The organism is Pseudomonas sp. NPDC089996 (assembly GCF_044748405.1).
Taxonomy (GTDB): Bacteria; Pseudomonadota; Gammaproteobacteria; order Pseudomonadales; family Pseudomonadaceae; genus Aquipseudomonas.
This window is the reverse complement of record NZ_JBIVGA010000022.1, coordinates 1-56,907: the sequence shown is the minus strand read 5'-3', so window position 1 is coordinate 56,907 and position 56,907 is coordinate 1. Positions and strand designations below refer to the sequence as shown.

Here is a 56,907-nt window from a genome sequence, read left to right as displayed (position 1 = left end):
TCGACTGCGAGGCTGCAAGGCGACGGCTGAACAGGGCGGATTTTCCGTCGCATGGGTATTTGCATGTTTTTTCTACCTATGACCGGGATGACTATTTTCTCGATTTGATTACTGTGGAGGAGGTGCAGCTGAGTAAGGGTTGCCTGTCTTATACCTACGTTGTTCATTCCGACGCTGAAATGTCTATTCAGTCCCCTAGGCCGTCTATCCCCCTTGAGCATGCCGATTTTGACGAGATCTCATTGGCCGACAGTGGCCTGAGCACGTCGTCCATGGTATTCGAGTCTATACCAGAGGGCGCGCGGGTATTTTCAACGTTGTCTGATGGGTTCAGTTTTTTTTGCCAGGTCTATTCCGCAGATTTTCCCGAGCCTTTTAAAGATGCCTTGTATTTAAAAGATGCCATGGGCTTTTTACTTATCAATAAAAAAATGGACTGCCAGAAAGCTGACGGTTGCTTTTTTGTTCAGGTTGCATGATAGGGTTTTGGTAGTCTTGGGCCGGATGACCTTAACTGAGGAAATGTGATGCTTGGAAAAACTATAGCATGCGAGAAGTTTTTGAGAGGCTGGATGTGATGCCAGACTCTTGATTCTATTTGCCTAATTCCCATTGGGCACTTGATACAAGAGGTTCATTTTCATAGGATAGCCGTGACTATCCCCCAAATTCGACGGAGTACCTGCCCATGCAGGTTGGCAGTGAAGGGTGGATTGAAACATTGGACAAAGCCATGATCCAGGATGTTATTGATTATCGGAACAGCCAGCTTCCAGTGCCTACGGTCGAGGACTATTTAGAAGCGTTCATTTACTTCTGTAAGTGTGATGCATTTTTGGAGCTGTGATTGTTGCAGTTTGCAAGTTTTGGAGTCTACCACTGCTAAGGCACAATGGTATAACTTGGCGTGCCAGCCTGCTTGGCGTCGCTGATTGGAACTAGAGGAGCAGGCCATGAATGACGAACTGCACGAGAGCGTAGATAAGTACGATGTCGAACGATTCAACAAGGTTCATCTCTGGCTCGGGGAAATTTCAGCCCGGAAGAGGAATACCTGAAGTACTTTGAAATCGACTACACAAGTGACTATGAAATTGATGACCCTCGATACCCGATCTGCCAGTTTTGTGCCGATGTCAGCGAACGCTGGTACGATGAGGACTTCATAGGCATCATCTCACGCAAGCCGGTGTTGGTGGGGGGTGACGCCATGCTGGGCGAGTCCGCAATCGATGCAAGTGAGTGGAGAAGGGTCAAAGCCGTGTGTGCCAGGCTAGGCATTGTGAAAATGAATGCGATGTTCTGGTATTCTGATGGTAGTTTTAATATTTCGACGCCATTGAAAGAGTACTATAATGGCTTGCGCTATATTGGGCTATTCGAAGGCAATTAAGGCGTAGACAGGAAGTTGACCATGAGCGACCAAGCATTCGTGGATGCTGTTTTTTCCGAACTGTTCAGTGAGCATTTCTACCACTACAAGGACGCACTCGCCAGACCCGTTGATGGAGGGCAGGATGCCTATGCTCGCGCGGGCAATGCGCTTGCGTTGTTAAGTGCCGGGCAAAGGGATGATGTTGTCGAATTCCTCAAGGTGGTGATTGCTGATAGCGCCTCTGTGATCTTAGGGACATTGGACGGTGTTCATTTCCCTGGTGATTTGGAGGGTGAGTGCATTGTGCGTCTTGATGGAGAGGAGATTCAGGGCGATTTGCAGGATATGTTTATCCAGAAAGCCCAGGATCATGGCATTTACAATTGAGCTCTGAGCATCTACCCACGTGAGGAAATACCCAATGGACTGGAAAGCCCTTGAGGCGAACACCGCCGTCGCAGTAAAAACCGTGCTGTCTGATTTGCTTGCTACGCACCCCGAGGAGGCGTTTTACGCCTGTGCGGTCTACACGGATAGCGGAGCAATGACGCTGGGGGTAGCCGCCAACTCACGGCAAGCCCTTGAGCAGAAGCTCGAACGGGAACCCGAAGCGGAACGTGCGGAACTGCGGCCGTATTACACCTGGAGTTCGTCGGAGTGGGCTTACGAAGCCTGGCGCGGGGGGTGTTTCAATGCGGTGTGCAGGGACCTGGCATCGGCCGAGCCGACCGAGGACTTCGGGGCGTTCAGGCAGCGCCTGAATCAGTTGATGATCGATGTATTGGCGGGGCTGCGGGACGAGGGTTTTTTCGAGACCGTATTTTCAGACGTCCCGGTGTTGTTTGCCACCATCACGGATGATGAGGAGGCAGAGGAACTTGAGGATCGTTCGGCGAGGGTGTTGAACAGTGAGGCTGTTTTTCGAGAGTTTGTGCAGCGATATCCGGCAGGTTGAGTCAGTAACCGGGCCATGGAGTGGCTAGTGGAAATGGGGTTGCATGGCACGAGCTGCGCCCGTGTTCGCGGGTAAACCCGCTCCCACAGGGACTGCGTCAGCCCTGGGAAGTTGACTGATGCAGGTGCTTGACTTGGCAGCTTTCGTTCGACCTGTTCCACTGCATGGAACCACATTCGTTTGTACTCCTGCCCCACTCGCGCTTATCTGTCGCCAAGCACGACCTGCCTTATCCGTCGTGATCTCAAAGCGAACAACAAGAACGGGACCCACCCGCGCGAGGAGATTCCCCATGCAGCAACACCAGCACATCCTGGCCTGGCTCAATGACGTGGCCAGCGACCTGCACGCCATCCGCCACGATATCCACGCCCACCCTGAACTCGGCTTCGAAGAAAGCCGCACCTCGGCCCTGGTCGCCACGCTGCTGCAACAGTGGGGCTACGAGGTGCACACCGGCATCGGCAAGACCGGTGTGGTCGGGGTGCTGCGCAATGGTAGCAGCCCGCGCAAGCTGGGCCTGCGCGCCGACATGGACGCGTTGCCGATCCATGAGGCCACCGGCGCTGCCTACAGCAGCCGCCACCAGGGCTGCATGCACGCCTGCGGCCATGACGGGCATACCACCATGCTGCTGGGGGCGGCGCGCTACCTGGCGGCGACGCGGCAGTTCGATGGCACGCTGACGCTGATCTTCCAGCCGGCCGAGGAGGGCCAGGGTGGGGCCGAGGCGATGCTCGCCGATGGGCTACTGGAGCGCTTCCCCTGTGATGCGCTGTTCGGCATGCACAACATGCCGGGGCTGCCGGCCGGGTACCTGGGCTTCCGCGAGGGGCCGATGATGGCTTCGCAGGACCTGCTGACCGTGACCATCGAGGGCGTCGGTGGGCATGGTTCGATGCCGCACCTGACGGTCGACCCGCTAGTGGCAGCGGCCAGTGTGGTGATGGCGCTGCAGACCGTGGTGGCGCGCAATATCGATGCCCAGGAGGCGGCGGTGGTCACGGTCGGTGCACTGCAGGCGGGCGAGGCGGCCAATGTGATCCCGCAGCAGGCGCTGCTGCGCCTGAGCCTGCGGGCGCTGGATGCCCAGGTGCGGGCGCAGACCCTGGAGCGGGTGCGGGCGATCATCGTCAGCCAGGCCGAAAGCTTTGGCTGCACGGCCAGCATCGAGCACAGGCCGGCTTACCCTGTACTGGTCAACCATGCTGCGGAAAATGCCTTTGCCCAGCAGGTGGGTGAAGCGCTGGTGGGGGCCGACAAGGTCGATGGCAACACCCGCAAGCTGATGGGCAGCGAAGACTTCGCCTGGATGCTGCAGCGCTGCCCGGGCGCCTACCTGTTCATCGGCAACGGCGTGCAGCGGCCGATGGTGCACAACCCGGCCTATGACTTCAACGATGACATCCTGCTGACCGGCGCCGCCTACTGGGGCGCCATGGCTGAGAGCTGGCTCAAGCCGGCCTGATTTTCCCCTGTATTGACGACTGCCGCTGGAACCCGGGCGCAGCTGCGCCTGGGCGATCACTTGAACAGAAGATGGAGTGTTCCGCATGCAGATTTCCAATACAGGCGCGTCGCGTACCCGGCAAGTGGTCGCGGCGGTCATCGGCAACGCGCTGGAGTGGTACGACTTTATCGTGTACGGCTTTCTGGCGAGCATTATCGCCCACCAGTTTTTCCCCTCGGACGACGAATACGCTTCGCTGCTGATGGCCTTGGCCACCTTTGGCGTGGGCTTCTTCATGCGCCCGGTGGGTGGGGTGCTGCTGGGCATGTACTCCGACCGCAAGGGGCGCAAGGCGGCGATGCAGCTGATCATCCGCCTGATGACGGTGTCGATCGCCATGATCGCCTTTGCCCCCAACTACCTGGCCATCGGCATGGGCGCGCCGCTGCTGATCGTGGTCGCGCGCATGCTGCAGGGTTTCGCCACGGGCGGCGAGTACGCCAGTGCCACGGCGTTTCTGGTGGAAAGCGCGCCGGCCAACCGCAAGGGCCTGTATGGCTCGTGGCAGCTGGTGGGGCAGTGCCTGGCGGTGTTTTCCGGGGCGGCGATGGTCGCGCTGGTCACCCACCTGTGCACGCCCGAGGCGCTGGACAGCTGGGGCTGGCGGATCCCCTTCGTGCTCGGTTTGCTGATCGGCCCGGTGGGGTTGTGGATCCGCAAGCACATGGAAGAGCCCGAGGAGTTCATCGAGGCGCGCAAGCAGGCCAAGGGCCAGGCGCCGAGCCTGGGGCAGGTGCTGCGTGAACACCGGCGCAGCCTGCTGGTGTCGATGGGGCTGGCTTGTGGTGCGACGGTGTCGTTCTACGTGGTGCTGGTGAACATGCCGACCTTCGCCCACCATAACCTCGGCCTGCCGCTGGACCAGGTGCTGCTGGTGCAGATGCTCGCGGTGGGGCTGATGACCGTGGTCATTCCGCTGGCCGGTGCACTGTCGGACCGGCTGGGCCGGCGCCCGGTGCTGATGGCCTTCACCCTGGCGTTCTTCGTCATGGTCTACCCGCTGTATGTGTGGGTGGCTGCGGCGCCGTCGATCGAACGCCTGCTGGTGATGCAACTGCTGCTGTGCGGCACTATCGGCGGCTTCTTCGGCCCGGCGCCGACCGCGCTGGCCGAGCAGTTCCCGGTCGAGGTGCGCTCCACCGGCGTGTCGGTGGCCTACAACGTGGCGGTGATGGTGTTCGGCGGCTTTGCGCCGCTGATCGTCACCTGGCTGAGCAAGGTGCTCGGCACCCCGGTGGCGCCGTCGTTCTACGTGCTGTTCGCCTGCCTGCTGACCCTGCTGGGCACCTACTGCCTGAAAGAAGCACCCCGCGCCGGCAAGGCCGTCGCCTACAACCTTGGAGTGAAACCGTGAACGCGCTAGCCATCGACCCGATCGTCGCCCTCGACGCCGAGGCCTTGTCCAAGGCCATCCATGCCCGCCAGGTGGCGTGCCGCGAGGTGATGCAGGCTTACCTGGGCCATATCGAGCGCTGTAATCCGCAGGTCAACGCGCTGGTGTCGCTGCGCGGCGCCGAAACGCTGCTGGCCGAGGCCGATACCTGCGACGCTGAACTGGCGCGTGGCCAGTCCCGTGGCTGGATGCACGGCATGCCCCAGGCGATCAAGGACCTGGCCGCCACCGCCGGGTTGCGCACCACCCTGGGTTCGCCGCTGTTCGCCGAGCAGGTGCCGGCCCATGACGCCATCAGTGTGGCGCGGGTGCGGGCGAGCGGGGCAATTATCATCGGCAAGAGCAACGTGCCGGAGTTTGGCCTGGGCTCGCAGAGCTACAACACGCTTTTCGGCACCACCACCAATGCTTACGACTCCACTCGCGTGGCCGGTGGCAGCAGCGGCGGCGCGGCGGCGGCGCTGGCCATGCGCCTGCTGCCGGTGGCCGATGGCAGCGACATGATGGGTTCGCTGCGCAACCCGGCGGCGTTCAACAACGTGTTCGGCCTGCGCCCGTCTTTGGGGCGGGTGCCCTATGGGCCGACGCCGGAGCTGTTCGTGCAGCAGCTGGCCACCGAGGGGCCGATGGGGCGCAGCGTCACCGATGTGGCTCGCTTGCTGACGGTGCAGGCCGGGCATGATGCGCGGGTGCCATTGTCGCTCAATGACAGCAAGCGTGACTTTGCGGCGGGGCTGCAACGCGATTTCAAGGGCGCGCGGGTCGGCTGGCTGGGTGACTACGACGGCTACCTGCGGATGGAAGACGGCGTGCTGGCCCTGTGCGAAGCCGCTTTGGCCGATTTTGCCGAGCTTGGCTGTACGGTCGAGGCCTGCCAGCCCGGCTTCGATCAGGCGCGGTTGTGGCAATGCTGGCTCACCCATCGCCACTTCCTGGTGCACGGCAACCTGGCGGCGGCCTATGCCGACCCGGGCAAGCGGGCGCTGCTCAAGCCCGAGGCGCAATGGGAAGTGGAGGGCGGTTTGCAGCTCAGCGCCGCGGCTGTGTATCAGGCATCAGTGGACCGCAGCGCGTGGTACCAGGCCCTGCACAAACTGTTCGAGCGTTACGATTTCCTGCTGTTGCCCTCGGCTCAGGTGTTCCCTTTCGACGCAACCGAGGCATGGCCGAAGGTGGTCGGCGGGCGCACCATGGACACCTACCACCGCTGGATGGAGGTGGTGATCGGGCCGACCCTGGCCGGTTTGCCGAGCATGAGCGTGCCGGTCGGTTTCAATGCTGCCGGGCTGCCCACGGGCCTGCAGATCATAGGCCCGGCCCAGGCCGACCATGCCGTGTTGCAGCTGGCCTACGCCCATGAACAGCTGACCCGCTGGGTGGAGCGGCGCCCGCCGCCAAGTCTGCTGGCACGCTGAAAGGGCTGGCCCGGCCCGTATCTTGCTGGGCATGATGACCATCCACGCACAGACAGGGAGGTCGGATACATGGGCACAGCGACAGATAGCGGTGGCGTGCGCTCGGTGGAGCGGGCTCTGGCCATCGTCGAACTGCTTGGCGAGCATCAGGCCCTGGGGCTGGAGGAGCTGCATTACCTCACCGGCCTGCCCAAGGCCACGGCCTCGCGCATGCTGGCCACCTTGCAGGAGCAGGGCTGGGTCTACCGCGGCCTGAGCGACCGGCGTTACCGCCTGTGCGCCCGTCGCCTGTTCGGCGACCGCCAGCAGCGCTTCAAGCGCCAGCTGGTGGAAAGCGCCGCGCCACTGTTGCTGGAACTGAGCGAACGCACCGGGCTGGTGGTCGATCTGTCGTGCTTCGACGGCGAGCGGCTGGAGGTGATGGAGAGTGCGATTCCGCAGGTGTTGCGCAAGCGTTATCCGAACAACTGCCAGATCGTCGGGCAGCATGCCAGCCTGTTTCATTCGGCGATGGGGCGGGCGTGTCTGAAGGAGCTGGCGGTGGACGAGGTGCAGCGCCTGGCTGGGCATGAGCAGATGGGGGGCGAAGCGCTGCTGCGCGACCTGGAAGGCGATGTGCACAAGGGCTTCGGGCAGCGCACCGAGGGGTATTGGGAGTATCCGGTGCGCTTGCCGTTCCTGATCCGGGCGATTGCCTTGCCGGTGCGGGTGCAGGGTCAACTGGCCGGGAGCATTGCCTTGCACTGGCCGGTGGATCAGGCGCCGGTGGAGCGGGTGTTGAGCCTGCACCTTAACAGCCTGGCGGCGACTGTCGGGGAAGTGCAGCATGCGTTGGTGAACTAGGTCGCCTGTTCTGGACTGTTCGCGGGCAAGCCCTCAAAGACAACACAAGCATTTGCCAACAAGCGCTGCCAGCAGCTATGCCTAAGGTCTGACCCGAGTCTAAAGGCCAAGCCCCAATGCTGGTCATCGAGCAACTACAAAAATCCTTCCCCACCGCCCAGGGCCCGCTCCAGGTCCTGCGCGGTGTCGACCTGTCCCTGGCGCGCGGCAGCAGCCTGGCCCTGATGGGCGAATCCGGCAGCGGCAAAAGCACCTTGCTGCACCTGGTCGCCGGCCTCGACCGCGCCGACAGCGGGCGCATCCTCATCGACGGCGAACCCCTGCACGGCCACGGTGAAACAGCCTTGGCCCGCTGGCGCCGAGAGGGCATCGGCCTGGTGTTCCAGCAGTACAACCTGATCAGCAGCCTCGACGTGGCCGCCAACCTGGCCTTCCAGGCGCGCCTGGCCAGGCGCCATGACCCGCAATGGCTGGCCTACCTGGCCGAACGCCTGGGTCTGGCGGCCTTGCTCGATCGTTACCCGGAACAATTGTCCGGCGGCCAGCAGCAACGGGTCGCCATCGGCCGGGCATTGGCCAGCCGGCCGGCGCTGTTGCTCGCCGACGAACCCACCGGCAGCCTCGACGAAGCCAGCAGCGACGAGGTGCTGGCCTTGCTCCTGCAACTGGTCGGCGAGGCCGGCAGCAGCGTGCTGATGGTGACCCACAGCCCGCGCCTGGCTGCCTGCCTGCAGCACCGTTGCGTATTGCACCAGGGCCGGGTGCAACCGTCATGAACAACCTGCTGACCACCCTGCAGGCGCTGGGCAGCCACTGGCGGCGCCACCGTTTGCAGTGCATCAGCATCTTCACAGGCCTGTGGCTGGCCACGGCCTTGTGGACCGGTGTGCAGGCACTCAACGCCCAGGCGCGCAGCGACTATGCCCAGGCCAGCGCCATGCTGGGCGGGCCGGCGCACCGGCAGCTCGTTGCCCGCGACGGGCAGCGCTTCGACCAGGCGCTCTATGTGCAACTGCGCAAGCAAGGCTGGCAAGTGACACCGGTGCTGGAGGGGCGCTTGCGCCTGGCCGGTGAGCCAGCGGTTACCGTCAGGCTGATCGGCATCGAACCGCTGAGCATGCTGCCCGGCATGGCAATCGCAGGTGCCGACCCGGCGCGCTTCGATCTGCAAGCCTTCATCGGCACACCAGGGCAAGCCTGGGTCGGGCCGGATACCTTGCGCCAACTGGCGGGCAAGCAGCACACGGTCGAAGGGCAGGCGTTGCCGCCGCTGATGCTCAATGAACAACTGGCACCCGGCGTGATGCTGGTCGATATCGGCGTGGCCCAGGCCTTGCTCGGTGCGCCGGGGCAGCTGTCGCGGCTGATCAGCGACACCGACCAGCCGTTGCCGCAGGCCGTCGCCGAACGCTTGAAGGTTCAAGCACCGGGCGATGACACTGACCTGCAACGCCTGACCGCAAGCTTTCATCTGAACCTGACGGCGCTCGGCCTGCTGGCGTTCGTGGTCGGGCTGTTCATTGCCCATGCGGCGATCGGTCTCGCCCTGGAGCAGCGGCGGAGCCTGATGCGCACCTTGCGTGCTTGTGGTGTCAGCCTGAAGGTACTGCTGGCGGCGTTGGCCCTGGAGCTTGGCCTGTTCGCCGTCGCCGGTGGCCTGGCGGGCGTGGCAGCGGGTTACTTGCTGGCCGCGCTGTTGCTGCCCGATTTCGCTTCCAGCCTGCGCGGCCTGTATGGTGCGCAGGTCTCCGGGCACTTGCACCTGCCGCTGTTCTGGTGGCTGCTGGGGATTGCCGTGAGCCTGCTCGGTGCCTTGCTGGCCGGCATCGACAGCCTGTTGCGCGCAGCGCGCTTGCCGTTGCTGGCGCTCGCCCAACCCCAGGCGTGGCGCCTGGCCCAGGTGCCGTGGTTGAAGCGCCAGGCCCTGGCCGGCGCAGTGCTGGCCCTGCTGGCCGTGGGCTGCGGCTACTTTGGCAACAGCCTGGCGAGTGCCTTCACCCTGCTAGCCGCGCTGTTGCTGGCGGCAGCCTTGCTGTTGCCGGGCGCGCTGGCCCTGTTGCTCGCAAGCGTGGCCCGGCGCACCCGGCGGCCGCTGACGCAGTGGTTCATCGCCGACAGCCGCCAGCAATTGCCGGGGTTGAGCCTGGCGCTGATGGCGCTGTTGCTGGCCCTGGCCGCTAGCGTCGGCGTGGGCGGCATGACCGAAGGCTTTCGTCGCACCTTCGTTGGCTGGCTCGACCAGCGCCTGGCGGCAGACCTGTATGTCACACCCCGCGACAGCACGCAGGCGCTGCAGATCTACCAGCACGTGCAGCAGGACCCCGACGTCACTGCCGTGCTACCAGGCTGGCGAGTGGAGTGGCGCCTGCAGCAATGGCCAGTGCAGGTGCAAGGTGTGATCGATCATCCGTTCTACCGCAGCCACTGGCCGCTGCTGGAACAGGCGCCGGATGCCTGGCAGCAGTTGGCCAAAGGGCAGGGGGCCATGTTCAGCGAGCAACTGGCGCGGCGCCTTGGCGTGGGGATCGGGGATCAAGTGCAACTACCGGGCGAACCGCCGCAGGGCATGCGGGTGGTGGGCATTCACGCCGACTACGGCAACCCGAAAGGGCATGCGCTGGTCAACGCCGACTGGCTGCGCCGGCATGCGGCCACGGCCAGCCTCAACGGCCTGAGCCTGCTGATCCGCCCCGGCAAGGTTGCAACGGTGAAGGCTGACCTGCAGCAGCGCTACAGCCTGGACGAATCGCAGCTGGTCGAACAGGCCAGCCTGAAAGCCTGGTCGACGCAAATATTCAGCCGCACCTTCGCCGTCACCGCCGCCCTCAACAGCCTGACCTTGGGCGTTGCTGGCGTGGCGCTGTTCATCAGTCAGCTGACCCTGGGCCAGCAACGCCTGGGGCAGCTGGCACCGCTGTGGGCGCTGGGCGTGCCACGCCGCTGGCTGGCTTGGTTAAGTCTGGGCCAGACGTTGATGCTCAGCGGTTTCACCGTGTTGCTGGCAATCCCCCTTGGGCTGCTGCTGGCCTGGTGCCTGGTGGCGGTGGTGAACGTTCAGGCATTCGGCTGGCGGCTGCCTTGGCACGTGTTTGCCAGCCAGCTCGCACAACTGGCCGCGCTTGGCGTGCTGACCAGCCTGCTGGCCAGTGCCTGGCCGTTGTGGCAATTGGCGCGGCGCCAGCCGAGCGACCTGTTGCGGCGGTTCGCCGATGAGGGTTGAAGCTTGGCTGCTGCTGGCCTGCCTGCTGTTGGCCGGGTGCGACGCGGCTGCGCCGCCGGCCAGGAGCTATGCCGGCCTGGGTGCCGATGCGGCAGCCTTCAGGCAGGTCACGCGTGACACCGCGCTGGTGTTCCCCCGCGACCACGGCGCCCACGACGGCTATCGCATCGAATGGTGGTACGTCACCGCCAACCTGCGCGATGCCCAGGGCCGGGACTGGGGCGTGCAATGGACACTGTTCCGCTCAGCCCTGCGCCCTGGCCCCGAAACCCTCGGCTGGAACAGCCCGAACCTGTGGATGGGGCACGCCGCCCTGACCGACTCGAACGGCCATCAGGTCGGCGAAACGCTGGCACGTGGCGGCATAGGCCAAGCCGGCGTCGAAACCGGGCCGTTCCGGGCGTGGATCAATAACTGGTCGCTGCAAGGTGACGACAGCATCCGCCGCTTGCAGATGCGTGCCAGCGGCCAGGGCTTTGGCTATGACCTGACCCTGGCCAGCGACAAGCCGCTGGTACTGCACGGCGATCGCGGTTACAGCGAAAAGTCCGGCAAGGGCCAGGCTTCGTACTATTACAGCCAGCCGTTCTACCAGGTCAGTGGCGAGGTCGAGCGGGACGGCCAGCGCATCCCGGTCACGGGGCAGGCCTGGCTCGACCGGGAGTGGAGCAGCCAGCCGTTGGCGGCCGGGCAAAGTGGCTGGGACTGGTTTTCGCTGCACCTGCTCAGTGGCGCCAAGCTGATGCTGTTCCGGGTGCGTGAAGACCAAGGGCAGGCCTACCGCGCCGGCACCTGGGTTGGCGCTGACGGGCAGGTGCGTACGTTACAAGGGGCTGATATCGAGCTGACGCCGCTGGCCTGGGACGGCCAGGCCAACGGCAAGCGGGTGCCGACCCGTTGGCGGGTGCAGGTGCCCGCCATGCAACTGGATGTGCAAGTCGAGGCGGTGCAGGCCAAGGCCTGGATGGGTACGCGCTTCCCCTATTGGGAAGGGCCGGTGCGGGTCAGTGGCAGCGCACAGGGGCGGGGGTACCTGGAGATGACGGGGTACTAGGGTTCGAACGCACGGTCGCCGAGCAGCGATCAGGCACTTTTCGTGAAAGGCCTGTCACCGCCCACTCTTCAGTTCAACGGGCGAGCCGGTGCCTGATCGTCCACTCAAGTTGGCACTGGTCCCTGGCGAAGCCGCGTATGCCTTCGGCCAGCTTTTCCGACGCCATCGCATCTTCGTTGAGCTGCCAACGAAAGTCGGCCTCGCTCAGCGCGGGTGGCGGGGCCTCCTGGCAAGGCACAGCAACCAGTGCAGGTTCGAGCACGCCAGGGATGCTGGCCAACTCCTCCATGAGTGGCGGGCTGATGGTCAGCCGGTCGCAACCTGCCAATGCCACAATTTCGCCGATATTACGAAAGCTGGCGGCCATGACCAAGGTTGCATGCCCATGGCGGCGCAGATAGGCATGGATTGCCGCTACCTGCTGAACGCCCGGCTCCATCGCCGGGGCATAGCTGATGCCGGGGTTGGCCTGCAGGTGCCAGTCCAGGGCACGCCCCACGAAAGGGGAAATCAGGTATGCCCCGGCTTCGGCGCAGGCGCGCGCCTGGGCGATGCCGAAGACCAGGGTCAGATTGCAGCGGATACCTTCGCGTTCCAGCTCGCGCGCCGCACAAATGCCTTCCCAGGTCGCAGCAAGCTTGATCAGGACGCGGGAGCGCGGAATGCCAGCCGCCTGGTAAAGCGCGACGAGTCGGCGAGCCTTGGCGACGCTGGCGGGCCTGTCGAACGACAGCCGCGCATCGATCTCGCTGGACACGCTGCCGGGTACGTGCTGCAGCAGGATGCAGCCCAGCGCCACCACCAGGCGCTCACTCAGTTGCTCGACCGCCGTCGCCGTGGGCACGTCCGACACGCTCGCGATCAGCTCGTCGAGCAGGCGGTCATAGCGGCCGGACGAGACTGCCTGGAGTATTAAGGTAGGGTTGGTGGTGACGTCCTGCGCGGCATAGCGGCTGATGGCGTGGGTATCACCGGTGTCGACGACCACCGTGCTGTGGCGTTTCAATTGGTTCAACAAGGTTGTCATGCATCATTCCTCCATCCTGCCAAGGTGCGCCAGCCCGTGCATGGTGGGCTTCAGCGCCTGGTAGATCGCGCAGTAGTGCGCGAACATCTGGTCGTACAACGCTGTGTTCTGCAGGTTGGGCTGGGCGCGAGGGCGCAGGGTGCGCCACTCGCGAATGCGGCTGATGTCATCGATGGCGCCGATGGCCAGCGCCGCCAGCAGCGCGCCGCCCAGGGGCGCTTCGACCTGTTGCTCGATGGTCAGCACCGGGTAGCCGGTGATGTCGGCGATGATCTGCATCCACAGGTCCGATGCGGTGGCGCCGCCCACCACGATCAGTTCGGGGTCGAGGTGGGCAGCGCCTTGGCTGCCCGCCTCGATGTTGTGCCGCAAGGCGAATGCCAAGCCTTCAAGCACCGCCCGGTACAGGTGTGCCTTGGTGTGGTAGAGCGACAGGCCTACATAGGCGCCTGAGGCCTTGGCATCCCAGATCGGGCTGCGCTCGCCCATGAGGTACGGCAGAAATACCAGGCCTTCGGCACCTGCCGGTGTGGTGGCAGCCGCCTGTTCGATCAGCTGGTGCACCTCAAGGCCAGGGGACTGCGCTGCAACCTGCTGTTCCTGGCTGCAAAACTGTTCGCGGAACCAGCTCACCGCCGCACCTGCTGTAATGGCCCCGCCGAAACGGTAGGTGTGCCGGGCGCTGTCATGCACGTAGGGCATGCTCACCAAACCATGGCTGTGGCCGCTGGAGGGGGTGATGAAGCCCCAGCACATGCTGGTGCCCATCATCGCCACATGGTTGCCAGGCTCGATCACGCCAGCGGCCAGGCTGGCCATTGCCGCATCCACACCGCCAGCGACGACCGGGGTTCCGGGCAGCAGGCCCAACCGGGTTGCGGCGGCGGGCAGCAAGCCGCCGACGATGTCCCCGGGCGCTACCAGCTGTGGCGGCATCAAGGCAGGGTCGATGCCCAGGGCATCGAGCATTTCAACGGACCACTGGCGCGCCTGCATGTCGTAGACGCCGCCGATATTGCCCGCGCTGCTGTGGTCGACGGCCAGTTCGCCGGTCAGGTGGTAGTGCACGTAACTGCCCGGCGGCAACAGGTAGCGCGTTCGTGCCCATACGTGAGGATGGTTGCGTTTGATCCAGAGCATTTTCGTGTAGCCGTAGTAGCTGTCGACACCGTTACCCGTGATACGCATCAGCGCTTCGACATCCAGGTGTTCACGCACCCAGTCCGCTTCACGGATCGCTCTGCGGTCCATCCAGATCAGGCAGGGGTGCAGTGCGTTGATATCGGCATCGACTGCAATGCCCGAACCCCCGTAGAGGCTGCTGATGCAGATGGCCTTGATCTGTTCCGCTGGCACCTGGCTGCGGGCTGTACAGCAGGCGACCGCCTCGTACACCGCGTTCAGCCACACGTCAGGCCACTGCTGAGCCCACAGTGGATGAGGTTGCTCGAACTGATAGCCCACCGATGCCTGCGCAATGATGCGGCCGTCAGTGGACATGAGCAGGGCTTTGGTGCTTTGGGTTCCGATGTCGACACCGAAAACGTACGTCATGGATCAACCTCTTATTATTGGTATGAGTTGAATGTAGACGTCTACATTTGCGACGGTGGCAGCAGGCGCTATCAAGGAAGGCAGCTAGAACCCCCTCTAATAATCCATGTAGACGTTTACATTTTTTGCAACCTACCATAGGGCTTTTCCGCTGACAACACGAAGCGCGCATTGTGGCGAGGGCGGCAACCGGGCGAAAATTGCCCCTAGCTGCCGCCTCATCGCGTGCATTACCTGCCAACCAGAACCCGAGTGCCCATGACCAGACCAGGCAAGGCAACCATCACCGATATCGCCAAGCGCGTGAACATGACCACCGTCACGGTCTCGCGTGCGCTCAATCAGCCGGAGAAAGTCAAAAAGCAGACCCTGGAGCTGATCCTCAAGGTGGCGCGCGAGCTCAACTATGTCCCCAATGCTTTCGCCCGCAACCTGAAAAACCGCGAGAGCCGGCTGTTCGGCCTGGTCACGGCAAGCCTGGAGAACCCGTTTTATGGCGAGGTCATCAAGGCCATCACCCGTGAAGCGAAAAAACGCGACTACACGCTCATGCTGTTCGATACCGACGGTTCTGCGGAACTGGAAGCGCGCGCGATCGATACGTTGCTCAGCTACCAGGTGGCGGGGGTGATCCTCTCGGCGGTCAGCGACGATGATCAGTACCAGCCGGATTACCTGAGCAAGCTGCAGCATGCCGGCCTGCCGGTGGTGCAGATCGACCGCAGGCTCGCCAGGGCACCCTTTGCCGGCGTCTACCTGGACAACGAACAGAGCGGCTATCAAGGCGCACGGGCCTTGCTGGCGCAAGGGCTGCGTCACCTGCTGGTGGTGGCAGGGCCACAGCGTTCGAACATCTCCCTGTCACGGCTGGCAGGTATACGCCGAGCGTTGGAGCAATGGCCCGAGCCCACTACGCTCGAGGTGGTGCACGGCGATTACAACCAGGCCCCTGCACGGGATGCCGTGCGCGCCTACCTGCTGGGCGGCAAGCGCCCCGAGGCCATTTTCGGCCTGAACGCCCTGATGACGCTGGGGGCGCTGCAAGCCATGCGCGAGGCAGGCCTGAGCCGCTCGGACATCGCCTTGTTCAGCATCGACCAGGTCCACTACGCCGATATCTATGGTGACCCCATTCCGTGCGTCAGTCACAGCACGGCCCATCTCGGCATTGGCGCTATCGACCTGCTGCTCAGGCAGATCGATGACCCCTCCAAAGCGGTGGAGGATCTTGTCGTAGAGGGCCGGCTACTGCTTTGAGGCTTCCCTGGATCAAACAATCCTACACGCGGTAAAAAATGTAGACGTTGACATTACGGGGCCGATCTCCCCAAAGTCTGGTGGCCGGGTGCTGACCCGGAAATGCAAACGTCTACATTTTTCCAACAAGAACAAGGCCCATGCTGAATGGGCTGTGGGAGTAATGACATGCAAATGCGACTCGAGGGGAAAGTGGCTGCGGTGACGGGCGCGGCATCCGGTATAGGCCTTGCCACCGCCGAAGCGATGTTGGCAGCGGGTGCACGTGTGGTCATGATCGACCGTGACGAGCGAGGCTTGGCCGCTGTTTGCTCGCGCCTGGGCGAGGGGGCGATACCGCTGCGTATCGACTTGCTGCAGCCAGAGGAATGCGGGGCACTGCTGACGGGCGTGCTGGAATCGGCGGGGCAGCTCGACATTTTCTTTGCCAATGCAGGGTGCTATGTCGGGGGCGATCTTGTCAGCTCCGACAGCGCGGCCATCGACCGCATGCTCAACCTCAATGTCAATGCCGTCATCAAGAACGTACACAGTGTGCTGCCGCACATGATCGAGCGGGGAGCGGGGGATATCGTGGTGACCGGCTCGGTGGCCGGGCACATGCCGGTGGCCTGGGAGCCTGCCTACAGCGCGTCGAAGTGGGCGATCAACTGCTTCGTGCAGACCGTACGCAGGCAGGTAATCGAACATGGCGTGCGGGTCGGCGCGGTGTCGCCAGGCCCGGTCAGCAGCGCACTGCTGGCTGACTGGCCGGAAGCGAACCTGAAGAAGGCACTGGCGGCCGGCAGCCTGATCGAGCCAGCGGACGTGGCGGATGCCGTGATGTACATGCTCACGCGCTCGCGCAACATCACCATCCGCGACATGATCGTGCTACCGACCGCGTTCGACATGTAAAACCACGCCAGCTTCATGCGCCCCTTGCACGGGGCGCTGCGGCGATCAGACCTTGATCGCGGCACTTCGACCGAAGCCAAAGCGCATGACGATGTAATACACGATACCCAGTACCAGCCAGCAACTGCCCATGAGCAGCGTCATCGGGCGCATGGCCGACATGATTGCAATGATGATCATCAGTGCGACCAAAGGTATCGCCAGGTGCTGCAGCACGTTGCCAGTGCGCTTGCGGCCCCAGAAGTACCCCACGACCGAAATGTTCACCAGCATGAAGGCGGTGAGCGCACCAAAGTTCTGGAACAGGGCAATTTCTTCCAGATGGTCCTGAAACAGCAGGGCGATGACCAAGGTGACTGCAGCGACGAACAGGTTGGCCACCCAAGGTTGGCGCGTCTTCTTGCTCAGCCGGCCCAGTACGGACGGCAGCTGCTTGTCCCGGCCCATGGCATAGATGATGCGCGTCACGCCCATCTGGCAAACGATGGTGCAGGGCACGCCGAATGCGATCGCAGTGCTGATGGAAGTCAGTGCGAACAACCAGTCGCCACCGGCATACCGCGCGATGTCATAGAACGCCGTGTCAGGTGATTTGATATCTGCGCCGGCCGCCAGGTCGCTGGCGACCCAGGTTTGTGCAACAGCGAGTAGCGCGATGATGATCAATGTTGCCATGCCGGCGAAGCCAAGCAGGTGCCGTTGTTCTTTCTTCACCTCTTCGCCCAGGGTGGTAATGGCATCGAACCCCAGGAAGTTCGATGAGCCCAGTAACACTCCAGCACCAATGGCGGACCAGGTGAACGTGTCTTTGTTGAAGAACGTGTCGAAGGTCAGCGCGCCATTGCCTTTGCCCTGGTACAGCGCATGGCAACCGGCAATCAGGAAAATGGCCAGTACCGTGAGCATGCCAAGCAGGAAGAACTTGTTGACCTTGGCCGTCACCGATACACCCACCAGGTTCAGTGCGGTCCCCAGGCTGACAAAGCCGATGATCCAGGCCCAGCGAGGGATTTCAGGGAACAGGTTGTTCATGGCGGCACCGCTGATGACCGCCAGCAGCCCCGGGATCAGGATGTAGTCGAGGAACACCACCCACCCTGCAAAAAAGCCGGCGAACTCGCCCAGGCCTTGTGTTGCATAGGCATACGCAGAGCCAGCGACGGGAAACTCCCGGCTCATCAATTGATAGCTGCGCGCGGTAAACATCATGGCCACTACGCTGAACACATAGACCAGAGGTACCAGCCCGTTCGAGGCATTCGAGATGATGCCGTACAGTGCGAACGGCGCGATCGGGAGCATGTAAACCATGCCATAGACGATAAGGTCGGTAACGGTAAGTGAGCGCTTCAGGGTAACTTCACGCTCACCCTCGCATTGAGCGTCGATTGTTCCAATGTCATGTAGGTGCGACTTAGTGGTGGTCATGCCCTGTTCCTCGAGAAATAGAGTGCCCTGAAGCGACTGAAAACACGGTCAGTCATTTTATTGTTCGAGTGCGCAGCAGCTAGCACGCTGCGCACTCGCTTTTCACAGCGGGCAGTTATATCTGTTGATGGCTTGGTTATTATTTTTCCACTTGTGCAACAGGCCTCGATTTCAATCGAATGCCATTACCGGTTCCTTCAGGATTTTCTCGTTGACGTTGATGCCCAGCCCCGGTGCTTGTGACACCGGTATATGTCCTTCCTTGACCACGATGGGGTTTTCCGGGTCGTAATGCCCATCGATGTAGGGTTCGGCGATCCAGGTACCTTCGAGCAGCCGCGGGTCCACCGTGGCGGCCATCTGCACGCAAGCCGCCGCGACAATATCGCCACCCCACGCGTCATCGCAGGTATGCGGGATTTTCTTCGCCGCACAGGCATCGCGGAACGCCTGCATCGCCCGCAGGCCGCCCAGCCGGCTCACTTTCATGCCGAAACCGTCGATGCTGCCCGATGCGATCGCATCGATGGCCACGGCCAGGTGCGTGCTGCTTTCATCCATGTAGACGGGGTGGCAAAGGAGTGGGCGAATCGCCTTGAGCTCTTCGAAAGAGTCGCAAGGCTGCTCCAGAATGAACGGGATATCCTTGCACGCCTGGCTCAGACGGATGGCATCGCGCTGCAACAGGCCCCGGTTCGCGTCCGCAGCAAGCCGGGTGTCCGTGCCCTTGATCTTCTCCCAAACCCTGTGAAGTGTCTCGACGTCCTCCTCGATGGCTCGACCGCCCACTTTGACCTGCAGCCTCGAATAGCCTGCCTTTTGTTTTTCCGCCAGGGTTCGGGCGGTTTCTTCGGGCGAAGCAATGATCGCTGCGTAATAAGACGGAATACACGCTGTCACGGCGCCACCGAGCAGGGTGCTGACCGGAACGCCCAGTGTTTTACCCAGCAGGTCATAACAGGCAATATCAATTGCGGATTTTGCGTAGTGATGGCCGTTCAGTGCTTGTGCCATGTTGCGGGCAATGGCATTGGGTGTCACTTCGGTGCCAATCAACTGGCTGGCCATTACCTTCAAGGCGGCAAGCGCACCGTCGATGTGAGATTCCGCATACGTTGGCCCCAACGGGCACGTTTCACCCCAACCCCACGTGCCATTATCGGCGGTGATCTTGACCAACGCGGCGCTCAGCGAATAAACATCACTCCCTGCCATCCGGTAGGGGCCGTTCTTGACGGGCAAGTCGTATTGGTAGACTTCAATGGTTTTTATTTTCATGATCTGGGCCTGGTAATAAGAGTGCTGTCATCCACTTCAAGGCGGGGTGAGAACGATCTTTCCCGCGTACTTCTTGGACAGGAATGTTTCTTGGGCGGTGGCGATCTGGCTGAGTGGATACACTTTGCTGACCAGGGGTTTGATTTTTCCGGATTCCACGTAGTTGATCAGCGACTGGAACACCGCGTCGTCCTGCCAGGTGCAGCCCAGCAAAGTCAGGTCTTTGAGGTAGACGGTGCGCAGATCCAGCTGTACCAACGGCCCGCCGATGGCGCCTGATACGGCGTAGCGACCGCCTTTGACCAGCACATCCAGCAGCGGGCTCCAGTCACTGCCGCCTACCAGGTCGACCACTACGGTGACCGACTCTTTGCCCAGCGTCTTGACCAGATCGCTTCCGCGAATGACCACCTCATCCGCGCCAAGCCTGAGCACATCCTGTTTTTTGTCTTCGCTGGTGATGGCGATGACTTTTGCGCCGCGGCATTTGGCCAGTTGCACGGCGCCAGTTCCGACCCCGCCGCTTGCACCGGTGATCAGCACGGTATCCTTGTCGGTCACCTGGGCGCGTTGCATCAGCAGTTCAGAGGTAGACCAGGAGCAAGGAATCGATGCCAGCTCGATGTCACTCCAATCCGAACGCACCGGCCAGGTGTCGACGGACGGGGCAACGGTGTACTGGGCAAACGCGCCATTACACTCCGATCCGTATGTCCAGCAGGCAAACGGAGCGCCGTTGACCGGTCCTCGCAACATGTTCCGAACGATCACGCGCTCACCGATCCGGGCGGGATCGACACCTTCTCCTACATCCACGATGATGCCGCAGCAGTCGGCACCCTGAATAAGCGGGAACTTCAAGGCGGTGCCAGACCAGGACGCGTCTTCAGCGTCACGGGTGAAATCGCCATTGGCGCTGGCGGCGGTATCCTGAGTGACGGATTTCGAGTACCAGCCGATTCGGGTATTCACATCGGTGTTGTTGACCGCTGCTGCCAGTACCTGAATGAGAACTTCACCTTCTTTGGGTGCGGGTGTCGCGACGTCGGTGCGGTATTCCAGCTTGTCGAGTCCCCCATGCCCGGTGAGCAGGACGGCATGCATGGTAGTGGGGATTGGCTGCTGCATTGCTTCGATCTCCTGAAACGTGTAATTGGCTGCCTGGCATCACGCGCAGCGAAGGTTGAGTGGGGAGAGCGCCTGACCCAGTACGGCGTCGGACAGTTTTTCCGCGATCATGATGGTCGGCGCGTTGGTATTGCCGGTGGTCAAGGTCGGCATGAGCGAGGCGTCGATCACACGCAGGCCGTCCAGGCCATGGACCTTGCCGTCTTCATCCGTGACCGACATGTCATCGAAGCCCATCTTGCAGGTGCCCACGGGGTGATAACCGCTGCCTGAGTTATCCCTGACCCAGTTTTCCAGTTCTGCACGGGTTTTCATTTCAGTGACGTTGCCGAACCCGCCTTTGCGCAGTTCATCCCAGGCAGACAGCCGGACCATTTCACGGGTCATTTCAACGCCATCGGTGAGTGTCTTGATGTCGAAGGGGTCTGTCAGGTAATTGAACCTGAGGGCAGGGGCCGCCGTGGGGTCTGCCGACTTCAACGTCACGCTGCCTCGGCTTTTGGGGTGCAGTATGCTGGTGAAGTACTGGAAACCTTCGGTCGCCGTCGACTTGCCCTGATGGAACAGGCCGATCATCGGGAAGAACTCTTGTTGAATGTCCGGGCGATCAAGGCCCTCTCGGCTGCGCATGAACGAACCGACTTCGAAGTAGTTGCTGGTGCCGAGGCCACGCTTGGCCAATACCCATTTAGCGCCGGTGACAATTCGGCCCACCGGTGAAAGTTGCTTGACCGGAGAAACATCGCGGTGAGTTGTGTATTGAATCGGTACGCCCAAGTGGTCCAGCATATTCTGGCCAACCCCGGGAAGATGATGAATTGACTGCACGCCGTGCTGGGCCAGTTGCTGGCGATCACCCACGCCGGAGAGCATCAGCAAGTGCGGAGAACCGATGGCCCCTGCGCACAAGATGACCTCGCGATCGGCCTGCGCCTGGAACGTCTTGTCGTTGACCGCGTACTCCAGCCCAACGGCCCGACGGCCATTGAAAATGATTTTGCGGGCAAGGGCATTGGTGACCACCGTGAGGTTCTGGCGGTCGGCGGCCGGGTCCAGAAAACTCGCAGCGGTGCTTTCCCGAACGCCCTTTCTTATGGTCGCTTGCACATAATGCACACCGTCCTGCTGCGCGGCATTGTGATCGCGGGAAAGTGGCAAGCCAAACTGCTGGCCCGCCTGAATGAATGCGTCATAGAGCGGCCCTTTGGCCTCGCAGCGCTTGACATTGAGAGGCCCGGCGCCACCGCGGTATTCGTTGGCACCACCCTCGAAACTTTCCATGCGCTTGAAATAGGGCAGGCAATGGGCGTAAGACCACTTCGCCAATCCCGCTTGTGCCCAGGCATCATAATCACGATAGTTGCCTCGGTTGAAGATCATGCCATTGATGGATGAACTTCCGCCGAGTACTTTCCCACGGTGCTGAACATCGACTCGGCCATTGAGGCCAGGTTCGGGCTCTGACGAAAACATCCAGTTGTAACGCGTGGCTTCCAAGGGAAGCCCCATGGCTGCCGGCATCTTGATGATCACGTTGTTATCGCGAGGGCCGGCTTCGATCAAGAGCACACGGTTATTGGGGTTTGCCGACAGTCGATTAGCCACCACACAGCCAGCCGAGCCCGCACCCACGATAATGTAATCGTAGGTTTTTTTCGCGCTATTCATGTTCTACAACCTCGCTTTATATTTTTTGTTGACGTGCGAATGCCGCAGCCAATAACTCGATAGAGTTACCGGTTTAAATATTCGCAAGTACGCCGAACTTAGAGCTTGAACGTTAAAAGTGACTGCCCTCGCTTCAATTCAAAATCGCACGCGTTTTCACGGTGGTCAATAGCGGTCTGCACGGCTCTGGCGATCCGCCGTCAGCCACTGCACATCTATAGGAAAAAATTTTATTATTTAATATCAACGACTTAGGGAGTCTAAGTTTTTTTGCATGTGTCGCTAATGAGATCGCGGGTGTCGTTCCCAGAATGGTTGACGATGGGAAGTTGTGAGTTGGCGAATTCGGTGTCGCTGGCTGTCGCATCCAGGCACCTGAATTCACCCGCATCCCGGCTCAGTGCCCGCCAACCTGTTTACGGATCGTGCGCAACCGCGAAGGCGTGGTCTGGTAGGTGCGCTTGAACCACAGGATCAGGTGTGCGCTGTCGGTGAAACCGCACTCGTGAGCGATCTGGGTGAGCGAGCGGGTACTGTTCAACACCATCCAGTGCGCTGCCTTGAGCCGAATCTGCCGCCAGTAGGCAGCGGGAGGCACATGCACATGCAGGTCGAACAGCCGGCTCAGTTCCCGCTCGGAAACCCCCACCGCAGAGGCGATGCTGCTGACCGAGCCGGTCTCGTGCATGCGTTGTCGCATCAAGCCCACTGCGTTCACGACCCGCTGATCCGAGCAGTTCAGCCCGATCTCATCGTCGGTGGCGCTTGCCACCTGCATCTGGTCGTATCCGCGATCGGCCATGAGGAAATGCAACGTCTTGTCTGCCCTGACTTTTCCGCAATGTTCAGTCACCAGGTGCATGGCCAGGTTGATGGCTGCAAGCCCACCCGGGCAGGTGATGATTTCGTCGCGCACCACAGGCTCGTCAGTCACGGGAATGGCGCCTGGGTGCAGGTGGCGCAGGGCGTCCGCCATCGAGAAGTGCACGGCGCAGCGCCGCCCCTCGAGCAAGCCCATGCGGGCCAGAAGAAACTGCCCGGTGCAAAGGCCGATCAGCGGCACACCCGCGTCGATTGCCTGGCGGATGTAGTCGATGGTTGCTTGCGGGACAGGTTTGCTGGTGTGGAGGATGCCGCCGTGCACGACCACGTAGTCGTAATCGGCTGGATTGCCAAAGCGCTTGGTCGGCAGCATCGGGAACCCACAGCTCGCCGAGATGGGTTGTTCATCCTCGGCCAGAAGATCCCACGCGCAGTAGATCTGCCGGCTGTAATCACGCTCGTCCGCGGAAAGCCTGAGGAATTCCACGAAGCAGGAAAGCGACATCAGCGTGAAATCCGGCAAGGGGACGATGCCCACGCGCAGGGGTGGCTTGGCGTCTGGAGCGGGCCTGGTAGGGCCGAGGTAGGACTGATCGACGTGCATGATGCGGATGCCTCTGCTGAGATCTACTGCGAATTTTCCTGAATCTACAATTCCTGCCCTGCCAAAGTCACTATTCTCGTTCGAAATTGAACCACTGGCAGGAGTAAGGCGCGTGAAGATTTCCAAGATTTCCATCTACCAGGTTGCTCTCCCACTGCGGGAAGCCTACAGCTGGTCGACCCAGACCTACACCGCGTTCGACAGCACCGTGGTGCTGGTTGAAACCGACAGTGGCCTGACGGGCGTTGGCGAGATTTGCCCCCTCGGCCCGTCTTACCTTCCCGCGTTCGCTGCTGGTGCTCGCGCAGGGCTGGCCCAGATCGCCCAAGGCCTGATCGGGGAAGACCCTTTGCAGATCGGCCGCATCAACCAGCGGATGGATGAGTTGCTCAAGGGGCACCCCTATGCCAAGTCTGCCATGGACATGGCCTGCTGGGACCTGCTGGGCAAAGCCACCGAGCAGCCTGTTTACAATTTGCTGGGCGGCCTGTTGACCGAGAACGTCACCCTTTTCAAAGTGATCAGCCGCGATACGCCCGATGTCATGGCCAGCAAGCTGGCGAGTTACCAGGACCAGGGTTTCCGCCAGTTCCAGATGAAAGTGGGGGCCAAGGCCAGTGACGATATCGACCGTATCTTCGCGGTATCGGAAAACCTGCGGGCCGGAAACATTCTCGCAGCGGATGCAAACACCGGCTGGAAGCAGCATGAAGCCATCCGGGTGGTGAAGGCGATTCGCGATGTCGACATCTATGTCGAACAGCCGTGCCTTTCCTACGAGGAATGCCTGGCTGTTCGTAAAAACACCAGCCATCCCATCATCCTCGACGAATGCATGGATGACTTGCGTGTGCTGATGCGCGGTTATCAGGACAGTGCCATGGATGTGATCAACCTGAAGGTGAGCCGCGTTGGCGGGCTGACCAAGGCGCGCCAGTTCCGCGACCTCTGCGTGAGCCTGGGCATTGCGCTGACCATCGAAGATACCTGGGGTGGCGAGATCGCTACCTCGGCCTTGACTCACCTGGCACACTCGACGCCCAAAGGGTTCCACTTCCAGTCGTCGGCCTTCCACGAGTACCACAGCGCGGCGATCGCTGACGGCGGCCCGGTCATCAAGGACGGCTACATGGTTGCCTCTGATGCACCAGGCCTTGGTGTCACGCCACGCATGGACGTACTCGGCCAGCCGCTTCACGTGATTACCGGCTGAAGAACGCGCAGTCACCTATAACGGGGGGGCTTTGCAGCCCCTTCGTTCATTGGAGAACATGTTATGCAGATCATCTCGAAAGACCAGGTCGAGGCTGTGGCCGAATGGGGGGCGATCATCCAGTCGCTGCATGATGGGCACTTGGGCGACCGTCCACTGAACGGTGAATTCTTCGTAGGGGATGCCGAGGCAGGACTGTTCAGCCGAGGTGTCGTGCTTGCGGGTGTTGGGGCAGGCGTCAAGATCGCTTCCATGCGCGCTGGCAACGCCGCACGTACGCCGAGCCTGCCTAATGAGCACGCGGCCTTCTTATATATAGAAGAGGAAACCGGCACCGTTGGCGCCTTTCTGGACGGCCCTGCCATTACACGGCTGAAGACCGCGGCGGATTCGGCGCTTGCAGCCAGCATGCTCAGCAGGGAAGACAGCGAGGTGTTGCTGGTGCTTGGCGCTGGGCCCATCGCGGGAGCGCTGACTGAGGCCTACTTGCATGTTCGGCCGAAATTGCGGCATGTGCTGCTGTGGAACAGAACGCCGGCAAAGCTTGAGCACGCGGCGCAACGTATTGCCAGTCTTGGGGTCGAGGTATCAATTGTCGATGAACTTGAACCGGCGCTGGCGCGTGCCGACATCATCGTCTCGGCGACTTCGGCAGCCTCGCCTTTGATTGCAGGCCGATGCGTTCGTCCTGGCACCCATGTCGATCTGGTGGGGGGCTACAGGGCTGATATGCAAGAGGCCGACGTCGAACTGGTCGGCAAGGCGCGCATTTTTGCAGATGATCGCGCGTCAGCGCTGGCATCCGGCGATCTGTGCATTCCTTTGAGTCAAGGTGTGATCGAAGAAGGTTGCATCGAGGCTGATCTGTTCGAGCTGTGCCAGCGCGCCGATTTTGTGCGACTACCTGAAGACATAACGCTGTACAAGAACGCGGGCGGCGCTCACCTTGACCTGATTGTCAGTCGATACGTGCTTGAAGCCATCAACGCCTAAGCGTTGAACCCGAGCATCAGTCGGATTTGGCGTCGCGAAACTCACTCGGGCTCACCCCACACTGTTTGCGAAAGAACCGGCTGAAGTACCCGACATCGGCAAACCCCAGTTCGTGGGCAATCTCCTTCACGCTCGCATCCGAATGCCCCAGCACCCGCTTGGCCTCCAGCACCAGGCGGGCGTTGACCACATTCATCGGGGTCATCCCCAGGTGCTCCTGGCACAGGCGCCCCAGCGTCGCCAGGGTCATGCCCAGTTCGCCGGCATAAAAGCCCAGTGGCCGGTGCTCGCGGTAATGCCTGTCCACCAGCTCACGGAACCCGGTCAGTTGCTGGCTGCGCCGTGACGCTGGGCGCTGTCCCGGACCCGGTGTTTCTTGAACATGGCGCAGGGCCTGGATCATCAGGGTCAGCAGCAGCGCCATGCTGCTGGCCACATGCTCGCGGGCGCGGTTGTGGTATTCCTCGCGCAGGGCCAGGCACAGCGGCAGCAACGGGTCATCCTCGGCAGGCCAATGGGGCAGGGCGATGACCTGAGGCTTGCGGATCGCTGGCAGCAGGTTGGGCGCGAGCACTTGGGCGATGCTTTCCAGCGGTGGCTGAGCAGCGGTAATCACCTGGCCTTCGACCGCGCCGGCCCAATGGAAGCCGTGCACCACCTGAGCCGGCACATACACCACGCAAGGTGCGCAGACCTGCACGCGCTCGCTGTCAAACAGCACTTCGCCGCTGCCGCTCTGCAGGTACAGCAGCTGCAACAGGCCGTCGTGGCGGTGCGCGGCGATTTCCCAGTTGTGCGCGCCGGAGCGCTGGGAAATCTGCTCCACATGCAGGGACTCGTGCCACACCGGCCGCGCGGTTTCGCCGTACAGGGCGTAGTTGGGGATCTTGTTCATCTTCTTGTAATTGTTCTGATCGCTACCCGGTCACTGTGCCACAGCCAGGCGCAGGCTTCAGGTGCCAGGCACACGATTGAGCGGAATGTGGCGATGCTTGCAGGTTTTGTCCATTCTGCCGGCCGGCCCTTCGGCCCTAGTCTGTTCGCCAGATCAAGCGACACTCTGGAGAGCAGCATGCAGAACAACAAGACTTCCTCCAACTGGCTGGGCCTGGATTCAGCTGTTTGCGTGGTCACCGGGGCGGCCGGTGGCATTGGTGCGGCGCTGGCCGCCGCGCTGGTCGGGCAGCAGGCCCACGTGGTGCTGCTGGACCGTGACGTCGACAAGTGCCGCGCGCTTGCCGCCAGCCTTGGCGAACACAGTGTCGGCGAAGTCAGCGCGCTGGCCTGCGACATCGCCGACCCGGCCAGTGTCGAGCAGGCCGCAGCCCAGGTGCAGGCGCTGCATGGGCGCTGCGACGTACTGGTGAACAATGCCAGCGTGCTGCGCCCGGGGGCGCTGGAGGTACTGAGCCTGGAGCAGTGGAACCAGGTGCTGGCGGTCAACCTCAGCGGCTACCTGCTGTGCGCGCAAGGCTTCGGCCGCGCGATGCTTGCCCGTGGCCAGGGGCGCATCGTGCATGTGGCCTCCATTGCGGCGCATTACCCGCAACCCAACAGTGGCGCCTACAGCGCGGCCAAGGCTGGGGTCAGCATGCTGTCGCGGCAGATCGCCGTGGAGTGGGGGCCGCGCGGGGTGCGCAGCAATGCCGTGTGCCCGGGGCTGATCCGCACGCCACTGTCGGCGGCGTTCTATGCCGACCCCCAGGTCGAACACCAGCGCAGCGCGATGACCGCCAACCAGCGCATCGGTGAACCGCAGGATATCGCCGATGCCGTGCTGTTCCTTGCCAGCCCGCGCGCCGACTACATCAATGGCGCCGAGCTGACTGTGGATGGCGGACTGGAGAGCATGCCCATGGCACTGATCCCGCGCCCCGGCTTCGAGGGGGTGAAAGCATGAACACGCGCAGCTGCGATGTACTGGTGATCGGTGCCGGGGCCGGTGGCCTGGCGACTGCGATCACGGCGAAGAAGCATGGCCTGGATGTCGTGGTGATCGAGAAGGACGACTGCTTTGGCGGCACCACGGCGTTTTCCGGTGGCGTGTTGTGGGTGCCGGGCAACCGACATGACCTGAACGCCAGCCATGACCAGGCCCTGACCTACCTGCGCAACGAAACCGGCGCCTGTTTCGACGCTGCCGGCGTCGAGGCGTTCTTGCAACATGGGCCGCAGATGATCGAATTCTTCGAGCGCGAGACCACGGTCAAGTTCGTACCCACGCTGTACCCGGACTACCACCCGCAGGTCGAGGGTGGCGTCGATATCGGCCGCTCGATCCTGGCCGCGCCCTACGATATCCGCGGCCTGGGTACGGACATGGCCAGGCTGCGCCCACCGCTGAAAACCATCACCTTCATCGGCATGATGTTCAATTCGTCGAATGCCGACCTCAAGCACTTCTTCAACGTCACCCACTCGCTGGCCTCGTTCAGCTATGTGGCCAAACGGCTGCTGACCCATTTCAAGGAGTTGCTGCTGTACCGTCGCGGCACCCAGGTCACCAGTGGCAATGCCTTGGCGGCGCGGCTGGTGAAGTCGGCGCTGGACCTCGGCATCCCGATCCTGACCGGTACCCCGGCGCGGCAGCTGCTGCGCGAGGGCGGGCGGGTGAGCGGAGCACTGGCCCAGCAACAGGGGGGCGAGCTGCGCATCGAGGCGCGGCGCGGTGTGGTACTGGCATGCGGTGGTTTCTCCCATGACCTGCAGCGTCTGCAACAGGCTTATCCGCATGTGCGCCGCGGCGGCGAGCACTTCTCGCCGGTGCCGGCGGGCAACACCGGCGACGGCGCACGCATGGCCGAGGCACTGGGCGGCAAGGTGGATATCCGCCTGCAGGCCGCGGCGGCATGGATGCCGGTATCGAAAGTGCCGATGGCAGGCGGCAAGCAGGTGGCGTTCCCGCATTTGCTTGATCGCTACAAGCCCGGGGTCATCGGCGTGTTGCGTTCAGGCCAGCGCTTCACCAATGAATCCAACTCGTATCACGATGTCGGCGCGGCGCTGATCGAAGCCTGTACCGACCAGCCGGAAACTGCCATGTGGCTGGTCTGCGACCGGCGCACCCTGGCCAAGTACGGCTTGGGCTACGCGAAGCCGGCGCCGATGCCGCTGGGGCCGCTGCTGCGCAATGGCTACCTGCTCAAGGGCAACACCCTCACCGAGCTGGCAGCCAAGGCAGGTATCGATGGCCAAGGCCTGGAGCGCACGGTGCGCGAATACAACCTCGGCGCGGTGCACGGGGAGGACCTGCAGTTCGGCCGTGGCAGCACCACGTTCAACCGCTACCTGGCCGACCCGCAACAGCAGCCCAACCCCTGTGTGGCGCCGCTGGGTGAGGGGCCGTATTTTGCGGTGAAGGTGGTCATGGGCGACCTGGGCACCTTCGACGGTATCCGCACCAGCGTGGTCGGCGAGGTGCTCGATGGTGAGCGGCGCGCCATCACCGGGCTGTTTGCGGTGGGCAACGACCGGGCCAGCATCATGGGCGGCAACTACCCCGGCGCGGGGATCACTCTCGGGCCGATCATGACCTTCGGCTACATCACCGGGCGGCACCTGGCCGGGGTCGAACAGGGGCTGGCCAGTGCCGACCAGGCGCGGGAGGTGGCGTGATGGACAAGGCGATTGTCGACCACCGCACCTACACCATCCGGCCGCGCTGCATGGCGGCGTTTCTGCAAGCCTTCGAGCAGTTGGCCATGCCCATTTTGCGCCGGCACCTGGGCACGCCGCTGGGGTTTTACGTGAGCAGCATCGGGCCGTTGAACCAGGTGGTGCACCTGTGGGGCTACGACAGCCTGGAGGATTTCGAGCGGCGCAGCGCGGCGCGCGATGCCGACCCGGATTTTGCCGCGTACCTGCAGGCCACCCGCGACCTGGTGGTGGCGCAGGAGACACGGATCATCAAGCCGGTGCATCTGCGCAACTGATGTTGCCTGTTCCGGCCCCGTCGCCCTCAATAAAAACAACAAGAGGCAAGGTAAATGAACGCACCAATCGACATACGCCAACTGATCGATCAGCAGCCCATCGGTGCCTACCAGAAGTGGGTGGTATTCCTCGGTTTCCTGATCATCGCCCTGGACGGCCTGGACGTCGCCATCATCGGTTTCATCGCCCCGCAACTGAAAAGCGACTGGCAACTCGGCGCCCAGTCCCTCGGCCCGGTGCTCAGTGCGGCGTTGATCGGCTTGGCCCTCGGCGCCCTGGTCGCCGGCCCCCTGGCCGACCGCTACGGGCGCAAGGCGGTGCTGCTCGGCAGCGTGCTGCTGTTCGGCCTGTGGACCCTGGCCTCGGCCTTTTCCCCCAACCTGGAGACCCTGGTCGCACTGCGCTTTCTCACCGGCCTGGGCCTTGGCGCTGCAATGCCCAACGCCAGCACGCTGGTCAGCGAATACGCCCCGACGCGCAGCCGTTCGCTGCTGATCACCCTGGCGTTCTGCGGGTTCTCGCTGGGGGCGGCGCTGGGCGGTTTCGTCAGCGCCTGGATGATCCCGAACCTCGGCTGGCGCAGCGTGCTGGCGCTAGGTGGAGTGTTGCCGCTGCTGGTCTTGCCGTTGCTGTGCTGGCGCCTGCCCGAGTCGGTGGCCTTCCTGGTCAGCCAGGGCGCCGACCCACAGCGTATCCGGCGAATCGTCCAGCGCCTGGCACCTGGACACTGCGGCCCCGACAGCACCTTCGTCATACCCGCCAGCGTGCACAAGGGCAGCGCCATCGGCACCATCCTCTCGCCTCGCTACCGCTTCGGTACGCTGATGCTGTGGACGGGTTATGTGCTGGCGCTGTTCCTGGTCTACCTGTTCAGCGGCTGGCTGCCGACGTTGGTGAAGGAGGGCGGCGGCTTCTCGGTATCGCAAGCGGCGATCGTCACGGCGTGTTTCCAGATCGGCGGGCCGGTCGGTGCGGTTTCGGTAGGCTGGGCCATGGACCGCTGCCACCCGCAGCGGGTGCTGATGCTGACCTTCCTGTTCAGTGGCGCGGTGATTTTCGCCATTGGTCAGGTGGCGGGTGATTTTGCCTGGCTGTGCACCATCGCCTGGGCCGTGGGCTTTGGCTTGAATGGCGCGAGCGTGGGCATGAATGCGCTGGCGGCGGCGTTCTACCCGACCGAGGCCCGCGCTACCGGGGCCAGCTGGATGAGCGGCATTGGCCGCTTCGGTGCCATCCTCAGCGCTTTTGCCGGTGCGCAGATGCTGGCGCTGGGCTGGAGCTTCGCCCAGGTGTTCGCCTCACTGCTGGTGCCGGCGGGCCTGGCGGCATTGGCGGTGTTGCTACAGGGTTGGCATGCCAATGCCGTAAAGAGTACAGATGTACTCCGTCCGGTGTAAGCCTGTGCCGGCCTCTTCGCGGGTGAACCCGCTCCCACAGAATCACCACAATGCTGAGTAATGCGCGGACCCTGTGGGAGCGGGTTTACCCGCGGAGGCCGGTGCAGGCTTACTTGAAGCCTGTCACTGCATGCGGCACGTAGGGCGCTTCCAGCCGGGCCTTTTCCTCATTACTCAGCTGGAACGCCAACGCGGCAATCGCATCATCCAGCTGCGCCACCTTCGAAGCCCCGACAATCGGCGCCGACACGCCGCGCTTGCCCAGTACCCAGGCCAGTGCCACCTGGGCCATCGGCACACCGCGTTCGCCAGCAATCTGCTCGACCACATCGATCACCCGGCCATCTTCCACTTCGGTCTTCTCGTAGAACGACTGCCCGGAAATGTCGCTACGGGTACGCGCGGTCTGCTGGCCATGGGGGCGGGTCAGCCGGCCGCGGGCCATCGGGCTCCAGGGCATCAGGCCGACGCCCTGGTCCAGGCACAGCGGGATCATCTCGCGCTCTTCCTCGCGGTAGATCAGGTTGAGGTAGTTCTGCATCGACACGAAGCGGCTCCAGCCGTGGCTGGCCGCCACCTGCTGGGCCTTGGCGAACTGCCAGGCATACATCGACGACGCGCCGATGTAGCGCGCCTTGCCGGCCTTGACCACGTCGTGCAGGGCCTCCATGGTCTCTTCGATGGGCGTGTGGTAATCCCAGCGGTGGATCTGGTACAGGTCGACATAGTCGGTGCCCAGGCGTGTCAGGCTGGCGTCGATGTTGGCCATGATCGCCTTGCGTGACAGGCCCTGTTCATTGGGGCGGGTGCTGCCTTCCCACATGTTGGCGGGGAAGAACACCTTGGTGGCGATCACCGTCTCGTCGCGGCGGGTGCACTCCCTGAGCAGCTTGCCGAGGATGATTTCCGAAGTGCCGGCCGAGTAGCTGTTGGCGGTGTCGAAGAAGTTGATGCCTTGCTCGACGGCGTGGCGAATGATCGGGCGGCTGTCGGCTTCGCCGAGGGTCCAGGGGTGAGTGCCGGCGTCCGGTTCGCCGAAGGTCATGCAGCCCAGGCACAGTTTCGAGATGTCCAGGCCGGTGTTGCCCAGTTTGACGTATTGCATCCGTGGCTCCCTAGTGATCGGTTGTGCGATGCGGGGAAGCTTAGCGGTGATGGCAGCTTGCGAAAATCCCGAATCGGTGCAGGCGCAATCTGCATAAATTCACAAGCGAAGCAGCGGCTTGACCTGTTGTTGCAGGAAGTCGGTGACGGCCTTGATGCGGGGGGTGTTGCGTACATCCTCGTGCACGGCCAGCCAGATCTCGATGCTCATGGTCTGCTCGTCCTCGCCGACGACTTCCAGGCCATGCTCCTGCGCCATGAACGCCGGCAGGCAGGCGATGCCCACCCCGCCGGCAGCCGCCTGGGCCTGGATGCGCAGGTCGTTGCTCTGCAACACGAAAGGCGGGTTGCCGGTCTGGCTGAGCAGCCACTGCTGCTGCGGCGACCTGGCCTGGGATTCGTCGTAGCCGATGTAGCGTGGCGTGCCAGTGCTGCCCAGGTAGCCGGGCGCTGCGTACAACCGGTAATCCAGATACCCCAGCAGGCTGGCGACCAGCGTCGGCTCGGTGGGCCTGGCCAGGGTGATGCTGATGTCGGCCTCGCGGCGGGCCAGCGAGGCACGCGACTTGCTGCCGACCAGCTTCAGGTGCAATTGTGGGTAGCGCTGCAACAGCGCCCCCAGGTGCCGGGCAATGATGCTGCCGAGCAGCGCGGGCGGGGCGGCCAGCACCACTTCGCCGTCGACCTGCTGCTGGCCGGCATTGGCAAAGTGCTCCAGGGCGAACGACGACTGGGTCATCTGTTCGGCATATTCGCCTACGCGGCGGCCTTCATCGGTCAATGCGTAAGCCCTGGGGCGGCGGTCGACCAGCTTGAGGTTCAAGGCGGCCTCCAGCGCGGCGATGCGCCGGGCCACGGTGGCATGGTCGACACCCAGTTGCCTGGCTGCAGCCGACAGCGAACCGCTACTGATGAAGGCGGAGAAATGGCGCAGGTCTTCCCAATCGAACATGGCGGGCCTCTGAAGTCGAGGGGCCATGATACGGCCTTATGGGCCCGGCAGGTGCTAGGATGGCTGCCATTTGCGCAACGGGTACCGCCATGCAACCCCTCGATCACCTGTCGTTGCACCTGTTCATCGTGGTCTGCGAAGCCGGCACCATCGCCCGTGCCAGCGAGCGGGCATTCATGGCGCCGTCGGCGGTCAGCAAGCGCATCTCGGACATCGAAGCGCGCTTCGGCACAGCGCTGCTCAAACGCAGCAAGCGCGGCGTCGAGCCGACACCAGCGGGCCTTGCGCTGTTGCGCCATGCCCGCAGCCTGACCCGGGCCATGGAGCGCCTGGACAGCGAACTGAGCGAGTACGCCGAAGGCGCGCGCGGGCATGTGCGCGTGCTGGCCAACGTGTCGTCGATCATGGAGTTCCTGCCTGAGGAGCTGTCGTCGTTCATGCTCGACAACCCGCTGATCCAGGCCGACATCGAAGAGCGTTTCAGCCCGGACGTGGTGCGTGGGGTAGCGGAAGGCAGTGCCGACTTGGGCATCTGCCGCAAGTCGATGGCCGTCGGCGAGTTGGAATTCGTGCCGTACCGGCAGGATCACCTGGCCGTGGTAGTTGGCGCCGATCACCCATTGGCCGGGCGTGGCAGCATCGCCTTCGAAGAAACGCTGGATTATGAGCACCTGGGCCTGTCGGCATTCGCCACGCTCAATACCTTCATGCGCAACAGCGCCGAGGCGGCCGGCAAGGAACTGCGCTTTCGCTCCTACGTGTCGTCGTTCGATGCGGCCTACCGCCTGGTGCAGTTCGGCCTGGGCCTGGCGGTGTTCCCGCAGGAAGCGGTGGCGCGCTATGCGCAGTTGTTCGACTTGCGGGTGATCCCGCTGACCGATGACTGGGCACTGGGCGAGTTCGTGATCTGCATGCGCGACCGCCATGCCTTGAGCCTGTCTGCCCGTCGCCTGCTCGACCATTTGCTGCTGCGCGCACCGGCCTGGCAAACCCGCGATTGATCCATCGCGGCTGACGATGGATCAGCCCGTGAAACACGTCTTTTCTGCCTGTCGTCCTGCTCTTAGTCTGGCTCCACGCTTCACACAGAGAGAGCCCGATGACAACAATAACGATCAATGAAGTCGGCATGCGTGATGGCCTGCAAAGCCTGCACACGGTAATGCCGACTGCCGCCAAGCTGCGCTGGATCGACAGCGCTTATGCCGCCGGCGTGCGCCACATGGAAGTCGCCTCGTTCGTGCCGGCCCGCCTGCTGCCGCAGATGGCCGACGCCAGGCAGGTGGTGGCCCACGCGCTGACGTACCCCGACCTGCTGGTGACGGTGCTGGCGCCCAACCTGCGGGGTGCGCAGGATGCGCTGGAGTCCGGTGCCCATCGCATCGTCGCGCCGGTTTCGGTCAGCACCGCCCACAGCCTGGCCAACGTGCGCCGCACACCGCAAGAGATGGTCGAGGAGCTGGGGCGCATGTGCCAGCTGCGCAGCGAGCTGGGGCGTCACGAGGTGCAGATGATCGCCGGCATGTCGGTGGCCTTTGGCTGCACCCGCCAGGGTGATGTACCACTGAGTGACCTGTGCGAGCTGACCCGTCAGGTGATCGAGGCGGGCTGCGACCTGGTTTCGCTGGGCGACACCACCGGTTACGCCAACCCCGGCCAGGTGGCCACGGTGATCCAGGCCGTGCGTGCCATTGCCGGCGAGCGCCTGCGCGCCGCGCACTTCCACGACACCCGTGGCTTGGCCCTGGCCAACAGCCTGGTGGCGGTTCAGCAAGGCATTCGCGAGCTGGATGCATCGCTCGCCGGCCTTGGCGGTTGCCCGTTCGCGCCGGGCGCATCGGGCAACACGGTGACCGAAGACCTGGTGTTCATGCTGCACAGCATGGGCCTGGACACCGGTATCGACCTGCCGGCACTGATTGCCTCGCGCCAGCTGCTGCGTGAGGCCTTGCCGGATGAACCGCTTTACGGTGCCATCGCCCGTGCCGGGCTGCCGCTCAACTACCCAGGAATCGCATGATGTCCAGACTCCCGTTGGACGGCATTCGTGTCGTCGAAATCTCGCACATGGTCATGGGCCCCACCTGCGGCATGATCCTTGGCGACCTGGGCGCCGAAGTGATCAAGATCGAGCCCACTCGTGGTGACGGTACCCGCCGTCTGCTTGGTGCGGGGGCGGGCTTCTTCCGCACCTTCAATCGCAACAAGCAGTGCATCGCCATCGATGTCGACACGGACGAAGGGCGCGCAGCGGTGCTGCAGCTGATCGACACCGCCGACGTGTTCATCGAGAACTTCAAGCCCGGGCGCATGCAAACGCTGGGCTTCGACTACGCCACGTTGCGCCAGCGCAACCCGCGGCTGATCTACGCCTCGCACAAGGGCTTCCTCAGTGGCCCGTACGACAACCGCCTGGCCCTGGACGAAGTGGTGCAGATGATGGCCGGGCTGGCCTACATGACCGGGCCTGTTGGTCGGCCGCTGCGGGCCGGCAGTTCGGTGAACGACATCATGGGCGGCATGTTCGGCGCCATTGGTGTGCTGGCCGCACTCAACGAGCGTAACGGCACGGGCATCGGCCGCGAGGTGCAGAGCGCGCTGTACGAAAACTGCGTACTGCTGGCGGCCCAGCACATGCAGCAGTACGTGGTGACCGGCCAGGCGGCGGCGCCGATGCCCAACCGCATCAGCGCCTGGGCCATCTACGACGTGTTCACCTTCGCCGGCGGCGAGCAGATGTTCGTCGCTGCCACCGGGGAAGGCCAGTGGCATGCGCTGTGCCAGTTGCTGGGCCAGACCGCCTTGCTCGATGACCCGACGCTGGCCAGCAACAATGACAGGGTGCTGCAGCGCCCGCGGCTGCTGGCGCACCTGGCTGAGGTGTTCGGCAACCTCGATGCCGGGCAACTGGCGGTGGAGCTGGAGGCCAACGGCATTCCTTTCGCGCCCATCCGCCGTCCGGAAGAGCTGTTCGACGACCCGCACCTGACCCAGAGCGGTGGCATGGCAGACCTGCAGCTCGAAGATGGCAGCAGCACGCCGATGCCGTTGCTGCCGCTGTCGCTGGACGGCCAGCGCCTGCAGCCGCGCCGGCCGATCCCACGGATTGGCGAACACACGCACAAGGTGATGCGCGAGCTGGGCTACAGCGACGAACACATTGCCGAGCTGTGTGCAGCCGGCGTGCTGAAAACCGACGATCAGGCCCTGGGAGCGTACTGAATGGCGATCTATCGATACGACACGCTGACGCCGGACATTCACCCGGAAACCTTCATTGCCGAAGACGCCACGGTGATTGGCGACGTCACCCTGGCACAGGGCGCGAGCGTGTGGCCGCAGGCGGTGCTGCGCGGTGACAACGCACCGATCCGTATCGGCCAGCACAGCAACGTGCAGGAAGGTGCCGTGCTGCATGCCGACCCGGGCTTTGCCTTGAGCGTGGGCCGCAATGTCACCATCGGCCACCAGGCCATGCTGCACGGCTGCAGCATTGGCGATGGCGCGCTGGTCGGGATCCAGGCTGTGGTGCTCAATGGTGCGGTGATCGGCCGCAACTGCCTGGTCGGCGCCGGCGCCATCGTCACCGAAGGCAAGGTGTTCCCCGACAACTCGCTGATCCTCGGCGCGCCGGCCAAGGTGGTGCGCGAGCTGAGCCCTGAAGCCATCGCCGGCATGCAGGCCAATGCCGCCGAGTACGTGCGCAAGGGCCAGGCCTTCAGGGACAAGCTCGTGCGCATTGCCTGACACCTTGCCAGCGGTGCCCAGCCGAGGCACCGCCGCTCTCCGATAATTACAAGAATGGAGATCCACCATGGTTGCCATGACTGGCGAAGTGGCGCGCGAGCGCGCCGACAGCCACATCGATGAACTTCTGCTGTACCGCCGCGTGGCCTGGCGCATCATGCCGCTGGCCATCATCTGCTTTCTGTTTTCCTACTTCGACCGTATCAACATCAGCTTCGCCAAGACCCAGATGCAGGCTGAGCTGGGCCTGAGCGACGCCGCCTATGGCCTGGCGGCGAGCATGTTCTTCATCGGCTACGTGCTGTTCGAGGTGCCGAGCAGCCTGGGCCTGAAACGCTACGGGGCGCCGGCCTGGATCTGCCGGATCATGGTGTCGTGGGGCCTGGCCACCGCGGCGCTGGTGTTCGCCTACACCCAGTACACGCTGTATTTCCTGCGCTTTCTGATCGGCGTGATGGAGGCCGGGTTCGGGCCGGCGATCCTCTTCTACCTGGCCTGCTGGTTCCCCCGCAAGCACCTGGCGAAGATGAACGGCCTGTGGTTCCTCGCCGTGCCCCTGGCCGGCGCGGTGGGCGGGCCGGCGGCGGGCTTCCTGCTGGGGACCATGGACGGTGTGCTGGGCCTGGCCGGCTGGCACTGGCTGTTCCTGATGTCGGGGTTGCCCTGCGTGCTGCTGGGCGGGCTGGTGCTGTGGAAGCTGGACCGCGACATCGAGTCGGCCAGGTGGCTGAGCCGCCAGGAGAAAGACCTGCTGGTAGAGAACCTGGCCCAGGACAGGCGTGTGCAGAAGCCGGTGCTCGGGTCGATCTGGCGGGTACTGCTGACCCGTGAAGTGGCGATCATGGCGTTCGTCTACTACGTAGTGAAAACCGCTTCCTACGGCTTGAATTTCTGGATGCCGCACCTGATCAAGTCGTCCGGTGTGCAGGACATGCTCTGGGTCGGCGTGCTGTCGGCACTGCCTTACGCGGTGGCCTGCATCGGCATGGTACTGCTGACCCGGCGCTCGGACCGCACCGGGGAGCGCAAGCGTTACCTGGTGTACTGCCTGCTGGCCGCTGCGCTGGGCTACCTGCTGGCCTGCCTGAACGCGGACTCGTCCTGGGCGATGATGGCGGCGCTGGTGCTGGCCACGGCGGGCACCTTCATCGCCATCCCGATCTTCTGGACCATTCCGCAGTCGACCTTCTCGGGCCTGGCCATCGCCACCGGCACGGCGGCGATCAACTCGGTCGGCCAGCTGAGCGGCATCGTCGCGCCGGTGATGGTCGGCAAGATCAACGACCTCACCGGCAGCAGCTATATGGGCATGCTGTCGATCGCCCCGTTGATCCTGATCGCCTGCCTGGTGGTGATGCGCTACGTCAGAAACCCCAAAGCCTGAACAGCAACGCTTTCCAACAAGAACAACAACAAGGCGTAACCATGAACATTTCCCTCTCCCGGCGGGCATCGCTGATGCTCGCGGCGCTTGGCTGCGCGTGCCAGGCAGCCCAGGCAGGCTTTGTCGACGATGGCAAGGGCAGCCTGGAGCTGCGCAACTTCTATTTCGACCGCGACTTCCATGGTGATACTGCCAGCCAGTCGCGGCGCGGCGAATGGGCCCAGGGTTTCATGCTGAAGTGGCAGTCGGGTTATACCGACGGGGTTGTCGGCTTCGGTCTGGATGCCGCCGGCATGCTGGGCATCAAGCTCGACTCATCGCCCGACCGCAGCGGCACCGGGCTGTTGCCGCGAGGCAGCGACAAGCGCGCGGTGGACGACTACAGCAAAGCAATTGCCACGTTCAAGGCAAAACTCTCGCGCACCGAGTTGCAGGTCGGCGGGCTGAGCCCACAGCTGCCGCTGCTGGCGTCGAACTACAGCCGGCTGTTCCCGCAGTGGTTCAACGGGGCGCAGGTGGTCAGCAAGGATCTTGACGATTTCACCTTTACCGCCTTGCAGGTTGATGCCACCACGCTGCGGGACTCCACCAATTTCGAAGACCTGACGGCGATGGCACAACAGGGTGCCTATTCAGCGACGCAGAGCAGTGACCGCCTGTATTACGCCGCAGCGGATTACCAGCCGCTGAAGAACCTGACCGTGAGCCTGCACACCAGCGCACTCGAAGACCTGTTCCGCCGTGATTTCGCGGGTTTCAAGTACCGCATCGCCGTGGGGCCGGGTGAGGCGTTCACCGAGTGGCGCTGGTTCAACGCCCGGGAACAGGGCAGGGCATTGCTGGGGGAAGTCGACAACCGCACCTTGAGCACCAACTTCGGCTACAGCCTGCACGGCCACACGTTCAGCGGCGGCTACCAGAAGGTCAGCGGCGATACCGCCTATGCCTATGTGGGCGGCACCGATACCTACCTGTTCAGCGAGCAGCAGGTCAGCACCTTCGCTCTGGCCAACGAGCGTGCGTGGATGTTGCGCTATGACTTCAACTTTGCCGCCCTGGGCATCCCGGGGCTGACGTTCAACGTGCGCTACGTGAAGGGTGATCAGGTCGACCCGCAGCGTATCGCCACGAGCAAGGGCAGGGCGCTCGAGGCACGGGGTGGTGAGGGCGAGGAGTGGGAGCGGACCACGGATATCACCTATGTGGTGCAATCGGGGACGTTCAGGAATCTGTCGCTACGCTGGCGCAACGCGAGCATGCGCTCGAACTTTGCCGATGCGGCGGACGAGAACCGGGTGATCGTGGGATACACCTTCGACTTCTAGCGTTGTCGCTCCTGGTCAGGCTGATGCAATTACTGTGGGAGCGGCCTTGTGTCGCGAAAGGGCTGCGCAGCAGCCCCAGCGATTTATGCGCCAGCGCTGAAATACTGGGGCTGCTGCGCAGCCCTTTCGCGACACAAGGCCGCTCCTACAAAGCGGGGTGTCAAGGCACTAAATGTCGCAGGGCATGAAACCGGTTTCAAAAGATGTCCAAACCCGCTAGATTACGCGGCTTTTCCGGCCCGACCGGACACCAGATGGCGCAATCCAAGGCCGCCCCAATGCTGATGAGGACCCCAAATGCCTGACCACGCCCCCGACAACCCGCGCCGGGACTTCCTGCGCAAGACGTTGACGTTGATCCCGGTAGTTACTGTCGCCAGTACCGGCCTCGGTGCCAGCCAGCTGCTGGCTGAACCCGTGCGCGAACCCAAGGTGCCGGCCACGCCGCCGGCTGGCAACTATCAGCCGACCTTCTTCACCGCCGAAGAATGGGCCTTCGTGCAAGCGGCCGTGTCGCGCATCATCCCCGCCGACGAACTCGGCCCGGGCGCGCTGGAAGCGGGCGCCGCCGAGTTCATCGACCGCCAGATGAACACCCCGTACGCCACCGGCGCCCAGTGGTACATGCAAGGCCCGTTCAAGGCCGATGCCGCCCCCGAGCTCGGCTACCAGCTGCAACTCAGCCCGCAACAGATCTACCGCCTGGGCATCGCGGCCACGGAGGCCTGGTGCAAGAACGCCAGCGGTAAAACCTTTGCCGAGCAAGATAGCGCTACCCGAGACAGGATTCTCGGCAAGATCGAAACCGGAGAGGTCGTTTTCGAGCAGTTGCCGGCCAAGGTGTTCTTCAGCCTGCTGGTGCAGAACACTCGCGAGGGCTTCTTCTGCGACCCGATTCACGGCGGCAACAAAGGTATGGTCGGCTGGACGCAGATCGGCTTCCCGGGCGCCCGGGCAGATTTCATGGACTGGGTCGAGCGCAACGAGCCTTACCCGTTCCCGGCGGTTTCGATTCGTGGCGAGAGGGCGTAAGGCATGGCCAACGCAATGAAGAAAGTCGACGCAGTGATTGTCGGCTTCGGCTGGGCCGGCGCGATCATGGCCAAGGAACTCACCGAAGCCGGGCTGCAGGTGGTGGCGCTGGAACGCGGGCCGATGCAGGACACCTACCCGGACGGCAGCTACCCGCAGGTGATCGACGAGCTGACCTACAGCGTGCGCAAGAAGCTGTTCGTCGATGTGTCGAAAGAGACCGTCACCATCCGCCACAGCGTCAACGACGTCGCGCTGCCCAACCGCCAGCTCGGCGCCTTCCTGCCGGGCAAGGGCGTGGGTGGCGCGGGCCTGCACTGGTCGGGCGTGCACTTTCGGGTCGACCCGATGGAGCTGCGCATGCGCAGCCACTACGAGGAACGCTACGGCAAGCGCTTCATCCCCGAAGGCATGACCATCCAGGACTTTGGCGTCAGCTACGAGGAACTGGAACCCCATTTCGACTTCGCCGAGAAAGTGTTCGGCACCTCGGGCCAGGCCTGGACCGTCAACGGCAAGCGGGTGGGCGAAGGGAAGGGCGGCAACCCCTATGCACCTGACCGCTCCAACCCGTTCCCGCTGGAATCGCAGAAGAACGTGGTGTCGGCCAAGCTGTTCGCAAGAGCCGCCGCCAGCCTCGGCTACAAACCGTACAACCTGCCGTCGGCCAACACCTCCGGGCCGTACACCAACCCTTACGGCGCTCAGATGGGGCCGTGCAACTTTTGCGGGTTCTGCAGCGGCTACGTCTGCTACATGTACTCCAAGGCCTCGCCGAACGTGAACATCCTGCCGGCGCTGCGCCAGGTGCCGAACTTCGAGCTGCGCGCCAACGCCCATGTGTTGCGGGTCAACCTTGACGACAGCAAGCGCAAGGCCACCGGCGTGACCTACATCGACGCCCAGGGCCGTGAAGTGGAGCAGCCGGCGGATATTGTCATCCTCGCCGCCTTCCAGTTCAACAATGTGCGCCTGATGCTGCTGTCCGGCATCGGCAAGCCCTATGACCCGGTCAAGAACGAAGGCGTGGTCGGGCGCAACTTCGCCTACCAGAACATGGGCACGGTCAAGGCGTTCTTCGATAAGGACACCTACACCAACAACTTCATCGGTGCCGGCGGCAACGGCGTGGCCATCGACGATTTCAACGCCGACAACTTCGACCACGGGCCGCACGGCTTCGTCGGCGGCTCGCCGATGTGGGTCAACCAGGCCGGCAGCCGGCCGATCGCCGGGGTCGCCAACCCGCCAGGCACGCCGGCCTGGGGCAGCGCCTGGAAGAAGGCCACTGCTGACTACTACACCCACCAGGTGTCGATGGACGCCCACGGCGCGCACCAGTCGTACCGCAGCAACTACCTCGACCTCGACCCGACCTACCGCGATGCCTACGGCCAGCCCCTGTTGCGCATGACCTTCGACTGGCAGGAGAACGACATCAGGATGAACCAGTTCATGGTCGACAAGCTGAGCAAGATCGCCCAGGCGATGAACCCCAAGTCCATCGCCATGCTCGGCAAGAAGGTCAAGGAACACTTCAACACCGCCAGCTACCAGACCACCCACCTCAACGGTGGCGCGATCATGGGCACAGACCCGAAGACAAGCGCTTTGAATCGCTACCTGCAGAGCTGGGATGTGCACAACGTGTTCGTCCCCGGTGCCTCGGCGTTCCCCCAGGGCCTGGGCTACAACCCCACGGGCCTGGTCGCCGCGCTGACCTACTGGTCGGCCCGGGCGATCCGCGAGCAGTACCTGAAAAACCCCGGCCCACTGGTCCAGGCTTGAGGAGCGATGCACATGAAGAACCTGTTGATCGCAACTCTGCTGCTGGGCGCTGCTGCGCCAGCCCACGCCGACGAGGCCCTGGTGAAGAAGGGCGAGTACCTGGCCCGCGCCGGTGACTGCGTGGCCTGCCATACCGCCAAGGGCGGCAAACCCTTCGCTGGCGGGCTGCCGATGGAAACCCCGATCGGCACGGTGTACTCCACCAACATCACGCCGCACGCCAGCGGCATCGGCCAGTACAGTTTCACCGACTTTGACCAGGCCGTGCGCAAAGGCATCGGCAAAGACGGCAGCACCTTGTACCCGGCCATGCCGTACCCGTCCTACGCACGGGTCAGCGACGACGACATGCAGGCGCTGTACGCGTACTTCATGCAAGGCGTCGCGCCGGTCGCCCAGCCCAACAAGCCGACCGACATCCCGTGGCCGTTGAGCATGCGCTGGCCACTGTCGATCTGGCGCGGGCTGTTCGCCCCTGACGTGCGGGCCTGGCAGGCCCCAGCGGGCGCGGACCCGGTGGTCAGCCGCGGCGCGTACCTGGTCGAGGGCCTTGGGCATTGTGGTGCCTGCCACACCCCGCGCGCCCTGACCATGCAGGAACAGGCGCTGAGCCCGGCCGATGGCGAGCAGTTCCTGGCCGGCAGTGCGCCGCTCGAAGGCTGGATCGCCAAAAACCTGCGTGGCGATCACAAGGATGGCCTGGGCAGTTGGAGCGAGGCGCAGTTGGTGCAGTTCCTCAAGACCGGGCGTAGCGATCGCAGCGCGGTGTTCGGTGGCATGAGCGATGTGGTCGAGCACAGCATGCAGCACCTGAGCGATGCCGACCTGAGCGCCATCGCCCGCTACCTGAAGACGCTGCCGCCGAGCAACCCGAACGACAAGCCGCACGTGTACGACAAGCAGGTGGCCGAGGCCCTGTGGCAGGGCGACGACAGCAAGCCGGGTGCGTCGGTGTACATCGACAACTGCGCGGCCTGCCACCGTACCGATGGCCACGGCTATACCCGGGTGTTCCCGGCGCTGGCGGGCAACCCTGTGGTGCAGACGGACGATGCCACCTCGCTGATCCATGTGGTGTTGGCGGGCGGCACGGTGCCGGCGACCCATGCGGCGCCGTCGAACTTCACCATGCCGGCGTTCGGCTGGCGCTTGAGTGACCAGGAAGTGGCGGATGTGGTGAACTTCATTCGCAACAGCTGGGGCAACCAGGGCAGTGCCGTGAGCGCCAGTGATGTGAAAACCCTCCGTTAACCCCAACCTATCCCTTGCAGGAGCGGCCTTGTGTCGCGGAAGGGGTGCGAAGCAGCCCCAGGATTGCGGTGCAAAAGCTGACTTTGCCGGGGCCGCTGCGCGGCCCTTTCGCGACACAAGGCCGCTCCTACAGGTTGACGAGTGCCTGAAGTTCTGCTGTATTGAAACCGGTTTCATTCAGTGTCACCGACAACAATCACAAGGGACTCGCAATGACCGATTCACCCTCCAGCGCCCGCGAGCGGGTCACCATCAGCGAAGTGGCACGTGTGGCCGGGGTGTCCAAGGCCACGGTCTCGCGCTACATCGGCGGCGATCGACAGCTGCTGGCGGACGCCACCGCCAAGCGCCTGGAAGAGGTCATCGAGCGCCTGGGCTACCGGCCCAATCAGATGGCGCGCGGCCTCAAGCGTGGTCAGACACGCCTGATCGGCATGCTCGTGGCCGATATCCTCAACCCCTACTCAGTGGCCGTGATGCATGGCGTGGAAACCGCCTGCCGCCAGCACGGCTACAGCCTGGTGGTGTGCAACACCAACCGCGACGACGAGCAGGAGCGCCATCACCTCACGGCCCTGCAGTCCTACAACGTCGAAGGGCTGATCGTGAACACCCTTGGCCGCCACCCTGGCGAACTGCTCAATCTGCGGCGCGACATTCCCATGGTGCTGGTCGACCGGCAGCTGCCGGAGCTCAAGGTCGACCTGGTCGGCCTGGACAACGCCGATGCCATCGAGCAGGCCTTGGACCACCTGCAGGCGCGGGGCTACCGCGATATTCTCGCGGTTACCGAACCGCTGGATGGCACCAGCTCGCGCCTGGAGCGGGTGCAGGCCTTTACCGCGTCGATCAGCAACCGCAATGGCATGCGCCAACAACTGCTGGAAGTCGATGCGGGTTTGCCGGCCAAGCTCGGCGCCTTCCTGGCCAGCAAGGGCCACGGCCCACAGGCGATCTTCACCTTCAACGGCGTGGCCACCTTGGCGGTTACCCGGGTACTGCACGATTCAGGCTGCAAACTGTTCAGCGAAGTGGGCCTGATCGCCCTCGATGAACTGGACTGGTACCCCTTGGTCGGTAGCGGCATCACCGCACTGGCCCAGCCCACCGAGCGTATCGGCGTGGCCGCTTTCGAGTGCCTGCTCGAACGCCTGCGCGGCGGCAATGACGCGCCTCGACGCATCGATTTCAAGGCACAGCTGATCACTCGAGGTTCCACTCAAGCACAGGAATAACCTGCGGGCAGCCAGACTGCCCGCATTGCTCCAACCTAAAAATGAAACCGGTTTCATAAGGACAAGAACAATGCACGCGAACCCCGTTTCCATCAGTCTCTCCAGCTACGGCGCCAGTCTTGTGCGCCAACGTGGCCAGATGAGCTTTACCGGACTGCTTGCGGCAGCTGGCGTCAGTCGCATCGAACTGCGTGAAGAGTTGTTCGACGAAGCGCCCGAGATCGACGCACTGACCGCAGCGATCGCCGCTTGCGGTCTGGAGTGCCTGTATTCCTCGCCGCTGGAGCTGTGGACGGCGCAAGGCGAGCCCGCCCCGCAACTGCCTGCGAAGCTGGCGCTGGCCAAGGCCCTGGGCGCAGTGGCGCTGAAGGTTTCACTGGGGCATTACCATGAGCAATGCGATGTCAGTGCCTTGCAGGCAATGCTGCGCGAGGGCGATCCTGTGTTGCTGGTGGAAAATGACCAGACCCCACAAGGCGGGCGCATCGAACCGCTGTTGCGGTTCTTCCAGCATGCGCAGGGCTGGGCGCTGCCACTGGGCATGACGTTCGACATCGGCAACTGGCAGTGGCAGGGCGAATCCGCTTTGCAGGCCGCACGCCAGCTCGGCCGCTGGGTGCGCTACGTGCACTGCAAGGCCGTGCAGCAAGGCACAGATGGCCGCTTGCACGCTGTACCGCCGAAAGCTGCCGACCTGCTGGCCTGGGAAGCGTTGTTCGACGAATTCAGCCCCGGGCTGGTGCGTGCAGTCGAATACCCGTTGGTAAGCGATGACCTGTTGGCGCTTACCCGTGCTCAGGTACATAACCTGGCACGGCTGGGCCTGCGCGAGGAGGTGAGCCATGCTTGAGCATGACGTGCTGTGTTTCGGCGAAACCATGGCCATGTTCGTTGCCGAGCACAGCGGTGACCTGGCCAGTGTCGGCACCTTCGGCAAACGCATCGCCGGCGCCGACAGCAACGTTGCCATCGGCCTGGCCCGCCTGGGCTTTCGCGTGCGCTGGCTGAGCCGGGTCGGTGATGACTCGCTGGGGCGTTTCGTGCTCGCCAGCTTGCGCGAGGAAGGCCTGGATTGCAGCCGTGTCGAAATCGACGGCAGCCGGCCGACCGGCTTTCAGCTGAAAAGCCGCTGCGATGATGGCAGTGACCCGGTTGTTGAGTACTTTCGCAGCGACTCCGCTGCCAGCCGCCTTTGCACCGCGCTGCTCGATCCGGCGCTGCTGCATGCCCGCCACCTGCATGCCACGGGCATTCCACCGGCGTTGTCGGCCAGTTGCCGGGCACTGTCCCATGCCCTGATCGACGGCATGCGCGCGGCCGGGCGCAGTATTTCCTTCGACCCGAACCTGCGCCCGTCGCTATGGCCAGACCGCACGACCATGGTCCGTGAAATCAACGCCCTGGCCATAAAGGCCCACTGGGTCCTGCCGGGATTGGAAGAAGGCCGTTTGCTGACCGGCCAGCACAGGCCCGCCGACATCGCTGCCTTCTACCTCGACCAGGGGGTGGAGCATGTGGTGATCAAGCTTGGCGATGCGGGTGCCTACTACCGCACCAGCTGCGGCTCGGGGCAGGTCGCCCCAGTGCCGGTGGCCCAGGTGGTGGACACCGTGGGTGCTGGCGATGCTTTTGCCGTCGGCGTGGTCAGCGCGTTGCTCGAAGGCCGCCCGCTGGCCGACGCGGTGGCGCGCGGCAACTGGTGCGGCAGCCGCGCCGTGCAGTCGCGTGGCGACATGGAAGGCCTGCCACACCGCTACCAACTGCAAGCGCACGAACTGCGCAGAAGTGCCTGAATCGCTGATCGCCGGCATGCCGGCCCTGTTGCGACAAAAACAACAAGCTCAGGAGAACGTTTCATGCAACCTACCCGCCTCGCACCACGCCGCTGGTGGTACATCATCCCGATCGTCTTCATCACTTACAGCCTGGCCTACCTGGACCGTGCCAACTACGGCTTTGCCGCTGCCTCGGGCATGGCCGATGACCTGAAGATCACACCCGTGCTGTCCTCGCTGCTGGGGGCGCTGTTCTTCCTCGGTTATTTCTTCTTCCAGGTACCCGGCGCGATCTACGCCGAGAAACGCAGCGTGAAGAAGCTGATCTTCGTCAGCCTGATTTTCTGGGGCGCCCTGGCGACCCTGACCGGGATGATCAGCAACGTCTACCTGCTGATTGCCATCCGCTTCCTGCTCGGCGTGGTGGAAGCTGCAGTGATGCCGGCCATGCTGGTGTACCTGTGCCACTGGTTCACCCGTGCCGAACGTTCGCGGGCCAACACCTTCCTGATGCTCGGCAACCCGGTGACCATCCTGTGGATGTCGGTGGTGTCGGGCTACCTGATCAAGCACTTCGACTGGCGCTGGATGTTCATCATCGAGGGGCTGCCGGCGGTGCTCTGGGCGTTCATCTGGTGGCGCCTGGTGGATGACCGGCCAGCCCAGGTGACGTGGCTGAGCGAACAGGAAAAGGCCAGCCTGCAGCAGGCCCTGGCCGCCGAGCAGCAGGGTATCAAGCCGGTGAAGAACTACCGTGAGGCGTTCCGCTCGCCACAGGTGATCGTGCTGTCGCTGCAGTACTTCTGCTGGAGTATCGGTGTGTATGGCTTCGTGCTGTGGTTGCCGTCGATCCTCAAGCAGGCGGCCAATGTCGATATCGTCGAGGCTGGCTGGCTGGCGTCGGTGCCGTACATGGCAGCAGTGCTGGGCATGGTCGGTGTGTCCTGGGCGTCGGACCGGCTGCAGAAGCGCAAGCGCTTCGTCTGGCCACCGCTACTGATCGCCGCCGTGGCGTTCTATGGCTCCTACGCACTGGGCACCGAGCATTTCTGGCTGTCCTATGGGCTGCTGGTGATTGCCGGCGCCTGCATGTATGCACCTTATGGCCCGTTCTTCGCCATCGTACCGGAGATCTTGCCGAGCAACGTCGCCGGAGGGGCCATGGCGCTGATCAACAGCATGGGCGCGCTGGGCTCGTTCGGTGGCTCGTGGCTGGTGGGCTATCTCAACGGCGCCACCGGTGGCCCGGGTGCCTCCTACCTGTTCATGTCGGGGGCGTTGCTGACCGCAGTGGCGCTGACCGCCGTACTGAAAACTTCACAGACCTCAGGCCGGGCCAAGCGCGGCGGCCCACACCTGGCCATGAGCCAATAGGGAGCTGCAATGAAGAAACGCATCGTGTTGTACAAACGCCTGTCCGACGCCTTGTTGGCCAAGCTGGAGGAACAGGTGGAGGTGACCTGGGTGGACACCGGCGCCGCAGATGGCCTGGCGCGCTTGCGCGATGCCTTGCCGGGGGCGCATGGCCTGCTGGGTGCCAGTCTGCGCCTGGACCGCGATCTGCTCGACCTGGCACCGCAGCTGGAGGTGATTTCCAGCGTCTCGGTGGGGGTCGACAACTATGACATCGCTGACCTGACGCGGCGCGGGGTGATGCTGACCAACACCCCCGATGTACTGACAGAAACCACAGCCGATACCGGCTTCGCGCTGATCCTGGCCACCGCCAGGCGCGTGGCCGAACTGGCCAGCTGGGTACGTGGGGGGCACTGGAAGGCCAGCCTGGGGCCGGCGCACTTCGGTACCGATGTGCATGGCAAGACGCTGGGCATCGTTGGCATGGGGCGCATTGGTGAAGCGTTGGCGCGGCGTGGCGCTGCGGGGTTCGGCATGCGTGTGCTCTACCACAGTTCGCGGGCCAAGCCTGCCGTGGAAGCGCGCTATGCCGCACATTACTGCAGCCTGGAGGCGCTGCTGGCCGAGGCGGACTACGTGTGCCTGACCGTACCGCTCAGTGCCAGCACCGAGGGCCTGATCGGCGCCCGTGAGCTGGGGTTGATGAAGCCCGAAGCGATACTGGTGAACATCGCCCGTGGGCGGGTGGTGGATGAAGCCGCGTTGGTCGAGGCGCTGCAAGAGAAGCGGATTCGCGGGGCCGGGCTGGATGTATTCGTGCAGGAGCCATTGGCTGCCGGTTCACCTCTGCTGCAGCTCGACAATGTGGTGGCGACGCCGCATATCGGCTCTGCAACCCATGAAACACGAGAGGCCATGGCGCGCTGTGCGGTGGACAACCTGTTGAGTGCCTTGGCAGGCCAGCGTCCGCCGAATCTGGTCAATCCGACCTGAACGAGCCTGCAGGTCTACAGCGCGCGAGCCCTCAGTAACGCACTGAACCGCTGAGGCTCTCGATGGCCTCGACCAGCTCGTCATAGCCCACCGGCTTGTTCAGATGGCGATCGAAGCCGGACTGGCGCGACTTGTGCTGGTCGGCGCTGGCACCGTAGCCGGTGAGGGCAATCGCCGGCGTATGGCGCAGATGGGCGTAGCCGCGCAGGGCTTTGATCAGCGCGTGGCCGTCCATGACCGGCATGCCGATGTCGGAGATGATCACGTCATAGTCGCCACTGGCTGCAGCTTCCAGCGCCTTGGTCGGATCGCTGTAGGCCGCAACCACGGCGCTCTCCATCTCCAGCAGTTCCTGCATGACCTCCAGCACTTCCACCGAATCGTCGACCAGCAATATCGTGGTGCCCTGCAGCCGCCCCTCGCTGAGCGCCTCGGTGGCGTCGGAACGCGGTCGCAGCCCGGCGTCGCACAGCGGCAGGCGCACGGTGAAGGTGCAGCCCTTGCCCGGGCCTGCCGAGGTGGCCTGCACACTGCCGCCATGGGCCTCGGCAAGCTGGCGTACCAGGGACAGGCCGATGCCGAGGCCTTCCCGGCCATGGATGGCCGGCTGCGGCGCCGCCTGGCTGAACAGGTCGAAGATGTGCTCCAGGCTGTTGTGGTCGAGTCCCACACCCTGGTCGATCACCTGCAGCTGGGCGTGCGCCTGATCATGGCTCAGTACAAGGCGAATGTCGCTGCTTGGGGGGCTGAACTTCAGGGCGTTGTTCAACAGGTTCCAGATGATCTGCTCCAGGCGCGTCACGTCGCCTTCGATCATCAAGGGCAGCGCGTCGGCAGGTTGCTCCAGGTACACAGGGCACGGGTGCTGTTCGCTCAGCACCACGGCATGGATGCCCTGGACGATGACGCCGAGGTCGACCGGCGCCGTCTTGAGCTTGAGCTTGCCCGTGCGAATGCGTGCGACATCGAGCAGGTCATCGATGATCCGCGCCTGGCTGGACACCGCCTCGCAGATTGTGCTGACGGCTTTGCTGGCGGCGCCGATGCCCTTGAGCGCAGGCAGCCGGCGGAGGATTTCGGCATTGAGCTGAATCAGGTTGAGTGGGTGCTTGAGCTCGTGGGACATCACGGCGAAGAACTCGTCCTTCATGTGGCTGGAGCTCTGCGATTCGGCCAGTTGCTTGCTCAGGCGCTCCTCACCCAGGCGCACTTGCTCTTCGGCAGCGTGGTTCTTGCTGATATCGATGAAGGTCAGCACCGTGCCGTCGATCTTCTGTTCGCTGGACCGGTAGGGCAGCAGGCGTGCCAGGTACCAGTGCTCGCCGTGGCCGCCGATCTCGCGTTCGATGATGGTCTCGCCCTTGGCCACGGCACGGGCGTCATCGGCCAGGGCCGGGTAGTCGAGGCGGTGGGTGATGTCCAGCAGCGAGCGGCCGGTGTCCACCGGCAGCATGTTGAACAGGTCGGTGGCGCGCGGGGTGAACCAGCGGATATGCAGGTTACGGTCGACGAACACCGTGGCGATGTCGGTGGAAGCGATCAGGTTGCTCAGGTAGTCATTGACCTTGTCGGTCTCCTCGACCTTGTTCTTGAGTTCATAGTTGACCGTGAGCAGTTCCTCGTTGATCGATTGCAGCTCTTCCTTGCTGGTTTCCAGCTCTTCGCTGGCCGAGCGCAGTTCTTCGTTGATCGCCTGCATTTCTTCGTTGGAGGCGGTCAGTTCTTCGCTGGAAATCTCCGATTGTTCGATGGTTTCCTGCAGTTGCAGGCGAGTGCGCTGCAGTTCCCGTTCGAGGTTGTGCAGCACCATGCTGTCGGTCTGGCGGATCACGCCGGGCAGTGGCAATGACGGGTCGGGCGCACGCTCTTCGATCACCACCAGCAGGCATTCGCTGTCGCTAAGCTCATCCCTGTAGGGTTGCACGGTGATTTCGACTTGCTGTCTGTGCTCACCTTCCCCGAAATCGACCGGCCGCGAGGTCACCGCCTCGGTGCCCTGACGGGCCTGGAACAGGGTACTGCGCAAGGTCAGGCGCAAGGTTGGCAGCACCAGGTTGAGCAAGTTGCGGCTGGGCTCGCCCCCGGCCAGTTGCAGGTACCGCCCGACGCCCTCGCTCATGTGCAGGATATTGCCATCACCGTCGACGATCAGGCTGGGCGGCGTACGCCGGGCCAGGGCGCGGTGGTGCACTTCGGCATAGGATGGCTTGCGACCCGGTTTGGCCTTGGGCTGGGTGCCCTGGGCCAGGCTGGCCATGCCCGTGCCGGGCAGCTGCCGCCCTGAGCTGCGGCTGGCGGGGCTGACGTCGCGGGCACGGAAAATCCGGTTGCGCTTGTCCACGGGGGTGAACAGCTCACCGGCCACGTCGGCAGACTCCGAGGTGCCAAGGAACAGGAACCCGCCCCTGCGCAGGGCGAAATGGAACATCCGCAGAATATCCTGCTGCACTTCACGGTCCAGATAGATCAGCAGGTTGCGGCAGACGATCAGGTCGATCTGCGAGAACGGCGGGTCGGACAGCAGGTTGTGACGGGCGAACAGGACTTTTTCCCGGACTTCCTTGCGTACCCGGTAATGCTGGTCTTCGTTGACGAAGAACTGGCGCAGGCGGGTGGGCGGCACGTCGGTGACGATCGCCTCCGGGTAGGTACCCGTGCGGGCGATGCCGATGGCGCGCTCATCAAGGTCGGTGGCGAAGACCTGCACCTTGCTGGCGCGTTGCTCCAGTGCCAGTTGCTCGCCGACCAGCATGGCCAGGCTGTAGGCTTCTTCGCCCGTGGAGCAGCCCGCCGACCAGACGCGGATTTCGCCGCTGTCCTCGCCTTGGCTGGCCAGTTGCGGCATCACCAGGCGCTCGAGTGCTTCGAAGGCCTCACGGTCGCGGAAGAAGTTGGTCACACCGATCAGCATGTCGCCCAGCAACGCGGTGGCTTCACCCGCGTTCTGCTCCAGATAGCGCAGGTAACCACCCAGGTCGGTCTGCCCGGTGACATGCAGGCGCCGCTCGATACGCCGCAACACGGTCGCGCGCTTGTAGTGCTGGAAGTCGTGGCCGGTGGCGGTCCGCAGTTGCAGCAGGATTTCTTCGAGCAAGGGCTCGGCGGCCTGGGCATCGCCGCTGCGGCTGCCGAGGGACGGCGGCAGCGAATCGTCCTCGATTTCCGGCAGCTTGACCTGGCGGGCGGTGCGCCATAGCTCCAGGAGCTTTTGCGGTATTTCCGCAGCGGGCAGCACCAGGTCGACCATGCCGGTTTCGATGGCAGCGCGCGGCATGCTGTCGTACTGGGCGTCGTCCGGGGTCTGCACCAGGGTCACGCCGCCTTGCTCCTTGATGCGCGACAGGCCTACCGCGCCATCGGCGCCGGTACCCGACAACACCACGCAGAAGGCGTGGTCCTTGTGCACGTCGGCCAGGTCGCGGAAGAACAGGTCGATGGCCACGTGGTCACCCCGTCGGCGGTTGGCCGGGGTCACGCGCAGGTAGCCGTCGTTGGTGGAAAGGCGGTTGGCCGGCGAAATCACGTAGACATGGTTGCGCTCGATCGGGACGGGCTCGGTGACCTGGCGCACCGGCATGGGGGTGGCCTCCTGAATGATCCGGTCGGCCACGCTCTGATGGTCCGGCGACAGGTGCAGCACCACCACGAAGGCCATTCCGCAATCGCCGGGCATCTGCTGGAAGAACGTGCGGATGGCTTCCAGGCCACCGGCCGAGGCGCCTATGCCGACCACCGGAAAATCCAGGTGGCTGGGGCTCAGCGCAGGGTTCTGCGGCGATGCGGGTTGCTCAGGGGACGACGTCATGGAGATGCCTTGTGCAGACCTGGAGGTTGGCCCTTCGAAGCATCGCCGGGCAGGTTGACGGCCATTATAGAGCGCGGCCGCTTGAAGTTGTGACCGTTACCACCCAGAAAAATTGCCCGCCTGATACCTGCGGCACAAGCTTTTATACCAAGGTCGTTTCGCGCCACCGGTCAGCCAGGCGCAATCCGATTGAGCAGACCTTCTCATCGCCTGTTCGGAACCAAGGCATGGCAACGTTTCATGCGCTCAACCCATCCGCATCGCAAGGAGAAACGACATGGCTGGTGATCAACAACGGACTGGACAACGTGGCGGCACCAAGGAAACCAACCCAGGCAACTTCGCCAATGACCGCGAGCGCGCTTCGCGTGCCGGCCACAAAGGCGGCCAGGCGTCTGGCGGCAACTTCGCCAACGACCGGCAACGGGCATCGGAGGCTGGCCGCAAGGGCGGGCAGAACAGCCATGGCGGAGGCCGGCCGCATCAGCAGTAGCGGCGTTCGCTGAAGCCCGCCGGCACGGCTGGCGGGCCGCCTGACTGCACGTGAAGGAGACCGAAGCATGCGCGCCTTGACCTACCACGCGCTGTCGCAAGGTCATTCTGGTCCCAGGCGCCGCCCCAGATCCATTCCCTTGAATTGTTCGACAACTTTTTTGAATCTTTCCCGGAAGGCATCACTCAATGAAGAAGTCATCCATGGAGAAAAGGAGGGCGGCGTGATGCCTAGTCCGCAGCTTTACATTATCGATTACCAGCTGCACGGCGAACCGCGCAGTTTCATCATCCGGCTCGAGAAAATCGATAACGCCGAGGCTTGGCACTGGGCAAGTTGTGATGCAGGGATTGGCATCATCCCGAAATTCGGGCGTGAAAAGATCAGGAAGGTCAGCAGGCCGATGGCTGAGCGCTACGGGATTACCGCAGTGAGTTGGCGGGAATCCGGGAGCAAGCCCAGCCAGGCAGTGAGCGATTCGAGTATAACCAGCTGATCGTTCAGGCACCGGACTCGGGGTCGCTGGCAGGCACTCCGGGCCGGTTCTGATCGTCATCGGTCAGGTTCGGGACGGCATCCGGGTCGCCTGCCTGGTCGTTGCGCTGGTCCGGGTCCAGTTCCGGCCAGTCGTCTTGAGCACTACCCCCGCCCATTTCCAGTCGTACGTTCATGTCGGCACCTCACTCGTGGTGAAAAGGGCCCACCTTGGGGCAGGCCAGGTACAAGCGTGAGAGGCAGATCCGTTGACCCCCTCTCATTGATTGAGAGTGCCTGGCGCATGGCCCCGATCATTTCAAACGCCGGTTACACCGACCAGCGGCATCATGCCCCGCTGTATTTGACTGCTGCCGCAGTGCGAGAGGTGACATTGAGCGCCTTGAGCAGCGACGAAACGTGAATGCGTACGGTGAATGGCGAAATATCCAGGGCGCGGGCAATTTCCTTGTTGGTCTTGCCCTGGGCAATCAGGCGCAGCACCTCGTGCTGGCGGTGGGTGAGCTGTTCCAGTTCGCTGGCACTGCCCAGGTTCGGCAATAACCCGGAAGGGCTGTACCTGACCAGTACCTCTCCCTCTCTGATAGCCAGAATCGCCGCACCGAGCTCGTCGGGCGCGATGCTCTTGCCGATGAACCCATCGACCCCGCTGGCCATGACATGCTCGATCAGTGCCGGGTCGTCGACCATCGACACGATGATCAGGGTGGTACGACGCAACAGTTGGCGCAGTTCGGCCAGGCGCTCGATGCAGTCGAGCCCCGGGAAGCGCAGGTCGAGAATCAAGGTGTCTGGCGCCTCGCCCTGGCGGGTCAGCGCCAGTACCTGCTGCAGGTCGCCGGCTTCTTCGAGCTGCGCCTGGGGCAGTACCCTCTGCACGGTACGGACCATCGCTTCCCTGAACAGTGGATGGTCGTCCGCCACGATGATGCGGCACGTCACGTCCTGGCACTCCCTGTGAGCTTCGATCTTGCTGACCATGCTAATTTAGCAGCCGACAACGGCAAGCGTCGCGCCCAGCGGGCGTTTATGCGAGCCCGTGCACAAGGACGTCGACCATGGACTACAACAAGAACAACGAACTCGACCAGGCCAACCTGCGCGTCATCGTCGCCAGTTGCGCGCTGGTTTACATCACCGTGCTGGGTTTCCTGCCGGGCGAAGCGATCGACAGTTACCTGCCGGTCATTTATTACATCATCAGCTTCATTGTGTTGTCGCTCGGGCTGCGCCAGGCCATCGCCCGTTGGCCGGGGCATTACCCGTGGCGGCGGGTGCTGGGCATCGTGCACGACTACACCGGCACCTGCTTCGGCCTGGTGCTCGGCGGCGAAGCGGCGCTCCCCCTGTATGCGGTGATGGTCTGGGTCAACCTGGGCAATGGCATGCGCTTTGGCACCCGTTACCTGGCCATTGCCACGGTGCTGGCATTGACCGCGCTGGTGGCGGTGTATCAGCTCAACCCTTACTGGCAGGCCAACCCGTTCATGGTGTTGATGCTGCTCGTGACCAGTACGGTGATTCCGCTGTACGCCCACATGCTGCTGGAGCGCACCCGCAAGGCTTCGGAGCTGGCCATGGCCGCGACGCGGGAGAAATCGCGCTTTCTGGCCCAGGCCAGCCATGACCTGCGCCAACCGATCCATTCCATCGGCCTGTTTACCGCCTGCCTGCGTGAAGCGCCGCTGGCTGAGCAGGAGCGGCGGCTGGTGGACAGCATCGATCGCTCGCTGCTCAACGTGTCGCAGTTGTTCCGCTCGATCCTCGACCTGTACACCCTCGACAATGGCAGGGTGCAGCCGAAGTACGAGGTCTTTGCGGTGCATGAGTTTCTCGCCGAACTGTTGCGCCAGAACGCCGAAGCGGCGCGCTGGGCGGGCGTCGAGATGCGCTTGCGCCCCTGCGATTACTGGACCCGCGCCGACTGCGGCATGCTGGCGACCATGGTCCAGAACGTGCTCTCCAACAGCTTCAAGTACGCTGCCCAGCGGCCGCTGCTGATCGGCGTGCGACGCCAGGGTGAAGCGCTGGCCATCGTGGTCTATGACCAGGGGCGGGGGATCGACGAGACGCATCAGGGCTTGGTCTTCGAAGAGTTCTACCGGGTGCGCCAGGCGCGTGACAAGGATGTCGAAGGCGTCGGCCTGGGCCTTTCGATCGTCAAGCGCCTGGGGCATTTGATGGGTTTGCAAGTACAGCTGCGCTCGCAGGTGGGGCATGGCACGGCGGTCAGCCTGCAGGGCCTGCCGCGCCTGGCGGCGCAACCGGTGGCTCGGCACAGTGAACCGTCGCAGTTGCATGGCGCACTGCTCAGCGGCCTGAAGGTGTGCCTGGTGGAGGATGACCATAACGTTCTGCGTGCCACCTCGGCGCTGCTGCAGCGTTGGGGCTGTGAAGTGCAGGCGCACGCTTGGCCATTGGGCCTGGTCAGCGAGTGCGAGGTGATCGTCGCCGATTACGACCTGGGCCAGGACGCCACCGGGGTCGACTGCATCGACAGCTTGCGAGCGCAGCGCGGCTGGGCAGTGCCGGCCTTGATCATGACCGGGCATGACCTTGAGAAGATTCAGGCGATCGTGCATGGGCGCGATATCGCCATCCTGGCCAAGCCGGTGCGCCCGCCGGAATTGCGCGCGGCCCTGCGGGCCTTGCGCGAGGTAGCTGCGGGGCCGGAGCGCGGCGGCATTACTGCAGGATGATCGCCTGGCCTTCCTTCAGGCAGGACGGGGTGGGCTGGTAGAGGCCCATGCCGCCGACCGCGACGATGGCGCCGCTGGGGATCTGGCAGTTGAACTCGCCCTTGGCGGTGGTGGCGGTGTAGTAGGTGAGGGTGCTGTCGCTGCGCACGTTGGCGACCTTGCTGACCGGGGTGTTGAGCGCGAACTCGGCGCGCTCCTTGAGGGTCTGGTCGGAGGGATTTATGGTCTGGCAGCCGGCGACGGTGAACAGAACGGCAGCGCTCAGCAGGAGTTTGGCAGGTTTCATGGTGGATGGCTTCCTTGGCGTGGGGTGTGGCGGATGGCCGGACTATAGCGCCGAGGAGCGGGCAGGGCATTAGGGCGGATGTACGAGGTGGCTATGTGCCTTCGGCATTGCCACAATTGTTGTAGGAGCGGCCTTGCGTCGCGAAAGGGCCGCAAAGCGGCCCTGGCAATCATTGCGGCGAAGCTGAAAACCTGGGGCCGCTTCGCAGCCCTTTCGCGACGCA

Annotated in this window: 50 protein-coding genes (1 of these 50 only partly in view); 36 read left to right on the top strand and 14 right to left on the bottom strand. The window is 63.4% G+C overall.

Features of this window, described 5'->3' with window-relative positions; genetic code table 11:
* The 11 genes from ACIPW4_RS25585 to ACIPW4_RS25535 all read left to right on the top strand — a co-directional run.
* A protein-coding gene (locus ACIPW4_RS25585) for a DUF1963 domain-containing protein (RefSeq protein WP_400663018.1) crosses the window boundary here: on the top strand, positions 1-479 show its 3' portion. It extends 127 nt beyond the left edge of the window; the window shows 479 of its 606 coding nt (coding positions 128-606); its start codon lies off the left edge, out of view; it ends in the stop codon at positions 477-479.
* 539 nt (positions 480-1,018) lie between these two features.
* Positions 1,019-1,393, top strand: a complete 375-nt coding sequence (locus ACIPW4_RS25580) for an immunity 22 family protein (RefSeq protein ID WP_400663049.1) — start codon at positions 1,019-1,021, stop codon at positions 1,391-1,393.
* Between the two features lie 21 nt (positions 1,394-1,414).
* The gene (locus ACIPW4_RS25575) at positions 1,415-1,762 is read left to right on the top strand and encodes a hypothetical protein (RefSeq protein ID WP_400663016.1); all 348 of its coding nucleotides are present in this window, start codon (positions 1,415-1,417) and stop codon (positions 1,760-1,762) included.
* 34 nt (positions 1,763-1,796) lie between these two features.
* Positions 1,797-2,330: a DUF4303 domain-containing protein gene (locus tag ACIPW4_RS25570; RefSeq protein ID WP_400663013.1), complete on the top strand. Its 534-nt coding sequence runs from the start codon at positions 1,797-1,799 to the stop codon at positions 2,328-2,330.
* A 292-nt stretch (positions 2,331-2,622) separates the two neighbouring features.
* Complete coding sequence (locus tag ACIPW4_RS25565; RefSeq protein WP_400663010.1) at positions 2,623-3,798, top strand: M20 aminoacylase family protein; 1,176 nt, start codon at positions 2,623-2,625, stop codon at positions 3,796-3,798.
* Positions 3,799-3,883: 85 nt separating this feature from the next.
* The gene (locus ACIPW4_RS25560) at positions 3,884-5,194 is read left to right on the top strand and encodes a citrate-proton symporter (protein WP_400663007.1); all 1,311 of its coding nucleotides are present in this window, start codon (positions 3,884-3,886) and stop codon (positions 5,192-5,194) included.
* Complete coding sequence (locus ACIPW4_RS25555; protein WP_400663005.1) at positions 5,191-6,648, top strand: amidase; 1,458 nt, start codon at positions 5,191-5,193, stop codon at positions 6,646-6,648. Before ACIPW4_RS25560 ends, ACIPW4_RS25555 begins: the two co-directional genes overlap by 4 nt.
* Positions 6,649-6,717: 69 nt before the next feature.
* On the top strand, positions 6,718-7,491 hold the full coding sequence (locus ACIPW4_RS25550; RefSeq protein WP_400663003.1) for an IclR family transcriptional regulator: 774 nt from the start codon (positions 6,718-6,720) through the stop codon (positions 7,489-7,491).
* Between the two features lie 116 nt (positions 7,492-7,607).
* Positions 7,608-8,267, top strand: a complete 660-nt coding sequence (locus tag ACIPW4_RS25545; protein ID WP_400663001.1) for an ABC transporter ATP-binding protein — start codon at positions 7,608-7,610, stop codon at positions 8,265-8,267.
* A complete protein-coding gene (locus ACIPW4_RS25540) occupies positions 8,264-10,711 on the top strand; it encodes an ABC transporter permease (RefSeq protein ID WP_400662999.1) in 2,448 nt (815 codons plus the stop codon). The genes ACIPW4_RS25545 and ACIPW4_RS25540 overlap by 4 nt, the downstream gene beginning before the upstream one ends.
* The gene (locus tag ACIPW4_RS25535) at positions 10,701-11,765 is read left to right on the top strand and encodes a lipocalin-like domain-containing protein (protein ID WP_400662996.1); all 1,065 of its coding nucleotides are present in this window, start codon (positions 10,701-10,703) and stop codon (positions 11,763-11,765) included. Before ACIPW4_RS25540 ends, ACIPW4_RS25535 begins: the two co-directional genes overlap by 11 nt.
* Before the next feature lie 73 nt (positions 11,766-11,838).
* Here the strand turns inward: ACIPW4_RS25535 and ACIPW4_RS25530 are convergent, their stop codons facing one another.
* The gene (locus tag ACIPW4_RS25530) at positions 11,839-12,792 is read right to left on the bottom strand and encodes a transaldolase (RefSeq protein ID WP_400662994.1); all 954 of its coding nucleotides are present in this window, start codon (positions 12,790-12,792) and stop codon (positions 11,839-11,841) included.
* A 3-nt stretch (positions 12,793-12,795) separates the two neighbouring features.
* Entirely contained in the window at positions 12,796-14,346 is a 1,551-nt protein-coding gene (locus ACIPW4_RS25525) for an FGGY-family carbohydrate kinase (RefSeq protein WP_400662992.1), read from the bottom strand.
* Between the two features lie 258 nt (positions 14,347-14,604).
* On the opposite strand from ACIPW4_RS25525, the gene ACIPW4_RS25520 reads away from it, so the two are divergent.
* On the top strand, positions 14,605-15,603 hold the full coding sequence (locus ACIPW4_RS25520) for a LacI family DNA-binding transcriptional regulator (protein ID WP_400662989.1): 999 nt from the start codon (positions 14,605-14,607) through the stop codon (positions 15,601-15,603).
* Between the two features lie 168 nt (positions 15,604-15,771).
* On the top strand, positions 15,772-16,500 hold the full coding sequence (locus ACIPW4_RS25515) for an SDR family oxidoreductase (RefSeq protein WP_400662986.1): 729 nt from the start codon (positions 15,772-15,774) through the stop codon (positions 16,498-16,500).
* A gap of 45 nt (positions 16,501-16,545) precedes the next feature.
* On the opposite strand, the gene ACIPW4_RS25510 is transcribed toward ACIPW4_RS25515, so the two are convergent.
* The 5 genes from ACIPW4_RS25510 to ACIPW4_RS25490 all read right to left on the bottom strand — a co-directional run bounded on the left by ACIPW4_RS25510 (position 16,546) and on the right by ACIPW4_RS25490 (position 23,428).
* Positions 16,546-17,928 (bottom strand): APC family permease, encoded by a 1,383-nt coding sequence (locus ACIPW4_RS25510; RefSeq protein ID WP_400662984.1) that lies wholly within the window; start codon positions 17,926-17,928, stop codon positions 16,546-16,548.
* Between the two features lie 171 nt (positions 17,929-18,099).
* The gene (locus ACIPW4_RS25505; protein ID WP_400662981.1) at positions 18,100-19,206 is read right to left on the bottom strand and encodes a mandelate racemase/muconate lactonizing enzyme family protein; all 1,107 of its coding nucleotides are present in this window, start codon (positions 19,204-19,206) and stop codon (positions 18,100-18,102) included.
* Positions 19,207-19,242: 36 nt separating this feature from the next.
* On the bottom strand, positions 19,243-20,334 hold the full coding sequence (locus tag ACIPW4_RS25500) for an alcohol dehydrogenase family protein (protein WP_400662978.1): 1,092 nt from the start codon (positions 20,332-20,334) through the stop codon (positions 19,243-19,245).
* Between the two features lie 39 nt (positions 20,335-20,373).
* Positions 20,374-22,002, bottom strand: a complete 1,629-nt coding sequence (locus ACIPW4_RS25495) for a choline dehydrogenase (protein ID WP_400662975.1) — start codon at positions 22,000-22,002, stop codon at positions 20,374-20,376.
* A 397-nt stretch (positions 22,003-22,399) separates the two neighbouring features.
* Positions 22,400-23,428, bottom strand: coding sequence for a GlxA family transcriptional regulator (locus tag ACIPW4_RS25490; protein WP_400662972.1), 1,029 nt, complete (start codon positions 23,426-23,428; stop codon positions 22,400-22,402).
* 112 nt (positions 23,429-23,540) lie between these two features.
* On the opposite strand from ACIPW4_RS25490, the gene ACIPW4_RS25485 reads away from it, so the two are divergent.
* Both ACIPW4_RS25485 and ACIPW4_RS25480 read left to right on the top strand, forming a co-directional pair.
* Positions 23,541-24,641 (top strand): cis-3-hydroxy-L-proline dehydratase, encoded by a 1,101-nt coding sequence (locus tag ACIPW4_RS25485; RefSeq protein WP_400662969.1) that lies wholly within the window; start codon positions 23,541-23,543, stop codon positions 24,639-24,641.
* Between the two features lie 63 nt (positions 24,642-24,704).
* Positions 24,705-25,634, top strand: coding sequence for an ornithine cyclodeaminase family protein (locus ACIPW4_RS25480; RefSeq protein WP_400662966.1), 930 nt, complete (start codon positions 24,705-24,707; stop codon positions 25,632-25,634).
* Between the two features lie 16 nt (positions 25,635-25,650).
* Here the strand turns inward: ACIPW4_RS25480 and ACIPW4_RS25475 are convergent, their stop codons facing one another.
* Entirely contained in the window at positions 25,651-26,529 is an 879-nt protein-coding gene (locus ACIPW4_RS25475; RefSeq protein ID WP_400662963.1) for a helix-turn-helix domain-containing protein, read from the bottom strand.
* A 177-nt stretch (positions 26,530-26,706) separates the two neighbouring features.
* Here ACIPW4_RS25475 and ACIPW4_RS25470 point away from each other — a divergent pair, with 177 nt between their 5' ends.
* The 4 genes from ACIPW4_RS25470 to ACIPW4_RS25455 are packed head-to-tail and all read left to right on the top strand — an operon-like array spanning position 26,707 to position 30,964.
* Entirely contained in the window at positions 26,707-27,534 is an 828-nt protein-coding gene (locus ACIPW4_RS25470) for an SDR family NAD(P)-dependent oxidoreductase (protein ID WP_400662961.1), read from the top strand.
* Positions 27,531-29,249 carry an FAD-dependent oxidoreductase gene (locus ACIPW4_RS25465; protein ID WP_400662959.1) on the top strand — a complete coding sequence of 573 codons (1,719 nt, stop codon included), beginning with the start codon at positions 27,531-27,533 and terminating at the stop codon, positions 29,247-29,249. The genes ACIPW4_RS25470 and ACIPW4_RS25465 overlap by 4 nt, the downstream gene beginning before the upstream one ends.
* Positions 29,249-29,566, top strand: coding sequence for an NIPSNAP family protein (locus ACIPW4_RS25460; RefSeq protein WP_400662957.1), 318 nt, complete (start codon positions 29,249-29,251; stop codon positions 29,564-29,566). Before ACIPW4_RS25465 ends, ACIPW4_RS25460 begins: the two co-directional genes overlap by 1 nt.
* Before the next feature lie 54 nt (positions 29,567-29,620).
* The gene (locus tag ACIPW4_RS25455) at positions 29,621-30,964 is read left to right on the top strand and encodes an MFS transporter (RefSeq protein WP_400662955.1); all 1,344 of its coding nucleotides are present in this window, start codon (positions 29,621-29,623) and stop codon (positions 30,962-30,964) included.
* 109 nt (positions 30,965-31,073) lie between these two features.
* On the opposite strand, the gene ACIPW4_RS25450 is transcribed toward ACIPW4_RS25455, so the two are convergent.
* Positions 31,074-32,069 carry an aldo/keto reductase gene (locus tag ACIPW4_RS25450; protein ID WP_400662952.1) on the bottom strand — a complete coding sequence of 332 codons (996 nt, stop codon included), beginning with the start codon at positions 32,067-32,069 and terminating at the stop codon, positions 31,074-31,076.
* 99 nt (positions 32,070-32,168) lie between these two features.
* The gene (locus ACIPW4_RS25445; RefSeq protein WP_400662949.1) at positions 32,169-33,020 is read right to left on the bottom strand and encodes a LysR family transcriptional regulator; all 852 of its coding nucleotides are present in this window, start codon (positions 33,018-33,020) and stop codon (positions 32,169-32,171) included.
* A gap of 89 nt (positions 33,021-33,109) precedes the next feature.
* Between ACIPW4_RS25445 and ACIPW4_RS25440 the strand changes: the two genes are divergently transcribed.
* From ACIPW4_RS25440 to ACIPW4_RS25375, 14 genes are all read left to right on the top strand, one after another.
* Positions 33,110-34,021, top strand: a complete 912-nt coding sequence (locus tag ACIPW4_RS25440; RefSeq protein WP_400662946.1) for a LysR family transcriptional regulator — start codon at positions 33,110-33,112, stop codon at positions 34,019-34,021.
* 98 nt (positions 34,022-34,119) lie between these two features.
* Positions 34,120-35,040: a hydroxymethylglutaryl-CoA lyase gene (locus ACIPW4_RS25435; RefSeq protein ID WP_400662943.1), complete on the top strand. Its 921-nt coding sequence runs from the start codon at positions 34,120-34,122 to the stop codon at positions 35,038-35,040.
* Complete coding sequence (locus tag ACIPW4_RS25430) at positions 35,040-36,242, top strand: CaiB/BaiF CoA transferase family protein (protein WP_400662941.1); 1,203 nt, start codon at positions 35,040-35,042, stop codon at positions 36,240-36,242. Before ACIPW4_RS25435 ends, ACIPW4_RS25430 begins: the two co-directional genes overlap by 1 nt.
* Positions 36,243-36,767, top strand: coding sequence for a gamma carbonic anhydrase family protein (locus tag ACIPW4_RS25425; RefSeq protein ID WP_400662938.1), 525 nt, complete (start codon positions 36,243-36,245; stop codon positions 36,765-36,767). It abuts the gene before it with no gap.
* Positions 36,768-36,834: 67 nt separating this feature from the next.
* Positions 36,835-38,151: an MFS transporter gene (locus ACIPW4_RS25420; protein ID WP_400662935.1), complete on the top strand. Its 1,317-nt coding sequence runs from the start codon at positions 36,835-36,837 to the stop codon at positions 38,149-38,151.
* Positions 38,152-38,192: 41 nt separating this feature from the next.
* Positions 38,193-39,476, top strand: coding sequence for an OprD family porin (locus ACIPW4_RS25415; protein ID WP_400662933.1), 1,284 nt, complete (start codon positions 38,193-38,195; stop codon positions 39,474-39,476).
* 297 nt (positions 39,477-39,773) lie between these two features.
* A complete protein-coding gene (locus tag ACIPW4_RS25410) occupies positions 39,774-40,508 on the top strand; it encodes a gluconate 2-dehydrogenase subunit 3 family protein (RefSeq protein ID WP_400662930.1) in 735 nt (244 codons plus the stop codon).
* A 3-nt stretch (positions 40,509-40,511) separates the two neighbouring features.
* A complete protein-coding gene (locus ACIPW4_RS25405; RefSeq protein ID WP_400662928.1) occupies positions 40,512-42,296 on the top strand; it encodes a GMC family oxidoreductase in 1,785 nt (594 codons plus the stop codon).
* A gap of 12 nt (positions 42,297-42,308) precedes the next feature.
* Positions 42,309-43,547 (top strand): c-type cytochrome, encoded by a 1,239-nt coding sequence (locus tag ACIPW4_RS25400; protein WP_400662925.1) that lies wholly within the window; start codon positions 42,309-42,311, stop codon positions 43,545-43,547.
* Between the two features lie 212 nt (positions 43,548-43,759).
* Positions 43,760-44,782, top strand: coding sequence for a LacI family DNA-binding transcriptional regulator (locus ACIPW4_RS25395; RefSeq protein ID WP_400662924.1), 1,023 nt, complete (start codon positions 43,760-43,762; stop codon positions 44,780-44,782).
* Positions 44,783-44,852: 70 nt separating this feature from the next.
* Entirely contained in the window at positions 44,853-45,632 is a 780-nt protein-coding gene (locus ACIPW4_RS25390; RefSeq protein ID WP_400662923.1) for a sugar phosphate isomerase/epimerase family protein, read from the top strand.
* Positions 45,625-46,575 carry a sugar kinase gene (locus ACIPW4_RS25385; protein WP_400662921.1) on the top strand — a complete coding sequence of 317 codons (951 nt, stop codon included), beginning with the start codon at positions 45,625-45,627 and terminating at the stop codon, positions 46,573-46,575. The genes ACIPW4_RS25390 and ACIPW4_RS25385 overlap by 8 nt, the downstream gene beginning before the upstream one ends.
* 63 nt (positions 46,576-46,638) lie before the next feature.
* Complete coding sequence (locus tag ACIPW4_RS25380; protein ID WP_400662919.1) at positions 46,639-47,931, top strand: MFS transporter; 1,293 nt, start codon at positions 46,639-46,641, stop codon at positions 47,929-47,931.
* Positions 47,932-47,940: 9 nt separating this feature from the next.
* Positions 47,941-48,906: a 2-hydroxyacid dehydrogenase gene (locus tag ACIPW4_RS25375; RefSeq protein ID WP_400662918.1), complete on the top strand. Its 966-nt coding sequence runs from the start codon at positions 47,941-47,943 to the stop codon at positions 48,904-48,906.
* A 31-nt stretch (positions 48,907-48,937) separates the two neighbouring features.
* Here ACIPW4_RS25375 and ACIPW4_RS25370 read toward each other — a convergent pair whose 3' ends face one another.
* Positions 48,938-52,711, bottom strand: coding sequence for a CheR family methyltransferase (locus tag ACIPW4_RS25370; protein ID WP_400662917.1), 3,774 nt, complete (start codon positions 52,709-52,711; stop codon positions 48,938-48,940).
* Positions 52,712-52,988: 277 nt separating this feature from the next.
* On the opposite strand from ACIPW4_RS25370, the gene ACIPW4_RS25365 reads away from it, so the two are divergent.
* A complete protein-coding gene (locus ACIPW4_RS25365) occupies positions 52,989-53,204 on the top strand; it encodes a general stress protein (RefSeq protein ID WP_103447403.1) in 216 nt (71 codons plus the stop codon).
* A 226-nt stretch (positions 53,205-53,430) separates the two neighbouring features.
* Positions 53,431-53,700: a DUF6555 family protein gene (locus ACIPW4_RS25360; protein WP_400663046.1), complete on the top strand. Its 270-nt coding sequence runs from the start codon at positions 53,431-53,433 to the stop codon at positions 53,698-53,700.
* A gap of 4 nt (positions 53,701-53,704) precedes the next feature.
* Here ACIPW4_RS25360 and ACIPW4_RS25355 read toward each other — a convergent pair whose 3' ends face one another.
* Both ACIPW4_RS25355 and ACIPW4_RS25350 read right to left on the bottom strand, forming a co-directional pair.
* Positions 53,705-53,875 carry a hypothetical protein gene (locus tag ACIPW4_RS25355; protein ID WP_400662915.1) on the bottom strand — a complete coding sequence of 57 codons (171 nt, stop codon included), beginning with the start codon at positions 53,873-53,875 and terminating at the stop codon, positions 53,705-53,707.
* Between the two features lie 151 nt (positions 53,876-54,026).
* Positions 54,027-54,641: a LuxR C-terminal-related transcriptional regulator gene (locus tag ACIPW4_RS25350; RefSeq protein WP_400662913.1), complete on the bottom strand. Its 615-nt coding sequence runs from the start codon at positions 54,639-54,641 to the stop codon at positions 54,027-54,029.
* Between the two features lie 116 nt (positions 54,642-54,757).
* Between ACIPW4_RS25350 and ACIPW4_RS25345 the strand changes: the two genes are divergently transcribed.
* The gene (locus tag ACIPW4_RS25345) at positions 54,758-56,398 is read left to right on the top strand and encodes a hybrid sensor histidine kinase/response regulator (RefSeq protein WP_400662910.1); all 1,641 of its coding nucleotides are present in this window, start codon (positions 54,758-54,760) and stop codon (positions 56,396-56,398) included.
* Here ACIPW4_RS25345 and ACIPW4_RS25340 read toward each other — a convergent pair.
* Positions 56,385-56,684 carry a hypothetical protein gene (locus ACIPW4_RS25340; RefSeq protein ID WP_400662908.1) on the bottom strand — a complete coding sequence of 100 codons (300 nt, stop codon included), beginning with the start codon at positions 56,682-56,684 and terminating at the stop codon, positions 56,385-56,387. The genes ACIPW4_RS25345 and ACIPW4_RS25340 overlap by 14 nt on opposite strands.
* Positions 56,685-56,907: the final 223 nt, after the last annotated feature.

What these genes read in the sequence shown, in the direction of transcription:
- ACIPW4_RS25575 (WP_400663016.1), top strand. Translation starts at nt 1,415, where the DNA reads ATGAGCGACCAAGCATTCGTGGATGCTGTTTTTTCCGAACTGTTCAGT.
- ACIPW4_RS25570 (WP_400663013.1), top strand. Translation starts at nt 1,797, where the DNA reads ATGGACTGGAAAGCCCTTGAGGCGAACACCGCCGTCGCAGTAAAAACC.
- ACIPW4_RS25565 (WP_400663010.1), top strand. Translation starts at nt 2,623, where the DNA reads ATGCAGCAACACCAGCACATCCTGGCCTGGCTCAATGACGTGGCCAGC.
- ACIPW4_RS25560 (WP_400663007.1), top strand. Translation starts at nt 3,884, where the DNA reads ATGCAGATTTCCAATACAGGCGCGTCGCGTACCCGGCAAGTGGTCGCG.
- ACIPW4_RS25550 (WP_400663003.1), top strand. Translation starts at nt 6,718, where the DNA reads ATGGGCACAGCGACAGATAGCGGTGGCGTGCGCTCGGTGGAGCGGGCT.
- ACIPW4_RS25545 (WP_400663001.1), top strand. Translation starts at nt 7,608, where the DNA reads ATGCTGGTCATCGAGCAACTACAAAAATCCTTCCCCACCGCCCAGGGC.
- ACIPW4_RS25540 (WP_400662999.1), top strand. Translation starts at nt 8,264, where the DNA reads ATGAACAACCTGCTGACCACCCTGCAGGCGCTGGGCAGCCACTGGCGG.
- ACIPW4_RS25535 (WP_400662996.1), top strand. Translation starts at nt 10,701, where the DNA reads ATGAGGGTTGAAGCTTGGCTGCTGCTGGCCTGCCTGCTGTTGGCCGGG.
- ACIPW4_RS25530 (WP_400662994.1), bottom strand. Translation starts at nt 12,792, where the DNA reads ATGACAACCTTGTTGAACCAATTGAAACGCCACAGCACGGTGGTCGTC.
- ACIPW4_RS25525 (WP_400662992.1), bottom strand. Translation starts at nt 14,346, where the DNA reads ATGACGTACGTTTTCGGTGTCGACATCGGAACCCAAAGCACCAAAGCC.
- ACIPW4_RS25520 (WP_400662989.1), top strand. Translation starts at nt 14,605, where the DNA reads ATGACCAGACCAGGCAAGGCAACCATCACCGATATCGCCAAGCGCGTG.
- ACIPW4_RS25515 (WP_400662986.1), top strand. Translation starts at nt 15,772, where the DNA reads ATGCAAATGCGACTCGAGGGGAAAGTGGCTGCGGTGACGGGCGCGGCA.
- ACIPW4_RS25510 (WP_400662984.1), bottom strand. Translation starts at nt 17,928, where the DNA reads ATGACCACCACTAAGTCGCACCTACATGACATTGGAACAATCGACGCT.
- ACIPW4_RS25505 (WP_400662981.1), bottom strand. Translation starts at nt 19,206, where the DNA reads ATGAAAATAAAAACCATTGAAGTCTACCAATACGACTTGCCCGTCAAG.
- ACIPW4_RS25500 (WP_400662978.1), bottom strand. Translation starts at nt 20,334, where the DNA reads ATGCAGCAGCCAATCCCCACTACCATGCATGCCGTCCTGCTCACCGGG.
- ACIPW4_RS25495 (WP_400662975.1), bottom strand. Translation starts at nt 22,002, where the DNA reads ATGAATAGCGCGAAAAAAACCTACGATTACATTATCGTGGGTGCGGGC.
- ACIPW4_RS25490 (WP_400662972.1), bottom strand. Translation starts at nt 23,428, where the DNA reads ATGCACGTCGATCAGTCCTACCTCGGCCCTACCAGGCCCGCTCCAGAC.
- ACIPW4_RS25480 (WP_400662966.1), top strand. Translation starts at nt 24,705, where the DNA reads ATGCAGATCATCTCGAAAGACCAGGTCGAGGCTGTGGCCGAATGGGGG.
- ACIPW4_RS25475 (WP_400662963.1), bottom strand. Translation starts at nt 26,529, where the DNA reads ATGAACAAGATCCCCAACTACGCCCTGTACGGCGAAACCGCGCGGCCG.
- ACIPW4_RS25470 (WP_400662961.1), top strand. Translation starts at nt 26,707, where the DNA reads ATGCAGAACAACAAGACTTCCTCCAACTGGCTGGGCCTGGATTCAGCT.
- ACIPW4_RS25465 (WP_400662959.1), top strand. Translation starts at nt 27,531, where the DNA reads ATGAACACGCGCAGCTGCGATGTACTGGTGATCGGTGCCGGGGCCGGT.
- ACIPW4_RS25460 (WP_400662957.1), top strand. Translation starts at nt 29,249, where the DNA reads ATGGACAAGGCGATTGTCGACCACCGCACCTACACCATCCGGCCGCGC.
- ACIPW4_RS25455 (WP_400662955.1), top strand. Translation starts at nt 29,621, where the DNA reads ATGAACGCACCAATCGACATACGCCAACTGATCGATCAGCAGCCCATC.
- ACIPW4_RS25450 (WP_400662952.1), bottom strand. Translation starts at nt 32,069, where the DNA reads ATGCAATACGTCAAACTGGGCAACACCGGCCTGGACATCTCGAAACTG.
- ACIPW4_RS25445 (WP_400662949.1), bottom strand. Translation starts at nt 33,020, where the DNA reads ATGTTCGATTGGGAAGACCTGCGCCATTTCTCCGCCTTCATCAGTAGC.
- ACIPW4_RS25440 (WP_400662946.1), top strand. Translation starts at nt 33,110, where the DNA reads ATGCAACCCCTCGATCACCTGTCGTTGCACCTGTTCATCGTGGTCTGC.
- ACIPW4_RS25435 (WP_400662943.1), top strand. Translation starts at nt 34,120, where the DNA reads ATGACAACAATAACGATCAATGAAGTCGGCATGCGTGATGGCCTGCAA.
- ACIPW4_RS25430 (WP_400662941.1), top strand. Translation starts at nt 35,040, where the DNA reads ATGTCCAGACTCCCGTTGGACGGCATTCGTGTCGTCGAAATCTCGCAC.
- ACIPW4_RS25425 (WP_400662938.1), top strand. Translation starts at nt 36,243, where the DNA reads ATGGCGATCTATCGATACGACACGCTGACGCCGGACATTCACCCGGAA.
- ACIPW4_RS25420 (WP_400662935.1), top strand. Translation starts at nt 36,835, where the DNA reads ATGGTTGCCATGACTGGCGAAGTGGCGCGCGAGCGCGCCGACAGCCAC.
- ACIPW4_RS25415 (WP_400662933.1), top strand. Translation starts at nt 38,193, where the DNA reads ATGAACATTTCCCTCTCCCGGCGGGCATCGCTGATGCTCGCGGCGCTT.
- ACIPW4_RS25410 (WP_400662930.1), top strand. Translation starts at nt 39,774, where the DNA reads ATGCCTGACCACGCCCCCGACAACCCGCGCCGGGACTTCCTGCGCAAG.
- ACIPW4_RS25405 (WP_400662928.1), top strand. Translation starts at nt 40,512, where the DNA reads ATGGCCAACGCAATGAAGAAAGTCGACGCAGTGATTGTCGGCTTCGGC.
- ACIPW4_RS25400 (WP_400662925.1), top strand. Translation starts at nt 42,309, where the DNA reads ATGAAGAACCTGTTGATCGCAACTCTGCTGCTGGGCGCTGCTGCGCCA.
- ACIPW4_RS25395 (WP_400662924.1), top strand. Translation starts at nt 43,760, where the DNA reads ATGACCGATTCACCCTCCAGCGCCCGCGAGCGGGTCACCATCAGCGAA.
- ACIPW4_RS25390 (WP_400662923.1), top strand. Translation starts at nt 44,853, where the DNA reads ATGCACGCGAACCCCGTTTCCATCAGTCTCTCCAGCTACGGCGCCAGT.
- ACIPW4_RS25385 (WP_400662921.1), top strand. Translation starts at nt 45,625, where the DNA reads ATGCTTGAGCATGACGTGCTGTGTTTCGGCGAAACCATGGCCATGTTC.
- ACIPW4_RS25380 (WP_400662919.1), top strand. Translation starts at nt 46,639, where the DNA reads ATGCAACCTACCCGCCTCGCACCACGCCGCTGGTGGTACATCATCCCG.
- ACIPW4_RS25375 (WP_400662918.1), top strand. Translation starts at nt 47,941, where the DNA reads ATGAAGAAACGCATCGTGTTGTACAAACGCCTGTCCGACGCCTTGTTG.
- ACIPW4_RS25370 (WP_400662917.1), bottom strand. Translation starts at nt 52,711, where the DNA reads ATGACGTCGTCCCCTGAGCAACCCGCATCGCCGCAGAACCCTGCGCTG.
- ACIPW4_RS25365 (WP_103447403.1), top strand. Translation starts at nt 52,989, where the DNA reads ATGGCTGGTGATCAACAACGGACTGGACAACGTGGCGGCACCAAGGAA.
- ACIPW4_RS25360 (WP_400663046.1), top strand. Translation starts at nt 53,431, where the DNA reads ATGCCTAGTCCGCAGCTTTACATTATCGATTACCAGCTGCACGGCGAA.
- ACIPW4_RS25355 (WP_400662915.1), bottom strand. Translation starts at nt 53,875, where the DNA reads ATGAACGTACGACTGGAAATGGGCGGGGGTAGTGCTCAAGACGACTGG.
- ACIPW4_RS25345 (WP_400662910.1), top strand. Translation starts at nt 54,758, where the DNA reads ATGGACTACAACAAGAACAACGAACTCGACCAGGCCAACCTGCGCGTC.
- ACIPW4_RS25340 (WP_400662908.1), bottom strand. Translation starts at nt 56,684, where the DNA reads ATGAAACCTGCCAAACTCCTGCTGAGCGCTGCCGTTCTGTTCACCGTC.